This is a genomic window from Variovorax sp. HW608, assembly GCF_900090195.1.
Lineage (GTDB): Bacteria > Pseudomonadota > Gammaproteobacteria > Burkholderiales > Burkholderiaceae_C > Variovorax.
In genome coordinates this window covers 2719718-2773405 of record NZ_LT607803.1, presented here as the reverse complement: position 1 = coordinate 2773405, position 53688 = coordinate 2719718, and the positions used below count along the sequence as shown (strand labels likewise).

Below are 53688 nucleotides of genomic sequence, written 5' to 3'. Positions count from 1 at the left end.
GATCACGATGCGCCGACGACGCCATCGGTCCCATGGTGGTCGAGCGGTCCATCGGGTCGCCCACCTTGAACGACCTGGCCAGCCCGGCCACGGCCTCCACCACCTCGCCGTAGCGGCTGGCCGGCGCCAGGATGCGCGTGCCGTTGTAGCAGGCCTGGCCGTTGTTCAGCAGGCTGGCCATCGGCAGGCCCTGCAGCACGGCATCGAGGTCGGCGTCATCCAGGATCACCGCGGCGGACTTGCCGCCCAGCTCCAGCGTGACCGGCCGCAGCAGTTCTCCGCAGGTCCGCGCGATGAGGCGGCCCGCGCCGGTGGACCCGGTGAACGCCACCTTGTCCACGCCGGGGTGCGCGACCAGATAGGCGCCCACGGCCCGATCGGCGGGCACCCAGTTCAGCACGCCCGGCGGGATGCCGGACTCGTGCGCGGCTTCGGCCATCACATAGCTGTCCAGCACGGTGCCCGGCGAGGGCTTGATGACCACGGTGCAACCGGCCGCCAGCGCGGGGGCGATCTTGCTCATCGCCAGGGTCACGGGGAAATTCCAGGGAACGATCGCCGCGACCACGCCAATGGCCGTGCGCTCGACCAGGGTCTCCTTTCCCATCTGCGAAGCACGCGTGTCCGGCGTGGCCGGGCTGGCCGCCAGGCCGGCGTAGTAGCCCAGCACGCCAACCGAGAAGCCACCTTCCAGCATCTCGCTGAGGTACAGCGGCATCCCGTTCTGCCGGCTCACCGCGCTGGCCAGTTCGGCGCTTCGCTTCTGCAGGCCTTGCGCAAAACGCCCCATGACCGCTGCGCGCTCCGCAGGCGCCATCGTCGGCCAGCCGGAGTGGTCGAAGGCCTGCCGCGCCGCCGCCACGGCACGGTCCACGTCCGCCTCGACCGCCTCCGGCACGCGCGCCTCCAGTTGGCCGGTGCCGGCGTTGAGGATGTCGAAACGCCTGGAAGAGGCGGGCGAAACCCATTCGCCGCCGATGTAGAAGCTGCTGTATTCGGTCGTCATGCAATGTCTCCGCCAAAGAAAAAGAAGGGATGCTGGTCGGCGCCGCGCCCAGCGTCAGGCCGCCTTCAGGCTTTCCACCGCTGGCACGCCATCGGTGAACTTGTCGTAGAAGATGCTGTCCAGCGGCACGCCCAGCCCCAAGAGCCTGTCGATCCCGGAATCGATCATCGGCGGCGGCCCGCACAAGTAAGCCTGCGCGGCGGGCCACTGCACCGCGCTGCCGGCCTGCGCGATCGCATCGGTCACGAAGCCGCGGGCGCCAGTCCAGTCGCTGGAAGCCGGCTCTTCGGAGAGCACCGGCACGAAGCTGAACGACTCGCCCCAGGCATTCGCGATGCCGCGGATCGAATCCAGGGCATACAGGTCGGCCTGCGTGCGGGCGCCAAACAGCAGCACGCAAGGGCGGCGCACCCGGCGCATGCGCATGTCTTCCAGCACGCTCAGCAGCGGCGCCAGGCCGCTGCCGCCGGCAATGCACACCATGGGGGCGTTGCCCGGTCGAAGGTGAAACGCGCCATGGGCCGCTTCCAGCTTCAGGGGCTTGCCTGCCAGGGCGCCGTCGAACAACGCCCCGGTGAACGCACCGCCGCTCACCTTCCGGATGAAGAAGCAGAGCGAGGTGCGCCCGGCGCGCTGCGGCGCATCGGCGAAGGAATAGTTGCGGCTGCGCGGCAGCCCGGGCGCCGTGAAGCTGGCGTACTGCCCGGCCACGAACATCACGGGCCGATCCGTCCGGACCACGACCTTCAGGATGTCGTGCGTCAATGCCTCGGTGCTGACGATGCGCGCGTCGAACACCTCCGCAGGACGCAGGTCGGCCGCCGGCGCCGCGATTTCGACCACCGTCAGCGCATCGCGCGGCGCGGCCTGGCAGGCCAGGATGTAGCCCGCTTCCAGCTCGTGCTTCGAGAGCGTATAGCCGAAGTCGCTGGACGCCTGCACGGTGCCCTGCATCAAGCGCGTCTTGCATGACCCGCAGGTTCCGACCGTGCAGTTGTGGGGATAGGCAACGCCCTGGGCCAGGGCCGCTTCCAGGATGGTCTGGCCTGGCCGCGTCTCGATGGTCTTGCCCAGGGGCTGGATCTCGACGACCCGCCTGGTTGCGCTGCCACCGAAAAGCGAATTGAAGAAGCTACGCATCTGTACTGCCTTCGAGGCGCTCACGCATGGGCATGCGTTTCACGGGCAGCGGGCTTGCCTTGCGAACCCAGCCAGTCCTCCCACCCGGCGCGGCGGTTCTGCTCGGCCGCCAGCAGGCGCTCCTCGGCGCTGGCATAGCGGGTGTCCCACGCCTTGAGGGCCGGCTTGATGATCCAGTGGAACCACAGGGGCGGCAGCAGGGCCGCGAGGAAGCACACGAACACGCTCGGCATGCGGATCGATTCGCGGTGCGGCACCAGGGCGTAGTACGACAGATAGCTGTTCAGGTGATGGTCCGCATGGTTCGTGATCTCGAACGCGGCCACGCGGGACAGCCAGCCGAAATGGTTCCAGACATGCCGCTTCTCGATCGGTGCGCCGACCACGCGCACCTGGCCGTAGTGCTGGAAATAGTTGAACGACTCCACCCAGAGACGCGCGATCAGCATGGCGGCGAGCGCCGCACCCACCGCGGGCCAGCCGCCGATGAGGAACAGCCCGCCCTGAAAGACCACCTGCGCCAGCACGGCCCGCCACAGCGCGTGGCGGATGGACCAGCGGCCATGGCCTTTCTTCTCGAGCGCATCCGAGATGAAGCGCTGCGCCATGATCGTGGAACGCACCACGGCGCGCGGCGTGAACCGGTACAGCGTCTCGCCGCGCGCAGCCGTGTCGCAGTCCTCGGCCGTTCCCACGTCGATATGGTGGCCCACGACATGGGCCTCCATGCGCGTGCAATCGAGGAAGCACACTTGCGCATAGCGGCCGAAGGTCTTGCCGATCGCGCCGCGCGCGTGGTAGAGCTCGTGCGACGCAGGCACCAGCGGCAACACCGACATCCAGGCCGTGCCGACGATCGCGCCGAAGATCTGCCAGCCGCTCAGGTCATGGTGCGCCAGCGACCAGGCCAGGCCCACGTACAGCGCCGGCCCGAGCAGCACCGACAGCCAGACCGGGATGAAAGCCAGCGCCTTGTTCGTGATGCGGCGTGCGCCGTAGTCGCGCGGCAGGATGCTGTCGACGATCGCCATGAGCGGAAACCACGCGATGGCGATCCACACGTAGTGGCCACCCATCACGAATCCCCAGAGGCTCAGCAGTTGCGTGAACGGCGAGATGTAGTACTTCAAATAGTCCAGCATGGCGGTCTCCCGTGCGCTGCTCAGAAAGTCACGACAGGCTTGACGACCGAGCCGCCCGCGGCCGCGGCGAATGCCTCGTTGATCTTCTCGAACGGGTACTTCCTGATCAGCCTGTCCACCGGCAGCTTGCCGGCCTGGTAGAGCGCCACGAGCTTCGGAATGAAGACCTTGGGTTCGGCGTCGCCTTCGACGATGCATTTCACGCCCAGCCCACGGACATAGATCTCCATGATGCTCATGGGCATGGGCGCATCGGGCGGCGGAATGCCGATCAGCCCCAGCATGCCGTTGGGCAGCAGCACGTCGACGGCGGTCTTCATCACTGCGGGAATGCCCGAGGTATCCAGCGCGTAGTCGAAGCCGCCGCCGCCGCTCGCGGCGCGCAGTGCCGCCGCGACGTCGTCGGTCCGGGTGGGATCGATGGCGTGCGCGGCACCGAGCTCCAGCGCCAGGGCACGGCGTTCCGCGCTCGGCTCCACGACCACCACGGGCGCGGCACCGACCACCTTGGCGGCCATGACGGCGCTCAGGCCCACGGCGCCGCAGCCGAACACGGCCAGGGAGCGGCCGGCGCGCACCTTCAGGGAGTTCATCACCGCGCCTGCGCCGGTCTGGATGCCGCAGCCCAGCGGAGCCAGCACATCGAGCGGCAAGGACTTGTCCACCTTCACAGCGTTCACCGAGCGCGCAATGGCCAGGGTGGCGAAGGACGACTGCCCGAAGAACTGCCCGTGCACCTTCTCGCCGTGCTGGCTCAGGGGCGAGCTCCCGTCCTCCAGGCGCACGCCGCCGAAGTTGAGCCCCATGAACTGGTGGCAGTAGGCCGGCTCGTGGCTCCTGCAATTCGGGCAGGCGCCGCAGGAGTTGAAGGACAGCAGCACATGGTCGCCCACGGCCAGGTCGTGCACGCCGGCGCCGACGGCCTCGACCACGCCGGCGCCCTCGTGGCCCAGCACGATCGGCATGGGCACCGGAAAGCCGTTGGCGCACACCACGTCGGTGTGGCAGATGCCGGTGGCCACCATGCGGACCAGGATCTCGTCATCGCGGGGCGCGGCGATGTCGATGTCCTCGACTGCGAGGGGCGCCTGCTGCCGGCGTGCCAGCGCGGCGCGTGCCTTTCGTACGGCGGTGGAATTCTGCAGCGTCGGGCTGTCGGCGAGGGCGGTGGTCATGGGGTCTCCTGAACTTGTTGCGACGATGCGTCCATTGGACCGACCCGTTCGCCACCGATCGCCCACCAAGAGTTGGGCGCGAGGCCGGAGTAACCCTAGGGTCGCAACGATCCACATTGTTCGCATAGGTACTTTCTCTATGCGCACTAAATGCGCTCCGTCCCTAGAATCGGTCGGTCCTCGCCATGCCAGTGAACGCTACCGATTTCTCCCGCGATGGATTCGGGCCGCCGCAATTCGGGTTTCACGTCGTGCCGACGCGCGCCCTGTCGATGGCGCTGCAGATGGACCCGTTCCCCAAGGTGCTGACCGCGTGCGCCCCGCCGGGCTACGGCAAGACCGTGATGCTCAGCAGCTTGTTCGACGAGTTGACCGCGCGCGGCAACACCGGCCTCTGGCTGACGCTGGACGACCGTGACCGCGACTTGTCGGCGCTGCTCGATCGCCTCGGCGCCGCCATGCAGCAGGCGGGCATTGCGGGCGTGGCGCAGGCCCGCGCCGCCAGCGCCCGGTTCCCGGACCGCGGTGCCGCTGCCGACGCGCTGCTGCGTCTGCTGGTCGAGCCGGCCCGTCCCACGATCCTGTTCATCGACAACCTCGGCTTCTGCCATGACCCCGCGCTCGGGTCCGTCCTGCACCGGCTCGTCTTCGGCACGCCGGCGCAATTGCGCCTGGTGCTGTCCAGCACCCATGAGATCCCGTTGGACCTGGCGCGGGCCAAGCTCGAGGCCGGCGCGCTCGAACTGCGCGCATCGCACCTGAGCTTCGACCGCGGCAGCACCGCCGAATTGCTCCGGCACGCGGGCATTGCCCACGGGGGCGCCCGGCAACTGGACCGCATCGTCGCCCAGACGGAGGGATGGCCTGCCGCCATCCGCCTGTTGCAGGTGCTGCTGCGCGGCGGCGTCGATGCGAGCGGCGAACCGGCCAGTGCCGCAGCGGACATCGACCAGGTGCTCGGACGGTTTGGCGGCGACCACCGGGACATTGCAAGCGTACTGACGCGCCGGGTGCTGGTCGGGTTCCCGCCGGACCTGGTGGACTTCATGGTCGAGATCGCGCTGGTGCGGGAGTTCAATGCCGACCTGGCCGCCGAAATGACCGGACGCCCCGAGGCACGCCAGTGGCTGCACCAACTGGTCGAAAGCAACGTGCTGATCTTCCCGCTGGACCGCAGCCGGCGCTGGTTCCGGTTCCACACGCTGCTGCGGGAGTTCCTGCTGGCGGAGGGAGAGCAGACGCTGGCGCCCGCGCGGCGGAATGCGCTACTGGACCGGGCCGCGCGCTGGCATCTTGGCCAGGGCGATACGACGAGCGCCATCTCGATCGCGCTCGAAGCGGGCTCGACCGCACTCGCGCAAGAGCTGCTGGACCGCATTGCCCACGTCGTGGTCGGCCATCACGGGCGGATGTCGCAGCTGATCCAATGGGTCGACAAGCTCCTGGCGGCCGGGATCGCGCCGTCGCCGGAAGTGCATACCTGGTTCGTCTGGGCCTTGAGCGACTCCCTGCAGTACGAGCGCGCCCGCCAGGCCTTGGACGACCTGGACCGACGGGCCGCGACCGACGCGGCCTTCCAGAACATCTCGGGAGGCGTGCAGCAGCGCATCCTGTTCACCCGCATGCTGGTCAACGTCTGGCTCGATCGACTGGACAGCGCGCATGAACAGGCGGATGTCTGGCTTGCACGCGACGCCAACGCCGACGCCCTGAAGGTCGCGACGGTGACCTCCATCGCGGGCATCGTCGATATCGATCGCGGCACCCTGTCGGCTGCACGCGCGCGCATGCAGTTGGCCGAAGCAGCGATCAGCCGCGCCGACAGCGCCTACGGCCTCGCCTGGGTAGGCATCCTGCGCGCCTGTGTCGACATCGGACAGGCGCGACCCAACGCCGCGTCCGATCTGCTGGTCGCGACGCGGGAACGCGCGGGCTGCGTCATCGGGCCCGACGCGAGCGTTCTTCTGACACTGGACTTCGTCCACGCGCGCGCCTTGCTCGACCAGGGCCGCGGCGATGCGGCGCGCAAGCTGGCGGAGGCGAGCCTGCAGCGCGCCATGCATCACGGCATCCTGACCACGCTCGAAGAGGGCCTGGCCGCGTGCGTCGCGTTCTGGAAAGGCGGCGAGGACGAGGCGGGCGGCATCACGGCCGATCTGCTCGACCGGGTGGCCCACTGCTACCCGGCACGCGGCCTGCTCCTGCTGGGTGCTTCGAAGATCCGTCGGCTGCTCCAGCTCGGCCGTCTGGCCGAAGCACGGTCGCTGTCCGAGCGCATCGGCCTGGCTGCGCCAGAGCGTCGCGCCGCCGGCGCCGAGCGGATGCGCGAGCGCGGCGACTGGCTGCTGGCACGGCTCGAACTCGAAGCGGCCCAGCACTGCAGCAGCGAGCTGGCTCTTCAGATCGAGGCCTCGATCAAGGCGGCACGCATCGACCAGCGCCATCGGGACGCGGTCGAGCTGTTGCTGCTGTCAGCCGGCGTGCACCAGCGCAAGGGGCAGGTGCACGCGGCCGTGCGCCAGTTGTCGGCAGCCATCGTTCTGGCGGCGCCGGGCAATCTCATCCATCCCTTCAACACCCGCAGCCAGCTCATCGCGCGGCTGCTGTCCGAGGACGAGGCGAGGACCATCGGGCTCACCGGCGCGGCTGAGCTGGCCTTCTTCGAGCGCCTGCGCACCTTCGCCAGCGCCCCGACCGCCATGGCGCCGGACCGAGGCGTAGGCCGCGCCGACGAGCCGACACCACGCGAGATCGAGTTGCTGGACCTGCTGGACCAGGGCCTGAACAACGAGCAGGTGGCTGGGCGCCTGCACCTGTCGGTGGCCACGGTCAAGTGGCACCTCCACAAGCTCTATGCGAAGCTGGGCGTTCGCAGCCGGTCGGCTGCGCTGGCGCGGGCCCGGAGCCTGAAGTTGATCGGACGCGCCTGACGCAGGGCGGAAACGGGGCGGGCGCTCATGGGGACAGTGGAGCGTTCGAAACGAATGCGTTGCGCAGCGCGCGCCTAAGCACCTTGCCGGTGGGCGTGCGCGGGAGCTGGTCGATGAGGCGTATCTCGTCGGGTCGCTTGAGCTTGCCCAGGCGTTCCCGGTTGTGGGTCCGCAGGCGCTCCAGTAGCGCGCAGGGGTCGTGCGCCGCATCGCGGGCCGGCACGACGAAGGCGACGGGCCGTTCGCCGAAGCGCTCGTCCGGCACGCCGACCACGCTGCATTCCCATACCCCGGGCACCTCGCGCATGACGGCCTCGATTTCCTGCGGGTAGATGTTGACGCCCCCGGAGATGATCATGTCGTCCAGCCGATCGGTGAGGAACAACCAGCCTTCCTCGTCCAGGTAGCCCATGTCGCCGAAGGTCTGCCAGCCGCGTGCGTGCGTCCGTCCCAGCGTCTTCTCCGGTGCCTTGTAGTAGGCGAAGGGCGTCACGCCCGAGAAGTAGACGACACCGGTCTGACCGGGCGGCAGTTCGCCGCCTTCCGCGTCGACGATGTGCACGACCCCCTTGCGGGCCTGGCCGACGGAGCCCGGCTTGCGCAGTGCCTGTGCCGAGTCGATCAATGTCAGGCCGACGCCTTCCGTGCCCGAGTAGTACTCGAGGAGGATCGGGCCCCACCAGTCGATCATGGCCCGCTTGAGCGGGGCAGGACAAGGCGCTGCGCCGTGGATGGCGACGCGATGCGACGGGGCCGAGAACGCCGCGCGGCGTTCGACCGGCAGCGCCAGCAAGCGCTGGAACATGGCAGGCACCCACTGGCTGTGGGTGATCCGCTCGCGTTCGATCAGGCGCAGGGCTTCATCGGCGTCGAAGCGGTCCATGACGAAGACAGTGCCTCCGCCCGCCGTGACGGCCAGCGCGACCCTCAAGGGCGCGGCATGGTAGAGCGGTGCGGTCGAGAGATAGCGGACATCGTCGCCGCCGAGCTGGAAGAGCGCGATCAGATCGGCCGCAAAGGGCGGCGTGCCGCGCCACTCGCGAGGCAGCAGCGGCCGGATCACCCCCTTGGGCGCGCCGGTGGTGCCCGAGGTGTACATCATCAGCGCCCCTGGCGGCTCGTCCGCATGCGGCCCGGGGGAACCTGCGTCGAGCAAGGGTTCGAGCTTGGCGAAGCCCGCAACGCTCCCACCCAGCGACAGCCGATGCACGGGCCGGGCGATCGCGCCGGGCAGGGCCGCGGCCAGCTCGCCGAGCGTCGCATCGACCAGCACCGCCTTGGCATCGGAATCTTCCACCAGGTAGGCCAGTTCGGGCGCTGCCAGCGCGGTCGACATCGGCGTCAGATACAGGCCCGAGCGCCACGCGGCCCAGGCGGCAGCCAATCCTTCGGGCCGGTTGCTCAGCATGGTGGCCACGTGATCGCCACGCACCAGCCCCAGATGGCGGAACACGTCGGCCAGTCGATTCACCAGCGCTTCGAGATCCCCATAGCTGAGCTGTGCGTCGCCACAGACGATGGCCGTACGTCCGGGATCGGCGCTGGCATGCAGGCGCAGGTCCAGCATGGGCGTGGGAGGATTCGGCACCCTTACTCCCGGTCAGCCGGCGCTGCGCTGCGCCTTTTCCTGCTCCGCGCGCGCACGCACGATGCGCTTGGCTTCGGCCCAGTCGTCCGGTGTCAGGGCGTTCATCTCGGCGAAGGTGCTCGGCGCTGCGAGGTGGTGGCCGCCGTCGATGGCGATGTTCTGGCCCGTGATGTAGTCGCAGCCATCCGACTGGAGGAACATCAGCAGGTTGCACAGTTCGGACATCTTGCCGAAGCGGCCCATCGGCACCTTTTCGGAGGAGGCCGCCCCGACATTGGCCTTCGGGATCGGGGCCAGCTTCTCCCACGCGCTTTCGGTCGGAAAGGGGCCGGGCGCGACGGCATTCACGCGGATGTTGTGGCGGCCCCATTCCACCGCCAGCGACATCGTCATGGCATGGATCGCCGACTTCGCCATCACGGAAGGCAGCACGTAGGGCGAGCCGGTCCAGACCCATGTCACGAGCATGCTCACGACGGAGCCGGGCAAGCCCTGGGCAATCCAGCGGCGTCCGCAGGCCAGCGTCGCGTACAGGGCGCCGTCCATCACCGTCGAGCGGACCGCCTCGAAGCCGCGCGGGCTGATCTCCACCGACGGCGAGATGAAGTTGGCGGCGGCGTTGTTGACCAGGCCGGTGAGAGGGCCGCCTTGCCAGATCTTCTCGACCATCGCCTCCATCTGCTCCGCACTGCGTACGTCGCAGATGTGGTATTCGATGCTCCCGCCGTGCGCCGCCTGGGCGCGCAGCTCTTGGGCGGCTTCCTGCAGCACGCTTTCGCGCCGGCCGCAGATGTGCACGGCGGCGCCGTGCGACACGAAGCTGCGGGCGAGTTCCTTGCCCAGCCCGGTGCCGCCGCCGGTGATGAGGATGCGCTTTCCCGTGAGGGCGTCGTCGCGGATGGGTCCGTTGGCCATCGTGGTCATGTGTCGTTCCTTCGTGCCTCAGGCGGGGTTGATGCCCGCCACGCCGTTGACGGCCGGGTCCTTCGTCGGATGGAAGTCGGCGAACAGCTGGCGGCCGATGATGTGTTTCATCACCTCGATCGAGCCGCCCGCGATCTTGACGATGCGCGCATCGGCGTACGCGCGGGCGATCGGATATTCCCACATGTAGCCCCAGCCGCCGAAGAGCTGCAGGCATTCGTCCACCACCTTGCAGTGCATGTTGCTGAGCCACATCTTGGCCATGGCCGCATCGACGGCGGTGAGCTCGCCCTTCATGAAGGTTTCGATGCATTTGTCGGTGAATTGCCGGCCGACGACGGCCTCGGTCTTGAGTTCCGCGAGCTTGAACTGGGTGTTCTGGAAGTCGCCGATGGTCTTGCCGAAGGCCTTCCGGTTTCCCGTGTACTCGATCGTCCAATCGATGACCGTCTCGGCCACCGTGGCCGAGCGGATCGCCTGCGCGAGCCGCTCCTGGGCGAGCTTGGTCATCATCAGCTCGAAGCCGCGGCCTTCCTCGCCGAGCATCGCCGACGCCGGCACGCGCACCTCGTCGAAGAAGAGCTCGGAGGTGTCCTGCGCCTTCATGCCCAGCTTGTGCAGGTTCTTGCCGCGCCGGAAGCCCGGCAGGCTGGTGTCGACCAAAAAGAGGGTGACGCCCTTCGCGCCGGCGGTCGAGTCGGTCTTGGTCGCGAGCACGATCACGTCGCAGAGCTGGCCGTTCGAGATGAACACCTTCTGGCCCGAGATCACGAAGTCGTCGCCGTCGCGCACCGCGCGGGTGCGGATCGCCTTCAGGTCCGAGCCCGCGTGCGGCTCGGTCATGCCGAGCGAGCCGATCGCCTTGCCCTGGACCATCAGCGGCAGCCACTTGTTCTTCTGCGCCTCGCTGCCGAAGCTCGCGATGTAGGTCGCGACCAGGTCGCAGTGGATCATGAAGCCGGGCCCGGTGTAGCCCGAGCGCGCCATCTCCTCGAAGACGATCACGTCGAACAGGTAGTCCGCGCCCGCGCCGCCGTACTGCTCGGGCACGGTGCAGCACAGCATGCCCGCTTCGCCGGCCTTGAGCCACAGGTCGCGCGGCACCACGCCGTCGGCTTCCCATTGCGCGTGATGCGGCGCGATCTCGTTGTCGATGAAGCGCCGCACCATGTCGCGGAACGCTTCGTGGTCTTCGTTGAAAAGTTCTCTCTTGAACACCTTGGCTCTCCCTTGTGGATCAGTAGGACTTGGGCAGGTCCAGCACCTTCTCGGCGATGAACGACAGGATCAGTTGCTCGGTGACCGGCGCGATGCGCGTGACCGTGACTTCGCGCAGCAGCCGCTCCACGTGGTATTCCTTCGCGTAGCCGAAGCCGCCGTGCGTCAGCACCGCCTGCATGCACGAATCGAAGCCGGCGCGCGCGCCGAGGAACTTCGCCGTGTTGGCCTCGGCCCCGCAGGGCTGGTGGTTGTCGTAGAGCCAGGCGCCCTTCATGACCATGGCCCAGGCGGCTTCGAGCGCCATCCAGCGCTCGGCCAGCGGATGCTGGATGCCCTGGTTCTGGCCGATCGGGCGGTCGAACACCACGCGCTCGCGGGCGTACTTCGTCGCCCGGCGCAATGCGTCCTGCCCGATCGCCACCGCCTCGGCCGCGACCAGCAGGCGCTCGGGGTTCAGGCTGTGCAGGATGTACGAGAAGCCCTTGCCTTCCTCGCCGATGCGGTCTTCCTCCGGGATGAAGAGGCCATCGATGAAGATCGCGTTCGAATCGACCGCCTTGCGGCCCATCTTCGGAATTCGATGCACGTCGATCTTGCTGCGGTCGAGGTCGGTGTAGAAGATCGTGATGCCGTCGGTGGGGCGCTTGCAGTCCTCCAGCTTCGTCGTGCGGGTGAGCAGCATGATCTTGTTGGCCACCTGCGCGGTCGAGGTCCACACCTTCTGCCCGTGCACCACGTAGCCGCCGGGCACCTTCTGCGCGAAGGTCTTGATCGCGGTGGTGTTCAGGCCCGCATCGGGCTCGGTGAAGCCGAAGCAGCACTGGTCCTTGCCTTCGACCAGCCGCGGCAGCCAGCGCTGGCGCTGCTCGTGCGTGCCGAACACCACGATCGGGTGCGGCCCGAACAGGTTGATGTGCACCGTCGACGCCGCCGCCATGCCGCCGCCGTGGCTCGCGACCTCGTGCAGCATGATCACCGCCTCGGTCACGCCCAGGCCCGCGCCGCCGTAGTCGGTGGGCATCGTGATGCCGAGCCAGCCCGCCTGCGCCATCGCGGTGTGGAAGGCGCGCGGGAACTCGCCGTCCTCGTCGCGCGCGAGCCAGTACTCGTCGTCGAACGAGCGCACGATGGCGCTCACGCCGTCGCGGATCGCGCGGTGGTCGTCACTGACTGAAAAATCCATGGGTGTGTCTCCGTGTTGTCGTGCGGGCCGGGTCGGCTCACTCGTTGAACCGCAGGGTTTCGAGCGCCTGCGTCAGATGCGGCTTGTCGACCATCACGCCGTCGATGCTCAGCGTGCCGGCCTCGGGCTGGGCGGCGAAGGCATCGACGATGCGCCGGGCGTGGGCGATCTCGGCCTCGGTCGGCGAATAGGCTTCGTTGATCGTCGCGACCTGGTCGGGGTGGATCGCGATGCGGCCGCGAAAGCCCCGCCGGCGCGATGCGCGGCAGGCGGCCGCGAGGCCGGCCGCATCGCGGAAGTCGGCGTACAGCGTGTCCACCGCCGGCACGCCCGCCGCGGCGGCGGCGCAAAGGCAGAGCGAATTCGCGAGCTGGTAGAGCGGCGAAAGGCTGCCGTCTTCCTCGCGGTTCGACACCGCGCCGATGGCCGTCGACAAGTCTTCGGCGCCCCAGGTCACGCCCGCGAGGCGCTCGATCGGGCTGCACATGGTCTGCATGTTGAGCATGGCCTGCGGCGTCTCCGTGGCGACAGGGACCACCTTGACCGTTCCGGGCGCGATCCCTGCGCGGGCTTCGAGCGCGTCGAGCCCATGCGACAGCCGCGCGATGTCGGCGGCGCTGCGCGTCTTCGGCAGCATGATCCCGGCCAGCCCGGGCACCGTGACCGCCGCGAGGTCGCCCATCGCAAGCGCCGTGTCGAGCGGGTTGATGCGCACGAACAGGCGCGCGGAAATCGACGCTGCCTGCGCCGCGATGAACTCGGCGGCCATCTGCCGCGCAGTTTCCTTGCGCGATTCGGCCACCGCGTCCTCCAGGTCGAGGATCAGCACGTCGGCCGGGTTGCCGAGCGCCTTGGCGAGCTTGCGCTCGCTGTCGGCGGGCACGAACAGCATCGAGCGCAGCTTCACCCTGCTCATGCCGGCTTCCTCAGCATCAGCGCCTGCCGGGTGCAGACGCACACCTCTTCGCCGCGCTGGTTGAGGCCCTGGTGCAGGAAGGTGACGATGCCTGCATTGGGGCGCGACTTGCTCTCGCGCACTTCCTTCACCGTGGTGCGCGAGCGGATCGTGTCGCCCGCGAACACCGGCCCGGGGAAGCGCGTGTCGGTCATGCCGAGATTGGCGACGGTGGTGCCCAGCGTCGTCTCCTGCACCGAGAGGCCGATCACGAGGCCCAGCGTGAAGATGCTGTTCATCAGCGGCTTGCCGAACTCGGTGCTCTTGCAATACTCGGCGTCGATGTGGATCGCAGCCGGGTTGTACGTGGCGTTGCTGAACCACATGTTGTCGGCCTCGGTGACCGTGCGGCGGATCTCGTGGTCGAATGTCTGCCCGACTTCGAATTCCTCAAACCAGCGGCCTGCCATGCGCAATCCTCTCGAAAAAATAAGTTTGGCCCAGTGTATGTATGTGCATCATACGCATGTGTACTATAGCAAGTCTGGACGCTTTGCAACTCGGGTCGAACCTTGATGGAGACAGAACGATGAACCTACGCAACAACCGCCAGGTCCGGCTCAGGAGCCGGCCCAATGGCATCCCCCAAGCCGAGCATTTCGAGATCGCCCGGGTGCCGGTCCCGCCGCTCGCGCCGGGGCAGGTCCTGGTGCGCAACGAGTGGCTCTCGGTCGAGCCGGCCATGCGCGGCTGGGTCAATGCCGTGGCGAACTACTCGGAGCCGGTTGCGATCGGCGCGGTGATGCGCGCCTTCGCGGCGGGCCGCATCGTGGAATCGACCCTGCCCGAGTGGCCGGTGGGCACGCCGGTCACCGGCATGTTCGGCTGGCAGGACTACGCGGCGGTCGCGCCCTCGGCGATCCTGCGCCGCATCGCCGACGAAGATCTGCCGATGTCCACCGCGCTCGGCGTGCTGGGCATCAACGGGATCACCGCGCACTACGGCCTGCTCGAAATCGGCCAGCCGCGCGCCGGCGAGACGGTGGTGGTCTCCACCGCCGCCGGCGCGGTGGGCTCGTGCGTCGGCCAGATCGCGAAGCTGCGCGGTTGCCGTGCGGTCGGCATCGCGGGCGGCGAAACCAAGCGGCGCCTGTGCCTGGACCGCTTCGGCTACGACGCGGCGGTGGACTACAAGGCGCCCGAATTCGAGCAGCGGCTCGCCGAAGTGCTGCCGAACGGGGTCGACGTGTACTTCGACAACACGGCCGGCGCGATCAGCGATGCGGTGCTGGCGCGACTCAACGTCGGCGCGCGTGTCGTGATCTGCGGCACAGCATCGGTCGCCCAGTGGGACCCGCCGCCGCTCGGACCGCGCGTGGAGCGGCACATGTTGACCAAGCGCGCCCGCATGCAGGGCTTCGTGATCTTCGACCATCCCGAACACGCGCCCGCCGCGCTGGCGGATCTTGCGGGCTGGGTGCGCGAGGGCAGGCTGCACTATGTCGAAGAGGTGCTGGAGGGCATCGAAAGCGCACCCGACGCGATCGCGGGCCTCTACCGGGGCGAGAACCTCGGCAAGCGGCTCATCCGCCTCGCGTGATCCGCGCCGGCAGGCCGGGCAGCCGCAATGCCTGGTCGTCCGCCGATTCGGGCAGCAGCGTGCCCGCGCCGGAAGACGCCGCTCGCGCGCATCACCGCTTCGCCGTCGGCCTCGATCAGGCCCTGCGAGAAGACGAGATTGCGCGTCACGCGCAGGATGTCCGCCTGCCCCTGGACCCAGCTCCCGAGCGGCGCGCCGGCCAGGAAATCCACCTGCAGGCTGATCGTCGGCAGGAACTGGCGTGGAATGTCGGTCTGGTACTGCGCGGCGGTCGAGATCAGGATGTCGGCGAAGGTGCAGAGCATGCCGCCGTGGCAGTTCTGGCCGGGGTTGACGTGCGCCGGGCCGACGCGAAAGCCGATCTGCAGGTGCTCGTCGTGCCAGCGCGCGTAGAGCGGCCCGTTGGCCGTCGCGAAAGCGCCGCCGAGCTCGACGCGCTCGAACCCGGAGGCGGGCGGTTCGGCGTCGCGCATCTTCAGGCGGATTGGCGAAGGGTGCGCCACGCATCCAGCAGCGCGGCGCGATGTTCGGGTGCGGCGATGCCGATCAGCGCCTCGGCGCGCGCGTCGAGCGACAGGTGCCGCAGCTGCGCCACGCCGTGCTCGGTGACGACCGCATCGGCCAGATGGCGCGGCAGCGTGCACAGGCTTCGTTCGCCGAGCACCGGCACGATGCGCGAGACGCTGCCCTTGCGCGCGGTCGCGCCGAGGCAGATCAACAATCGCCCGCCGGGCGACGACAGCGCGCCCTGCGCGAAGGCCGGCAAGCCGCCGGAACCCGCCTGGATCACGCCGCCCACGCGCTCGCCGTTGATCTGGCCGAAGAGGTCGACCTCGGCCGCGGCGTTGATCGCGATGAAGCGCGGGATCGCGGCCAAGCGCGCCGGGTCGTGCGTGTGGGTCACGTCGGCCATGCGCAGCACTGGCAGTTGCGCGATGAAGTCGTGGAAGGCCGAATCGCCGAGCACCACCCCAGTGGTGACCGGCGCATCGCGATCCAGCGCGCCCGATTCCCACAGCGTGCGCAGTCCGCTTGCCACCAGCCCGCCATGGAAGCGCAGCTTGCGGTGCCCGCCCAATTCGCCGGCCAGCGCCAGGGGCACCGAGCCGATGCCGAACTGCAGCGTGTCGCCGTCACTTACCAGCTGGGCGACCTGCTGGCCGATGCGCCGTTCGACCTCGCCGGCCGGCGTTTCGATGAAGGGATTGAGCGGCGTGTCGGTCTCGACGCAAGCATCGAGCTCCGAAACGTGCACGCGGAAGCTGCCCTGGGTGCGCGGCATGCGCGGATTGAGATGCGCGACGCGGCGCTTGGCGCGTCGCCAGACGAGCGGCATGAAGTCGCTCGCCAGGCCCGGGCTGCACCAGCCCTCGGCATCGGGCGTCGTCAGATGCGCCACCGCGAGATCGGGCGGCGGGGCTTCGGCCAGATGGCGCGCGATGCCCACGTAGTCGAGCGAGAGCAGCTCGGCACGGCCTTCGGCGAGTCCGGCGCGCACGCCGGGCGTCATGAAGAAGGCCTGCTGCCGTGCTTCGGGATGCAGCGCGAGGTAGTCCACCCGGTCGATGCCCGGGAACTGAACGCCGGTGAAGGTCACGCCGCGTGCGCGCTCGGGGTCGGCGCGCAGTTCGTCGATGAAGACGGCCGATTCGATGCAGAGGGTCGGCACGAAGACGCGCATGCCGGGGCGCAGGCAGTCCGTGAGACGACTCATTCGCGCGCCTCGGGGGTGTCTTGCACGATGCGCGCGCTGCCGGTCATCAACTCGCCGCCGCCTTCGGCGCGGGCCGTCAGCGCATAGATCGCACAGCCGTCCTCGATGCCGCTCAGCGTGGCGCGCAGCGCCACGGTGTCGCCGAGCCGCGCGACACCGGTGAACCGGGTGTCGAGATGCCGCACGCTGCCGGCGCCGAACGAGCGCGTGAACATCCGCGCGGTGTAGGCCATCGTCAGCATGCCATGCACCACTGGCTTGTCGAAGCCCGCGGCGCGCGCGGCCTCGACATCCAGATGCAAGGGGTTGTGGTCGCCGGCCGCCGCGGCGAACAGCGCGAGATCGACCGCGGTAACGGGCCCGCAGCGCAGTTCGAGGTGCTCGGGAAAGCTCACTGCACCGCCTCCAGCGCATTGCGCACCAGGATCGTCTGCCGGCTGTTCGCGACCGGCTTGCCTGCGCGCCGATAGCGCGTATCGACCACGATGAAGGTGAATGCGCCGTTCTTCTTGTCGTGGATGTCGGTCACCTTGCGGCTCACCTCGATGCGGTCGCCGACGTACACCGGCGCGAAGTGATCGAAGCTCTGCTGCGCGTGCAGCACACCGCGCAGCGGCACCTTCAGGAGCGACATGAGCTGGGCGCTGCTGAAGTGCTCGCCCTCGATCGCCTTCAGGAAGGTCGGCGGCACCGGGCATGCGGGATGCCCGGCGCTGCGCGCCGCTTCGGGCTGGGTGTAGACCGCGTCCTCCTCGCCGATGGCCTGGCAGAACAGCTTGACTCTCCATGCATCGATGGCGATCTCGCTCGGCGCGGACTCGAAGCTGATGCGGGAACGGTCGATCATGCGAAGGCGCGGTGCAGGGCGGGCTGCAGCCGGTTCCAGGCGTCGCGCGAAGCGGCATCGAAAGCCGGGACGAACTTTTCGCGACCGGCCCACAGCCAGGTCAGCGGGCCGCCGGTCCATGCCGGCGTCACGCCCGAGAGGCAGGCCGCGACATCGAGGAACGCGATGTCGCCCGCACCGGCCGCCGCCGCGCATTTCAATGCGGTGCGCGCCTGCTCTTCGAGCGTCGCGCCGCGCAGCTGCTGCAGCACGCTGGCGGGGCCCGGCGTGCGCCAAGGCAACGCGCCCAGGCGCGGCGCCAGCGCGCAGAGCAGGGCGGCCGTCTGGTCGTCGCCACCGATGATCTCCAGCACGCGCCCGTACGGTCCCACCGGCGCGAGCACCGCCGCCATGGACGCTTCGGGCAAGGGGCTGTCGAGCGTTGCGAGCGCGACGGGATGCCGGCCACCTTGCGCATCGACGATGTCGATCGTGCCTTCGCCCAAGGCCGCATCGGGCGCCTGGGCCACCTTGAGCCTGGCAAGCGCATCGATCCACGGCTTGTGCGAACTGCGAAGCGGCCCGACCGCGAGGCGCTCGATCGCCGTGCCCTTCGGCGCGGCGAGCTCCCGCTCGGCCCGCAAGCGTTCGAGGAACAGCGTGCGCACCATGTGGCCCGCGACCGGATTGAACATCAGCCGCAGGAACTGCGTCATCTCGACGTCGGTCGCCTCGGCCAGCGACAGTCGCGCACCCTTGAGCACGCTGTCGACGATCGCGCTGTAGGCGGGATAGAGATCGAAGTCCGCATCGCTCACGCCGTGCCGCAGCGCGATGGCGCGCGCGCCTTCCGCGGTGAAGGGCGACACGTCGGCCTGCGCGAGCTTCGCGAACTTGGCTTTCACGTCGTAGGCCTTGCCATGCATCGCACGCGCTTCGGCGCGCGCCTCATCGAGCAATTGCGCGGCGGGCACCGTGCGCGCGAAGATTCCGAGCCGCACCGCCTCGGCCGGCGCGATCGATCGGCCGCTCAGCAGCAGGTCCATCGCGGCCTCGAAGCCTGCGAGCCTTGGCAGGCGCTGCGTGCCGCCCGCGCCGGGCAAGAGGCCCCAGCGCACCTCGGGCACGCCGATCTGGGTGCGTGGCTCGTCGCTGACGATCCGCACGCGGCAGGCCAGCGCCAGTTCCAGCCCACCGCCGAGCGCGATGCCGTTGACCGCGGCCACCCAGGGCTTGGCCGATTGCTCCAGCCGCACGAACTGGCGCCCGAGGCGGCCGCACTTGGCGAACATCTGCTCGTGCGTCGCCGTCTTCGCGCTCTCGGTGTAGCCGCGCACCATCACGAGGTCGGCGCCGGCCAGGAAGGTCGGTTTGCCGGAGGTGAGCACGACGCTTCGGACCTGCGCGTCGGCATCGACGCGGTCCATCAGCGCATCGAGCGCTTCCATCAGGTCGGCCGAGAACACGTTCATCGTCCGGTCCGGCATGTCGATGGTCGCGACGAGCACGCCATCGGCTTCGAGCTGGGTGCGGATCAGCGTTTCCATGGCTCGGCGATCAGCCCGCGTACTTCTTGAAGTCGGGTTTGCGGCGTTCGTTGAACGCGCGCACGCCTTCCTTCGATTCCTCGGTCTGGTAGTAGTGCTTGACCGTCTGGATGCCGAGGAAGCCGATGCCGCGGATGTTCTCGCTGTCGGCGTTGAAGGAGCGCTTGGCGATCGCCAGTGCGGTGGGGCTCATCTCGTTGATCTCCTTGCACCACTGCGCGACCTCGGCGTCGAGCTGCTCGTGCGGCACCACCTTGTTGACCAGGCCCATCTTCTCGGCCTCGGCGGCGCTGTACTTGCGGCACAGGAACCAGATCTCGCGCGCCTTCTTCTCGCCGACGATGCGCGCGAGGTAGGCGGTGCCCCAGCCCGGATCGACCGAGCCCACCTTGGGGCCGACCTGGCCGAAGGTCGCCTTCTCGCTCGCGATCGTCAGGTCGCACAGCGTCGCGAACACATTGCCGCCGCCGATCGCGAAGCCCTGCACCTTGGCGATCGAGACCTTGCGCAGGTCGCGCAGGGCGGTCTGCATTTCCTCGATCGGCATGCCGACCGTGCCGCGCGGGCCGTAGAGGCCGTCTTCGCTCAGGTGCACCTTCTGGTCGCCGCCGGTGCAGAAGGCCTTGTCGCCCGCGCCGGAGAGCACCATCACGTTGGCGCTCTTCTCCTCGTCGGCGCGGCGCAGCGCGTCGATCAGCTCTTCCAGCGTCTGGTTGCGGAAGGCGTTGTAGACGTCCGGGCGGTTGATGGTGACGTGCACCACGCCGTCCTTCACCTCGTAGAGGATGTCCTTGTAGCTCTTGCTCATCGTCGTTGCTCCTTTAGCCATGCATGCTGAGACCGCCCGAGACGCTGATCGTCTGGCCGGTGATGAAAGCGGCGTCGTCGCTGGCCAGGAAGGCCACGATGCCGGGGTAGTCGTCGGGCACGCCGATGCGGCCGAGCGGCACGCCGCGCACCATCGCGTCGCGGATCTTCTGGCCCTCAACGCCGGTGCCGACGAAGGCGTCCATCGCGGGCGTGTCGGTCGGGCCGGGGCAGACCGTGTTCACCGTCACGTTGCTGCGTGCCACCTCGCGCGCCAGCGCCTTCGCGAAGGCGATCGTCGCGCCCTTGCAGCCCGAGTAGACGACCTCGCCGGTCGAGCCCACGCGGCCTGCATCGGACGCGATGTTGACCACGCGCCCGCTCTTGCGCGCGGCCATGCCCTTGGCCACCGCGTGCGTCATGTGCAGCGGGCCGAACCAGTTGATCGCAGTGACCTTCTTCCAGAAGGCTTCCTCGGTCTTGAGGAAGGGCATGGGGGTGTCCCATCCGGCGTTGTTGACCAGGATATCGGTGCCGGCGCCGGTCTGGCTTTCGAAGCTGGCGACGGCGTCGGTCACCGCTGCGTAGTCGGTGATGTCGCAGGCGACCGCGATCGCCTTGCCGCCGGCGGATTCGATGCTCTTCACCGTCTCGCCCGCACCGGCGGGGTTGATGTCGAACACGCCGACGGTCACGCCTTCGGCGCCGAGCCGCAGTGCGATCGCGCGTCCGATGCCGCTGCCGGCGCCGGTCACGATGGCTGTCTTGCCTTTGAGTCCTCGCATGCAAAAGTCTCCTGTAGAAGGTTCGATGGATCTGGAAAAAAGAGGGCGGGTGCGGACGCTAGGCCCCGAGTCGCCCGATGATGGACACCGCGCACACATTCTGGTGCGGGTGCCCGCCGAGGTTCTGCGTCAGGCCGCGATCGACCTGCTTGAGCTGCCGTTCGCCCGCGCGGCCGTGGATCTGCTGGTAGACCTCGTAGACCATCCGCAGGCCCGAGGCGCCGATCGGATGGCCGAAGCACTTCAGGCCGCCGTCGGGCTCCACCGGCAGCGTGCCGCCGAGGTCGAAGATGCCGTCGAGCACGTCGTGGATCACGCGGCCCGGCGCACTGAAGCCGAGGTCTTCCATCAGCACCGCCTCGGTGATCGAGAAGCAGTCGTGCACCTCGGCCATGTGGATCTGATCGCGCGGCGAATCGATGCCCGCGGCCGCGTAGGCGCGCGCGCCGGCCTCGCGCGCGGTGGCGATGTGCGCACCGTCCCAGCGGCTGAAGCCGGCTTCCTCGCCGTTGCTCACCGAGACCTCGAGCGCCTTGATGCTGACGATCTCCGCATCGGCCTTGAGGCTGCGCGCGATCTCCGGCGTGGTGAGGATCGCGCAGGCCGCGCCGTCGCTCACGCCGCTGCAGTCGTAGAGGCCGAGCGGTGCGGCAATCGTCAGCGCCTTGAGCACGTCTTCCTCGGTGATGCGGTTGCGCAGGTGCGCCTTGGGGTTGAGCGCCGCGTTGGCGTGGCTCTTGACCGAGATGTGCGCCATGGCGCGCTTGAGTTCGCTCATCGCCACGCCATGCTTGGCCGCATAGGCCGATGCGAGCTGCGCGAAGGCGCCCGGTGCGGTGGAATTGGGCAGCCAGAGGTCGTTGGCCACGCCGCGCGTGCGCACCGGCAGGCCGCCGTAGCCGGTGTCCTTGAGCTTTTCGACGCCGAGCGCGAGCACGATGTCGTAGGCACCCGCCGCCACCGCGTAGGCCGCGCCGCGCAGTGCTTCGGTGCCGGTGGCGCAGGCGTTCTCCACGCGCGTTGCGGCGATGCGCGGCAGGCGCAGCGCCTGGGCCAGCGGGCCGGCGGTCTTGCCGACGTTGTTCTCTTCGAGGCAGACGCCGAACCATGCGGCGCCGATCTGCGAGGCCCCGATGCCGGCATCCGCCAGCGCCTCGTTGAAGGCCTCGACCATGAGGTCCTCGGGGCCCGCGTCCCAGCGCTCGCCGAAGCGCGTGCAGCCCATGCCGATGATGGCGACCTTGTCGCGAATGCCAGTGGCCAAGTCGTTTCTCCTGGTGGGTCTCGTCGTGCGCTGCGCGTCAGGCGGGGGTGGCGTGGCCGCGCAGCGGCGTGGCCTTCCAGAAATAGCGGCGGAACCCGCGCGCCGCATCGAGGTCCTTGATGCGGTAGACCATGCGCAGCGGCAGCCCGACCGCGAGCTCCTCGCGATCGGTGTCGGCGAACTCCATCAGCACGCGGCCGCCGCCCTCGAAGTCGATGTGGCCGAACTGGAACGGCGGCGCGGGCGTGTAGGCGAGGAAGTCGCTGGTGTGCGAGAGCACGCGCGCCGGCCGGTCGGCGAGGCTGACCGGCGCCTGCGTGTCCTGCGCCCTGCATTCGGGATTGACGCACAGGCGCGAACGGGGGAACTGCACCGTGCCGCAGCGCGAGCAGCAACCGCCCTCGAAGCGCTCGGTGCGCGTGTGGTCGCGCCATGCCGCGGTGAGCGCGGTCTTGTTGTCCATCTCGGCGCGCATGCCCCAGGCGAGGTCGAGCTGGCCGGTGAACGACAGGTACTTGAGATAACTGGTCTCGGGCTTGCCCGCGTCGGGCGCGGCGCCGGGGCAGGGCACGGCGGTGCGCTCGAGCAGCAGCACGTCGCAGCCGCTGCCGAAGGCCACCACCATGACCAATGCGCCGGGTGCGGCGTCGCGCAGCGCGATGTCGAGCATCGCGAGCGGCTGCGCGCAACCGAGGTCGCCGACCGTGTCGGCCGCTGTCGAAACCAGTGCTTCCGGCGAAATGCCGACCCGCTTCGCCACCGCCTCGTTGACCCGCGGCAGCGGCGCCGGGAGCGCGAAATGGCGGATATCGGCGGCGCTCACGCCCGCGTCCTTCAGGCACTGCCGGATGGTACCCGCCGCGAGCTTCATGTAACCCTCGTCGCGCACCCAGCGTTCTTCCCAGCCGTAGTCATAGCGCTCACCGGCCTCGCGGAAGTGGTCGACCAGGTCTGCCTGCAGGCTGCGCGCGGCGACGAGCGTGGCGATCGCTCGGCCGGTGCCGACCGACGCGGCGGCGGCGCCGTCGCCGAAGATCAGCTCCTGCGCGCTCGCGGGCTTGGCAAGGCGGCGTTCCGACGCCACCACGATGCGGGTCGCGCCAGCGGCGGGGCGGCGCAGCGAATCGATCAGCTCGGTCAGCGCGGCGCGCGCGCTCGACGCCACGTCGCGCGCCATCGTGGCGTCGCCGAGGCCGGTGGCGGCAGCGACGATGCCGGCGTTCAGCCGATCGGCAAACGGATGCGTGGTGGACGCCAGCGTCAGCTCGGCCGCGCCGCTGACAGGCGCCGAGGCGAGCAGCGCACGGCTGGCCTCGACCGCCATCGTGACCGCGTCCTCGTCCCAGTTGGCGATGGCGCGCTGCCCCTTGGCGAGCGACTTGAGGCCCGGCGCCATCCAGCGGTGCTGGGCCGCGACTTCGCTGCGCTCCAGACGCAGGCGCGGCACGTAGCGGGCGGTGGCGAGCAGGCCGAAGACGGTCTCGGAATCGGTCATGGAATTTGGCGGCTGCCTTCGGGCCTGCTGTACATCATCATGTGGTGCATGGTACGCTAGTGCACGATATTTTCGCAAGCCGCAAAATCGGGGTTGAGCAGGGGTTTACCCTCGACGCGGCCTCCAAGGAGACTGGATTGAGCAAACTTCTAGCAGGCAAGGTGGCGCTGGTCACCGGTGGTGGGCGTGGGCTCGGGCGCGGCATCGCGCTCGCGATGGCAGAGGCCGGCGCCAAGGTGGTAGTCAACGATCTCGGCGCGTCGCTCGACGGGCAGTCCGGCACCGAGCAGCCCGCGAACGAGGTCGCGGCGGCGATCCGCGCCGCGGGCGGCGAGGCGATCGTCGACGGCGGCTCCGTCGCCGACTGGGGCGACGCCAACCGGATGGTGCAGGCCGCGGTCGACACCTTCGGGCGCATCGACATCGTGGTCAACAACGCCGGCATCCTGCGCGACGTGATGTTCCACCGCATGAGCGAGCCCGAGTTCGACCAGGTGGTCGCGGTGCATCTCAAGGGCAGCTTCAACGTCAGCCGCGCTGCGGCGCCGCATTTCAAGGAGCAGGGCAGTGGCTCGTATGTGCACATGACCTCGACGTCGGGGCTCATCGGCAACTTCGGGCAGGCGAACTACAGCGCCGCCAAGCTGGGGATCGCGGGGCTGTCGAAGTCGATCGCGCTCGACATGCAGAAGTTCGGCGTGCGCTCGAACGCGGTCGCGCCGTTTGCCTGGACGCGCATGATCGATTCCATCCCGAGCGAAACGCCCGAGCAGAAGAAGCGCGTCGACGGCCTCAAGAAGCTGGTGCCCGAGCGCATCGCGCCTTTCGTCGTCGGCCTGTGCGCGGACGATGCACGCGACGTGACCGGCCAGATCTTCGGCGTGCGCAACAACGAGATCTATCTTTTCAGCCAGCCAAGGCCGATCCGCAGCGCGCACCGCGGCGAAGGCTGGACGCCCGAGACCGTGCTGGAGACGGCGCTGCCGATGCTGCGCGCGAGCTTCTTCCCCCTCGACCGCTCGGGCGACGTCTTCACCTGGGACCCCGTTTGAATCCATCCACACGCAATGAGGAGACACGCATGTCCACGCAAGGCAAAGTCATCATCACCTGCGCCGTCACCGGCGCGATCCACACGCCGTCGATGTCGCCCTACCTGCCGGTGACGCCCGAGGAAATCGCCGACGCGGCGGTGGGCGCGGCCGAGGCGGGCGCGGCAATCATCCACCTGCATGCGCGCGACCCGGTCACCGGCAAGCCCGACCAGCGGCCCGAGGCCTTCGTGCCCTTCCTGAAGGACATCAAGGCGCGCTCCGACGCGGTCATCAACCTCACGACCGGCGGCTCGCCCTACATGACGGTGCAGGAGCGGATGCTGCCCGCCAAGGTGCTCAAGCCCGAAGTGGCGTCGATGAACATGGGAACCATGAACTTCGGCCTGTTCCCGATGCTGAACCGCTTCAAGGAATTCAAGTTCGACTGGGAGCGCCCGTACCTCGAAGGCAGCAAGGACCTGATCTTCCGCAACACCTACGGCGACCTGGAAACCGTGCTCACGGAACTGTCGGCCAACCAGACCCGCTACGAGTTCGAGTGCTACGACACCTCGCACCTCTACAACCTCGCGCATTTCGTCGATCGCGGCATGGTCAAGGCGCCGTTCTTCGTGCAGACGGTGTTCGGCATCCTCGGCGGCATCGGCAGCCACCCGGACGACGTGATGCACATGAAGCGCACGGCGGACCGGCTCTTCGGCAAGGACTACCGCTGGTCGGTGCTCGGCGCGGGGCGCAGCCAGATGCCGATCGCGGCGATGGCCGCGTCCATGGGCGGCAACGTGCGCGTCGGCCTCGAGGACAGCCTCTGGATCGGCGCCGGCAAGCTCGCCGAATCGAACGCGCAGCAGGTGCGCAAGGCGCGCGAGATCATCGAAGGACTGGGCCTTGCGGTCGCCACGCCGGCCGAGGCGCGGGAGATCCTGGCGCTCAAGGGCAAGGACGCTGTCGCGTTCTAGACCCCACACGCATACAGTCAGTCGCTAGAATGTACGCATCATTACAGTAAGAGACCCGCCGCCGACGGCGGGCGGCGCACCATGGCAAATGAAGCACATTCGACCGACTGGGAGCTGCGGCTCGGGTTTCTGATCCACGACGTGTCGCGCTTGCGCCGCAGCGCGTTCGACCGGTGTCTCAAGCCGCTCAACGTCACCCGCTCCCAGTGGTGGGTGCTGGCCTATCTGTCGCGCGAGGACGGCATGACGCAGTCCCAGCTGGCCGAGGAGCTCGATCTCGGCAAGGTCGCGGTGGGCGGCCTCATCGACCGCCTCGAAAAATCCGGCCTGGTGCGCCGGGGTGCCGACGCCACCGACCGGCGCGTGAACCGCGTCTACCTCGAACCCAAGAGCAAGCAGCTCATCACTCGCATGCGCAAGGTGAGCCACCAGCTCAACGAGCAGATCCTCGACGGGCTGGCCGACGCCAAGCTCGAGGTCGCGGCGACGACCCTTGACGCGATGAAGCGCAATCTGCTGACCTACCTGCAGGCCGACGAAGCGGCCTGACTTGCCTTTGCGTTGGTTGGAGGCGCGCGTCGCGGCAGGGGGTCTGGGGGCATGGGCTCCTGCCGCGAAGGGACGCTGTGCTGGTTTGGAGGGTGGGCGATCCGTGGGGCTGAACTATCTGCCGGCCGCAGGCGTCAAGCGTTAGTGGTCCGACAAGGAGGATCTGTCAATGGCCGTAGTGCGCTCCCTGGCCGACTTAGCGCTCGCCGGGACCCTAGCGCCACTGCGATGAAGGGAAGACAATTGGACCTTCCGCCGTCCCTGAGGGTTGAGGGGCGCCTGGCCCAAGGGGGAGATGTCAAATGCTCCATTCCGAAGGAACGATGTTGGCCACGCCAACCAGGTTGCGCAGAGCGGTCGCTCTGGCACTCGTATGTGCTCCGCTTGCAACTCACCTCGCTCGGGCGCAGACTAGCAGGAAGATCTATCGCGTCGGTGTGTTATGGCTCATTGAGCCCCAGCCCTGGATCGCGAAGCCGTTCATGAATGAACTGCGGAGATTGGGGCTGACGGAGAAGTCAAATCTTCAGATCGAAACTCGATCGGCGAGCGATATCTCGCATCTGGACGCTACAGCCGCCGAATTGGTGGCCTTGCAGCCGGACGTGATCTTCGTTGCAACCGGCACTGTGGCCATCAAGGCAGTGGCAAGAGCAACGACTTCGATTCCGATCGTGTTCTTGCTTTCCAGCGATCCAGTAGAGCGTGGGATCGTGGCCAGCCTGTCGCATCCTGGCGGCAATCTGACTGGAAATTTCATCTATGTGAGGCAGCTGGACCTCAAGCGCTTGCAGTTGCTAACCTTTGTGATCGGAGACGATGCCACTGTCGGTGTGCTTACCGGACGCGGGCCCGGGGCATGGCCAATGCAGGTACTGGAGGAAGAATACAAGCAGACACCTGCAGGGCGCACCGGCCGGATTCGCTTCTTCTTCTTTGAAGAGGCAAGTGACTTCGCGACGTGTTTCGAGCAGATCGTCGCCCAAGGCATTCGTGGCGTCTCGATCGCTAGCTCGCCGGTCGCAACATCCTACGTGTCCCACATTGCAGCCTTGACTGAGCGATACCGGCTACCCGCAATCGCAGAAGGAAGGGCATTCGCAGAGTCGGGACTCCTCCTGAGCTACTCCGTTGACTGGGAAGAACTCGCCGTTGAGTGTGCAGCAAGGGTCTACAACATCCTGAATGGAGCCAAGCCGTCAGACATGGCACTTTCGCAAGCCAGGCACTACGAGTTGATCGTCAACTTGAGGACGGCGAACGCGCTGGGCGTCACGGTGCCTCGGTCCCTCCTTCTGAGCGCAAACCAGGTGATCAGATGATTGGTAGCGGTTCCATTCAAGATTCTGGCCGAGGCGTGAACGTCTGGTCATGGCCGAACTGAGCCGCGGGACTGCAGCAGCGATAGCCGACATTCAACGACGCGCGCCTAACCGGCCGCTTCCTGCCAGCTGGCTGACGTTTAGGTCCAGGAGACCTGCCCCTCCAACGCGAGCAGCAGCACCGCGCCCCTTGCAAACATCGAGCTTGCCTCCTGCAGCGCGTCGAGGATGAAGCGTGCGCGCTCGGGCCCGGACGCCTGGACCAGCGACGCCAATGCATCGAGCCACTCGCGCGTCTCCGCTGCGTCCTCGTCACCTGGAAAGCGCACCACAGCGCCTGCAACTCGCTGCGCCCAGGGGCGTGGGCATGTTCATCGCGCGCGATCTCCAGCGTGGTCGAAGCGATCACGCTGCCTGCGTCAATGAAAGGCGCCCGCTCAACGGCACGCCCTGCAGCATCGACATCGCATTCGGGCTGTGTGCCTCGGCCTGCTGGCGCAGCCGCTCGTACTGCTCGGCCGTGCCATCGCCGTCGACGCGCACCGTGTACTCGATGCCCGTCATCGGCACGGGCGCGCCCCTGCGGGCATCGAGGAAGCCGGCGAGGTCGAGCGTCGAACGCAGCTCGATTTCGAGTGTCGAGAGCTGGATGCCCATCACCGTGGCGCCCACCGCGAACCCGACCATGATGCAGGCACCCAGGCCCGACAGAAGGTACTCCTGCGGGTTGGGCGCATGGTTGGCACCGCCGAGCTGGCGCGGCTCGTCGATCATCCAGCTGAAGTCCCGGTTGACGCGATGCGCGCCAATGGTCATCGGCAGCGTGCTCACCTGGGCCCGCGTGCCCGACAGCCAGCGCACGGCCACGCCATAGGTGGCGATGCCTTGCCTCGGGTTGTCGCGGATCTCGTAGCTCAGTTCGGACAGGCCGGCGGCGGGAATGCCGTTGCGCATGGGGTGCTCCTTCGATGGTGGCGGGGTTCAGGCCTCGGGCATCGCGGTGAGCGCTGCGTCGAGGTCGGCAATCAGATCGTCGGGATGCTCGATGCCGACCGACAGGCGCACGCAGCCCGGCTCGATGCCCAGGCGCGCGCGTTGAGCGGCGGTGAATGCAGCGTGCGAGGTATTGAACGGCAGGCTGATCAGCGTCTCGACGCCACCCAGGCTGGTCGCCTCACGCATCAGGTGCAGGCGTTGCAGCAGCGCGAGCGCCTGCGCATCGCTGGCGACGTTGAAGCTCACCATGCCGCCTGTGTTGCGCAACGTGCGCCGCGCGAGTTGATGATCCGGGTGCGACGCGAGGCCTGGGTAGAGGGTCTTGCGCACGCGTGGATGGCCTGACAGGAACTCCGCCACCTTGAGCGCGCCCTCCTGGTGGGCACGCATGCGCACCGCCAGTGTCTTGAGCCCGCGCTCGAGCAGAAAGCAGGCGTGCGGGTCGAGGCAACCGCCGAAAGCCAGCAGCCGCGGCCACACCATGTCCATCAGCTTGCGACTGCCCAGCGCCACGCCGGCGACCAGGTCGCTGTGTCCGTTGAGGTACTTGGTGCAGGAGTGCACCACCATGTCGGCACCCAGTTCGAGCGGCCGGCAGCCCAGCGGCGTGACGAAGGTGGCGTCGATCATCAGCCGCGCGCCACTGCCGCGGGCCACCTCGGCCAGCGCCGCGACGTCGACCACCTTCAGAAGCGGGTTGGTCATCGCCTCGAAGTACAGCAGCATCGTGTTCGGGCGAACGGCTGCCTGCACTGCAGCGATGTCGCGCGGGCTGACGTAGCTCACCGTGAACCCGAGCGACGGCAGGTCGTGGTGGAAGAGGTTGTAGGTACCGCCGTAGAGCTCGTCGGAAGCAACGATGTGCGCGCCCTTGTCGAGCATTGCCAGCACCGACGCCGATATCGCGGCCATGCCGCTGGCGAAGACGAGCGCCGACTCGGCGCCTTCCAGCGCCGCCAGCTTTTCCTGCACCGCCCATTGGCTGGGGTTGCCGTATCGCGTATAGATGAAGCGGTCGCGCGCATAGCCTTCTTCGACGGCGCGGTACTGCTCCTCGCCGAGGATGAAGGTCGACGTCTGGTAGATCGGCGTGCCAACGGCACCGGTGGACGGATCGTCGAAGCTGCCCGAGTGCACGGCTCGGGTGGCTTCGTGCAGGGCACGCAGCGGTGCGTCGTTGACATGCCCGATGCGGGAAGGTCCGGGCTGGCGCCTGCGCGCCAGCTGGTCGACCCAGCCAGCGCGGCCGACGCCGGTGGGCACGACGCTCGGGTCGCCTTTGATGGTGTCGCTCATCGGTGTGGTCCTTGGAAGCAGCTCAGGAAGTATCCGGGGGCCGACGAGGAAAGATTTGCTAAAGTTTGCTGATCAACAGACTGTTCATTGGAAGTTCCTTCCAATGATCTGGGATTGCAAAGATGAGCGAATCAGAGCGCGACCTCGATCGGACCGACCGCCTGATCCTCGAGGCGCTGCAGGCCAATGCCCGGCTGACGATGGCAGAACTCGCCGAGAAGGTCTCGTTGTCGCAGTCGCCATGCTGGCGCCGCGTGCAACTGCTCGAACGCGGTGGATTCATCCTTGGCTATCACGCCCGCCTCGAACGACGGCAGCTCGGTCTGAGCGTCCACGGCTTCGTCAGCCTGCGCATGGAGGACCACACTCCACGGACAGCGGCCAGCTTCGAGCGCCAAGTGGTCGCTCTACCCGAGGTGATCGCCTGCCAGAACCTGTCCGGCCAATACGACTACCAGCTCGAGCTGGTCGCCGCAGATCACGAGGCGTTCGCGAGGCTGGTGCGCGAGAAGATCCGCTCGCTACCAGGCGTCAAGGACATCTACACGAGCTTCACGCTCAAGGAGGTCAAGACCGGCGGCGCGCTGCCGGTGGGTCTCTGAGTCGCTTTCAGCGCGACTACATCACAGCGCGCGCCAACAGTGACTCGATCGAGGCGGGCATCGGCGCCGACTTGCAACGAAGTTGGATGTTGGACGTGTGCCCGCTTTCGGCCAGCGAATTTGACGCACTGAGTTACTCCTTGGGGTAGCGGCGCCGAAGGGTCGGGTATGACCCGGAACGACTGGTGATGGCCGACTGTAGTCGGTCAAGACCGAGGAGCTTCGGGCTCGGCGGCAATGCGCGACGAAGCACGACGTGCTGGGTCAAAGTTGCTTTCTGTAGAAGTTCAGTACGAGACCGAAAACGGCTTCTACATTGCGTTCGCGCCCCGGTTTTCGGCGGCTCGGACGGGAGGGCGCGAGCCCTGCCGGTTTTTTCGTGAGAACTTCCCCGGTCTTCCAACCCGTTCGAGCCGCCGCCCTCGTTTGGAAGCGAGCGCGACGGTTTCTGCAAACCGGAACTTAGGGAGGCCCAAAAATGGCCAAGTCTGCCCGCGCATCCGCGCGCACATCCAGCGATTCGAAGTCCAAGAAGCGCAAGGCCCCGAGGCGCCGCGCTGAACGCCATCGACGAGTGGTACAACCTGCGCGACACGCTCCTCGCCTTCGAATGCCTGCAAAGCTTTCTGTCACCGCATCGCCGGCAGGCGTTCGAAGAGTTCGACGTCGAGCCCGGTGAGCTGAGGGCGCTGGTCACCTGCATCAACGCCGAGACGCAGCGGCGCATGCAGACCGTGTGCGAGGCGATCGAATCGGTGCAGCGGGCCTTGCACTGACGCGGCGCGGCCATGAAAGCCGCGCGCGCCCTCGCCGAAACCGCCACAACCTCTCCAGCCGGGGCGTCTGTGGGTGGGCTGTGGTGCGCCTGTGGGGCGCCGAGGAGCGCAGTGCGGCCGGCTGCGCGTGCGAAGACACGCGCTTCGTGAACTGACTCGCCGCAGCTGTTTGAGCGCAGTGCACCGCAGGGGCACGTAGCGAGTTCTGCGGCGCGCCGGCCGCGCGAGCACCGCAGGGAAGTCGGCGCGCAGCGCCGACCGCCCCACCGAAGCACCGCAGCCCACCCACAGGCGCCCCGGCCGGACCGGATCCAGGCTCGGAGTACTCGCTTTCCCGGATATCGCCGGGCTTGCGACGGATCATTAATCCACGTATCGTACAGTAGTGAACTAAATCGGCTCGGGCCGCGCAATTGGTGCGCACCGGCCCTTTCGACACTACTCTGGAGATGCTGGAATGACGGTCAAGGAATTCGATCCGGTCGCGCACGGACAGGCGATGCGGGCGGGTGGTTGGTGGCTCGACAGGACGATCGACGACTGCCTCTGCGAGGCGATCCGCCGCGCGCCGACCAAGGATGCGCTGGTAGGCTGGCGCGCGGATCGCGCCGATCCGGTGCGCATCAGCTACCAGGCGCTCGGCGACAAGGTGGCGCTGGCCGCCGGTGCCCTGCGCGACCTCGGCGTCGGCCACGGCGACATCGTGGCGGTGCAGGTGCCCAACTGGTGGGAGTTCGTCGTGGTCTCGCTCGCCTGCGGCCGCATCGGCGCGGTGGTGAATCCGCTGATGCCGATCTTCCGGGAGCGCGAGCTGGAATTCATGCTCGGCTTCGCCGAGGCCAAGGTGTTCGTGGTGCCGGCGATGTTCCGCGGCTTCGACCACGCGGCGATGGCGCAGGAGCTGAAGAAGAAGCTGCCGAAACTCCAGCAGGTCATCGTCGTCGACGGCGACGGCCCCAATGCCTTCGACCGCCTGCTGCTGCAGGGCAAGCACCGCATCGAGGCCGCGGTCACGCCGGCCGGGTCGGCGCTCGTGGCCGAGGAACTGGCGGTGATGATGTTCACTTCCGGCACCACCGGTTCGCCCAAGGGCGTCATGCACAGCTGCAACACGCTGCTGGCCTGCAACAAGGCGCTCTCGGGCCGCTTCGGCCTCACGGCGGACGACGTGCTGCTGGCCTGCTCGCCGCTCGGCCACATGACCGGCTATGCGGCGGTGATGGTGCTCGGCGTCTTCCTCGGCTCGACCGTGGTGCTGCAGGACATCTGGGAAGCGCGCCGCGGCGTGACGATCATGGCCGCCGAAGGCGTGACCTACACCGCCGCCTCGTCGCCGTTCCTCTCCGACATCTGCAACGCGGTGGCCGAAGGCGCGCCGCGGCCGACCGCGCTGCGCTCCTTCCTGTGCGGCGGGGCGCCGATTCCGCCGGTGCTGATCGAGCGCGCCGCGCGTGAACTCGACCTCAAGGTCTGCTCGCTCTGGGGCATGACCGAATCGCTGTCGAGCACGTTGACCGAGCCTGCCCGCGCCGCCGACAAGTCCTCGAAGACCGACGGCCGCCCGCTCGACGGCGTGGAGATCCGCATCGTCGACTTCGACGGCAAGCCGCTGTCGCTCGGCCAGACCGGCCGCCTGCTGGTGCGCGGCGCGCAGATGTCGCTGGGCTACTACAAGCGGCCCGACATCCCGACCTATGACGCCGAAGGCTGGTTCGACACCGGCGACCTCGCCTACATGGACGCCGAGGGCTACATCCGCATCAACGGCCGCACGAAGGACGTGCTGATCCGCGGCGGCGAGAACGTGCCGGTGGTCGAGATCGAGGCGCTGCTCTACAAGCACCCGGCGGTCGCGTTGGCGGCGATCGTCGGCTACCCGGATGCGCGGCTCGGCGAGCGCGCCTGCGCCTTCGTCGAGCTGCGCCCGGGCGCGACGCTCGATCTCGCGGCGGTGCAGGCCTACATGGCCGAGTGCAAGGTCGCCAAGCAGTATTGGCCCGAGCGCGTCGAGATCATCGAGGGCGTGCCGCGCACGCCGAGCGGCAAGATCCAGAAGTTCATCCTGAAGGAACGCGCCAAGGCCTTCGGCACCGAGATGCAGGCGCCCGGCGCCTGAGCCGCGCCGCTGCTCGCGGGTAAGCACTGATATTGCGTACCGTACAGTAGCGTATTATTTTTTGAAGTCTCCGGCGTGGTGCCGGACCTCGATGGGCATCCGCTTCGGGCCCGCTCGCAGCAATCGGATCTGGCGCATGGACTTCGCGGCTTCCACCAATCTACAGAGGGATCTTCCAGCCACGTCTTCCGCGGCCGCCGCGGGGGCGGCTGCCGTGGCGGCTGCCGTGGCGGCGGCCGGCGCGTCGCTCGCGGTCGAGGGCGTGGACCTTCGCTTCGCCGGCATCCACGCGCTGCGCGGGGTTTCCTTCACCGCCGCGCCGGGGCGGATCACCTCGGTGATCGGTCCCAACGGCGCGGGCAAGACCAGCGTGTTCAACACCATCTCGGGCTTCTACCGGCCGGCGGCCGGGCGCATCGTGCTCGATGGGCAGGACATCACCTCGACGCCGGTGCACCGCCGCGCTGCGCGCGGGCTGGCGCGGACCTTCCAGAACATCGCGCTGTTCCACGGCTTGAGCGTGCTCGAGAACATCAAGCTCGGTGGCCACCACACGATGCGCGCCGGGCTGCTCCAGAGCCTCGCGCGCACGCCTTCCGCGCGTGACGAGGAACTCGCGCTGCGCGACGAGGTCGAGCGCCGCGTGATCGACTTCCTCGAAATCGACCACCTGCGCCACCGGCAGGTGGAGTCACTGTCCTACGGCCTGCAGAAGCGCGTCGAACTCGCCCGCGCGCTCGCGATGCGCCCGCGCGTGCTGATGCTCGACGAGCCGGTCGCCGGCATGAACCGCGAGGAAACCGAGGACATGGCGCGCTTCATCCTCGACGTGCAAGAGGAGTGGGGCGTCACGGTGCTCCTGGTGGAGCACGACATGGGCATGGTGATGGACATCTCGAGCCACGTGGTGGTCCTCAACTTCGGCCAGGTCATCGCGAGCGGGACGCCCGCCGAGGTGCGCAGCCATCCGGACGTGATCCAGGCCTACCTGGGCGCGGACGAAGAAGAAGGAGCGCGGTGATGGACATGGCGAGCGTCTACGAATTCATCGAGTTCAGCACCATCGGCCTGCTCTCGGGCGGCGTGCTCGCGCTGGTCGCGCTGAGCTTCGTGCTGGTCTACAAGGGCACCGGCGTCGTCAACTTCGCGGTGGGCGAGGTGATGATGCTCGGCGCCTACCTCTACTACGCAGCGCACGTCAGCTTCGGGCTCGGCCCGATCCCGGCTTTCGTGCTGTCGCTGGCGGCGATCGCGGTGCTTGCGGTGCTGGTCGAGCGCATGGTGCTGCGGCCGCTGTCGGGGCAGCCCACCGTGTCGGTGCTGATGGCGACCATCGGCATGGCGAGCATCGTGCACGGCACGGTCGAAGCCATCTGGGGCGGCGACACCTTCACCGTGCCGCCGCTCCTGCCGCGCATGCCGCTCAACCTGGGCGAAGTGCTGATCCCCGGTACCGCGATCGGCAACTTCGCGGTCGCGGCGGTGCTCATCGGCGCCTTCATCGCCTTCTTCCGCTATTCGAAGACGGGCATCGCTCTGCGCGCCACCGCGAGCGATCCGGTGACGGCGGCGACCATGGGCATCGACATCCGGCATGCGCAAAGGCTCACCTGGATCCTCTCCAGCCTCGTCGGCACCGTGGCGGGGGTGCTGATCGCGACCTCGGCCAACCTTTCGCCGCTGCTGGCCTCGACGGCGCTCGCGGCCTTCGCGGTGATCATCCTCGGCGGCCTCGACAGCATCGTGGGAGCGATCGTCGCGAGCCTGATCGTCGGCTGGATCGACGCGGTCGCCGCCGGCTACCTCGGCGGCAAGGCCCGCGACCTCGTGCCCTACGTGGTGGTGCTCGCGATCCTCGTGATGCGGCCGCACGGCATCTTCGGCACCCGTTCCATCGAAAGGCTCTGAACCCATGCGCACCGGTGTCTTCCACGAGTCCCATCGTTCCGAGGAACAGCTCTGGGATTCACCCGCGGCGCGACGTTCGATCGCGGTGTTCGTCATCGCGCTGCTCGCCTTGCCGTTCTACGGCGGCGACTATGTGCTGGCGATGGCATGCATCGTCGGCATCCACATCATCGCGACGCTGGGCCTCAACATCACCACCGGCAGCACCGGCCAGATCTCGCTCGCGCATGCGGCCTTCCTCGGCGTGGGCTGCTACACCGTGGCCTGGCTCGCGAAGCTGGGCGTGCCGTTCTACTTCGCGCTGCCGCTCGGAGGATTGCTGGCTGCGGCGATCGGCATCGTGGTCGGGCTGCCGAGCCTTCGCGTGAAGGGCATCTACCTCGCGATCGCCACGCTGGCCGCGCACTTCATCCTGACCTTCATCTTCCGCGAGTGGGAGCCGGTGACCGGTGGCGTGCCGGGCACCTCGATCCCGCGCGCGAGCCTGTTCGGCTTCGAGTTCATCGGCGACCACCGCAACTTCTACCTGATCTACGCCTGTGTGCTGATCGCGGCGCTGGCGACGCGCAATCTGCAGCGCAGCTATATCGGCCGTGCCTTCATCGCGGTGCGCGACCGCGACATCTCGGCCGAGATCCTCGGCGTGAGCCTGCTGCGCACCAAGCTGCTGGCCTTCGCGCTCGGTGCGTTCTATGCGGGCGTGGCAGGCGGGCTGCTGGGCTACTTCTACGGGAACATCACGCCCGAGTACTTCACCTTCACGCTGTCGATCTACTACCTCGCGGCGATCATCGTCGGCGGCGCGACGGTGCTCGGCAGCATCCTCGGCGCGGCGTTCATGACCTTCGTGCCCGAGGTGCTGCGCCTCGTGGCGCACGGGCTGGCCGAGTGGGCGCCGGGTGTTGCCGGGCTGCTGCTGCCGATGGGGCAGGTGGTGTTCGGCCTCTTGATCATCGTCTTCCTGATCTTCGAGCCGCACGGGCTGTCGGCGATATGGACCCGCGTGCGCCGCGCCTTCCACCTCTGGCCCTTCATCACCTGAGCCAAGCCATTCATCTACAAACCAAGGAGACCGTCATGACCGATTTTCTGAGGCGCAAGTTGATCCAGGCCGCGGGCAGCGCCGCAGCGCTCGGCCCGTTCGCGATGCAGCGCGCGTCGGCACAGGCCAAGGGCGACATCGTGATCGCCGCCTCGCAGCCGATCACCGGCATCTTCGCTTTCGCGGGGACGGCGATGAACAACGGGCTCAACGACTTCGTGCTGTGGAAGAACGCCAATGGCGGCGTGGGCGGCCGCAAGCTGCGCTACGTGTCGGAGGACAGCGGCTTCAAGCTCGACCAGGGCGTGGCGATCTTCAAGAAGCTCATGGCGTCGGAGAAGCCGACCTTCTTCTATGGTGACAGCACGCAGTGGGCCAAGGCGGTGGCGCAGGACGCGGTCGCGGCCGGCACGATCATGACCTCCTCCACCTCGCTCGCGAGCTCGATGGCCGATCCGGTCGGCATGCCGCAGCACTTCGTGCCGGGGCCGATCTACGGCTCGATGCACGAGATCCTGATGGAGTACATTGCCAAGACTTGGTCGAAGAGCGACAAGCCCAAGATCGCCTATGTCTATGCCGACACCGAGTTCGGCCGTGACGGCATTCCGGCGGGCAAGGCGCGCGCGGAAAAGCTCGGCCTGCCGATCGTCTCCGAGATCGTGACCAAGCAGGCCGGCATCGATGTCGCGCCGGAGGTCGCCAAGCTGCGCCGCGCGCGGCCGGACATCGTGATCTTCCAGGGCTACATCCTCGCGCCCATGCCGGAGTTCGTGCGCCAGATGCGCGAGGCCGGCCTGCAGAGCCAGGTGATGGGCACCGCCTGGGGCCTCGACAAGCCCGCCTACGACGCGCTCGGCGCGATGGGCGAGTCGCTCAGCGGCGTGAGCCCGTACCGCTACGGCCACGAGACCGACTCGACCATGATCAACGCGATGCGCGACTTCGCCGCCAGGAACCGGCCCGACATGAAGAACATCTCGCCGTTCTACGTCAGCTCGTGGCTCTCGGGGATGGTGTTCGCCGAGATCGCGGAGCGCTGCATCAAGGCCAACAAGCCGCTCACGCTGCAGAGCATGAAGGCCGCGCTGGAGTCGATGAAGGAATGGGATTCGGGCGGCATCTTCGGCACGCTGGTGGACCTGAGCAAGCACCAGGCGCCGGTCGGCCGCATCTACCGGTACGACCCGAAGACCAAGACGATGGAGCCCGCAAGCTCATGGCTGAAGGTGTGAGCGGCACGCCGGCGCTGTCGATCGCCAACATCGAGGTGGTCTACAACCACTCGGTGCAGGCGCTGCGCGGGCTGTCGATCGAGGTGCCCGACGGCAAGGTGGTGGCCTTGCTCGGTTCCAACGGCGCGGGCAAGACGACCACGCTGAAGGCGGCCTCGGGCATCCTGCCGCTGGAGAACGGCCGCGTGGCCAGCGGGCGGATCCGCTTCTTCGGCGAGGACATCGAGCGCTGGGCGCCGCATGTGCTGCCGCGGCGCGGGCTCGCGCACGTGCGCGAAGGGCGGCATGTGTTCGCCGAACTCACGGTGGACGAGAACCTCGTCGCGGCCGCGAATGCGCTCAGCGGGCGCAGCGGCGGGCGCGGGCTCGACATCGAGGGCGTGTTCCACTACTTCCCGCGCCTCAAGGAACGGCGCAAGCAGCTGTCGGGCTACCTCTCGGGCGGCGAGCAGCAGATGCTCGCGATCGCTCGCGCGCTGATCGGGCAGCCCAGGCTCATCCTGCTCGACGAACCCTCGCTCGGCCTCGCGCCGCTGGTGGTGAAGGACATCTTCTCGATCATCGCCCGCATCAACCGCGAGCAGGGCGTCGCGATGCTGCTGGTGGAACAGAACGCGAAGGTGGCGCTCGGCGTCGCCGACTACGGCTACATCATGGAGAACGGGCGCATCGTGATCAATGGCCCGAAGGACAAGCTGCTCGGAGATGCCGACGTGCAGCGCTTCTACCTCGGCAGCGGCGAGAGCGGCGAGGGGCAGGTGAGCTTCCGCGAGATCAAGCACTACAAGCGCCGCAAACGGTGGTTGTCATGAACACGGACGAACTCAGCCAACTGACGCCGCCGCAGCAACTGCTGCGCTGGGCGCGCGTGCGGCCGGACGCGGTCGCGCTGCGGCAGAAGCAGTTCGGCATCTGGCAGCCGACCACCTGGCGCGGCTATGCCGAGCGCTCGGGCTGGTTCGCGCTGTCGCTTCTGGAACTCGGCCTGCAGCGCGGCGACAAGGTCGCGATCCTCGGCGAGAACCGCATCGAGTGGGTGCTCGCGCAGTTCGGCGTCGGACTCGCGGGCGGCATCGTCGCGGGCGTGTATCCGACCTCGCCGGGCGTGGAAATCGAATACCTGCTCCAGCTCGCTGGCGCACCCATCATCGTCTGCGAGGACCAGGAGCAGCTCGACAAGGTGCTGTCGGTTCGCGCCAACCTGCCCGAGTTGCGGCATGTGGTGGTGATCGATCCGCGCGGCCTCAGGCACTACGACCGCGCGGGCATCCACGAATTCGATGCGCTGGTTGCGCAGGGGCAGCGGCTCGCGTCGGCTCAGCCGGGCCGCATCGAAGCGCTGGCTGCTGAACAAAGTTTGGACGACATCGGCCTGATCGTCTTCACCTCGGGCTCCACCGGCCGGCCCAAGGCCGCGCAGATGACTTGGCGCGGTCTCGGCAGCGCGGCGCGCGGCCTCAACTCGGTGCTGGGGTGCAGCGAGGGCGACGCGCTCGTCTCCTACCTGCCGCTGTGCCATGTGGCCGAGCAGATGTTCTCGATCCATGTGCCGCTGACGACCGGCGCGGTGGTCAACTTCGCCGAGAGCCTGCGCACGGTGCAGGAAGACCTGCGCGAGCTCTCGCCGCAGGTGTTCTTCGGCGTGCCGCGCATCTGGGAGAAGTTCCACGCCTCGATCCAGACCAAGCTGCGCGAGGCCGGCGGCTGGCGCTTGGCGCTGTACCAGCGCGCGATGGCCTCGGTGGGCCGCTTCGCGGATGCGCCGCGCGCGAGTCGCAGCCTGGGACAGCGCATCGCGTGGGCCTTCTGGTATGTGGTCGTCCTGCGCGCGCTGCTCAACTACGTGGGCTTGCGCCGCTGCCGGGTGGCGATCTCGTCCGGTGCGCCGATCGCGCCGGACATCCTGCATTTCTTCCGCGTGCTCGGCGTGCCGATCCGAGAAGCCTACGGACTCACCGAAGCCTCGGGCGCGACCACCATGCAGCCCAGCGATGCATCGCCGGTCGGCACGGTCGGCGTGCCGTATCCGGGCGTCGAAGTGCAGCTCGCGGATGACGGCGAGATCCTCATCCGCGGCGACGTGGTGTTCCGCGGCTACTACCGCAATGCCGAGGCCACGGCGGAGGCGATCGACGCCGAAGGCTGGCTGCATACCGGTGATGTGGCGCGCTGGGACGACGGCCCCGCCGGCCGCGAGCTGCGCATCATCGACCGCAAGAAGGACATCATGATCACCGCCGGCGGCAAGAACATCACGCCGTCGGAGATCGAGAACGCGCTGCGCATCTCGCCCTTCATCAAGGAGGCGATCGTGATCGCGGACCGGCGCCGCTTCGTCTCGGCGCTGCTGCAGATCGATTTCGACAACGTCGCCAACTGGGCCGAGGCGCATGGGCTAGCCTACACCAACTACAAGAGCCTGGTCGAAGAGGAGAAGGTGAGGGCGCTGATCGACGGCGAGGTCGCGGCGGTCAATGCAAGGCTCGCGCAGGTGCAGCAGGTGCGCAAGTTCCATCTGCTGGTGAAGGAACTCGACCACGACGACGGCGAAGTCACGGCGACGATGAAGGTGCGGCGCAAGTCGATCGCGGAGAAATATGCGGATGTGATCGAGGCGATCTATGCCTGAGGCGCTGCCGCGCGGAGCGACGCTGGAAGGGGCCGCAGAAGGGGTCGCGGTGCTGCGCATCGCGCGGCCCGAGCGGCTCAATGCGCTCGACGACGCGACCGTTCGCCTCATCGGCGAGCTGCTCGACCGCGTCGATGCCGATGACGGTTGCCGCGTGCTGATCGTGACCGGCGAGGGCCGCGGCTTCTGCGCGGGTTTCGATCTGTCACTGGCCGGCGATGCGCCGGGTAGCGAATATGGCGAGACGCAGGCGTGGACGAAGCGGCAGGAGCTGTTCGCGGGCCTCGTCACGCGCCTGCGCGGCCTGCGCCAGCCGGTGATCGCGGCCGTCAACGGGCCGGCCAACGGCGCGGGGCTCGGCATCGCGCTCGCAGCCGAGATCCGCATCGCCGCGAAATCCGCCTCGTTCAACGCCGCGTTCGTCAAGGTCGGCATGTCGAGTTGCGACATCGGTGTGAGCTGGCTGCTGCCGCGCGCCGTCGGCAGCTCGCGTTCGTTCGAGATGATGCTGACCGGCCGGATGGTTCAGGCGGAGGAGGCCGCGCGCATCGGCCTCGTGAGCGAAGTGGTCGACGACGATGCATTGATGCCGTGCGCCCTGGAGATGGCGCGGAGCATCGCCGCCCACAGCGCCTTCGCGGTCTGGATGACCAAGCGCGGCGGCTGGGCCAACCTCGAAAGCGCGAGCCTCGCCGGCGCGATCGAGCTGGAGAACCGCACGCAGATCCTCGCGCGCACCACGGGGGATCTCCAGCGCGCTGCGCAGGCTTTGATCGGTCGCCCAAAGCGCGGCGCATGAGCAGCCCTGCAGCGACGGCCGGTTCGATCCAAAAGTATATTGATGCTGATCGTACGCCAGTGTACGATATGGCTTCCAGCGGCCGGAGCCACCGGCCGTCCCTAGACAACACGGAAGAGACATCCATGGTTCTGACCGAAGACCAGAAGGCACTCCAGGAATCGGCACGCCGGTTCGCGCGTGAGCGCCTTCTCCCCGATTACCAGAAGCGCGAGAAGCTCGGCGTGCTCGACCGCGACCTGCTGCGAGAGATGGGCCGCCTCGGCCTGATCGGCGTCGACCTGCCGGAGCGCCTCGGCGGCCTCGGCTCGGATGCGGTCACGACCGGGATCATCGCGGAGGAGCTGGCCTACGGCGACTTCAACATCAGCGCGGTGCCGGTCGGCGTGTCGCTCAACGCTGCGATCCTGATCCGCCATGCGCAGCCGGCGGTGGTCGAGGAATGGGTGCCGCGCATGATCCGCGGCGAAGCCGTGGTCGCGATCTGCCTGACCGAGCCGCGCGGCGGCTCGGACGCGAGCAACCTGCAACTGCGCGCGCGGCGCGACGGCGACCACTACGTCATCAACGGCGAGAAGACCTCGATCACCTTCGCCGACCGCGCGGATGCCTACCTGATCTTCGCGCGCACGGGCAAGCCCGAGGATGGCGCCAAGGGCGTGTCGGCCTTCTTCATCCCGGCCGAGACGCCCGGCATCCAGCGCACGCATTTCGACGACGTGGGCAGCGCGATCATCGGTCGCGGCTCGGTCTTCTTCGACGATGTGAAGGTGCCGGCCAGCCACATGCTGGGTGACGAGGGCAAGGGCTTCACGCAGGTCATGCAAGGCTTCGACTACAGCCGCGCGCTGATCGGACTCCAGTGCGTCGGTGCCGCGCAGGCCTCGCTCGACGAAGCCTGGGCCTATGCGAAGGAGCGAGAGGCCTTCGGCAAGCCGATCGGCCAGTTCCAGGGCGTGAGCTTCCCGCTCGCCGAGGGCGAATCGCAGATTGCCGCGGTGCGCCAGCTCTGCTATCACGCGCTGGCGTTGCGCGACGCCGGCCAGCCGCATACGTCGGAAGCCGCGATGTGCAAATGGATGGGGCCGCGCAACGCATTCGACGTCATCCACCAGTGCCTGCTGACCTTCGGCCACTACGGCTGGAGCAAGGATCTGCCGCACCAGCAGCGCATGCGCGACGTGATGGGGCTGGAGATCGGCGACGGAACCGCCCAGATCATGAAGCTCATCATCGCCCGCGGCCGCATCGGGCGTGACGCGGTGCAGTACTGATCAGGAGCATCATCATGTCGTATCACTCGGTATTCCGCCCCGGCGTCTTCGAGGGCCGGACCATCATCGTCACCGGCGGGGGCAGCGGCATCGGCCGCTGCACCGCGCACGAGCTGGCCTCCCTGGGCGCCCACGTCGTGCTTGTCGGCCGCAAGCCCGAGAAGCTCGAGGCGGTGGCCGCCGAGATCATCGAGGACGGCGGCAGCGTCAGCACGCATGCCTGCGACATTCGCGAGGAAGCGCAGGTGGCAGAGGTGATCGACGCCGTGCTGAAGGCGCGGGGTCGCATCGACGGCCTCGTGAACAATGCCGGCGGTCAGTACCGCGCCCCCATGAAGACACTGTCGACCAAGGGCTTCGAGGCCGTGGTACGCACCAATCTGACCGGCGGCTTCATCTTCATGCGCGAGGTCTACACGCGCTGGATGGAGGCCAATGGCGGCGCCATCGTGAACATCATTGCCGACATCTGGAACGGCTGGCCCGACTACGCCCACTCGGGCGCGGCGCGCGGCGGCATGCTGACCTTGAGCGAAACCGCGGCCTGCGAATGGGCCGCATCGGGGGTGCGCGTGAACACCGTCGCGCCGGGCGGCATTGCCTCCAGCGGCTTCGACGCCTACACGCCGGAAGCGCAGGCGAAGATCCTCGAATATCCGCCGACCGTGCCCCTGCAGCGTTACGGCACCGAGGCCGAACTGTCGGCGGCGATCGTGTTTCTGCTTTCGCCGGCAGCCGCGTACATCACCGGCACCTGCGTGCGGGTTGACGGCGGCACGCCGAATGCGCGCGGCACCTGGAAGCTGCAGCCATCCGACCGAAGCAAGCCGTTCGAAGGCTTCCACCGCGCCAAGCAGCCAAAACTGTTGACCGAGGGGGTTCCGAAGTCGTGAAGATCGTGCTCGTTCGCCACGGGCGTCCCGACGAAGACGATCACGAGCGGCCGCACGATCCGCCGCTGCGCGCCGACGGCGTTGCGCAGGCGCGCGCGGTGGCCGACCGGCTGGCGCTGGAAGGCATCACGCGCATCGTGAGCAGCCCGATGACGCGAGCCTTTCAGACGGCGCAGCCGCTCGCGCAGCGGCTCGGCCTGGCGATCGAGACGATCGATGGCTGGGCCGAGGCCGACCGGCACGCGGGCCGCTACCGCTCCACCGAGACCCTGCGCGCACTCGGGGAAAGCGAGTGGTCGCGCTTTCTCGACGACCCGATCGCCTTCTTCGGCGGCGACACGGCGGCATTCCGCAGCGGCGTGCTGGACGCGCTCGGCGCCACCATCGGCGAGCTGCCGAGCGACGCGCACGTCGCGGTGTTCACGCACGGCCTGCCGATCAACGTGGTGCTGTCGCATGCGCTGGGCCTGCCGCGCCTCGTTCACTTCGCGCCCGGCTACGCGTCGATGACGCGGCTGCGCGCGCTGCCCGGCGGCGCGATCGGTGTCGCGAGCGTGAACGAGCGCAACCACCTGCCGCCATTGGTGAAACCTGCGCCTCGCGCCAGAACCTCTTCCGACTGACTCCAATGCAAACGCTCATGGACGATGCCGCGCTGGCGCCGAAGATCGCCGACTATCTCGCAGCGCAACTCGGCCATCCGGTCGAGATCGGGCCGGTGCGGCGCTTTCCGGTCGGCTTCTCGTGGCTCACCTACTCGGTGCCGGTGAGCGGCATCGACGGCGACACCGACACGCGCGAACTCATCCTGCGGCTCGGCCCGGACTATGGCCTCTTCGCGCCCTACAGCGCGCGCCCGCAGGTGCTGTCGATGCAGTCGCTCGAAGGCAGCGAGGTGCCGGTGCCGCGTGCCTACTGGAGCAGCGACGATCCGTCGATCCTCGGTGCGCCGTTCATGTTCTGCGAGAAGGTCTCGGGCGAGGCAGTGGTGCCCTGGGTCTCGGCCAACGAGCCGGGCCTCGAAGACAGCTTGCGCCGCCGTCTCGCCGAGCAGTTCATCGATGCACTGGCCGCATTGCACCGCGTCCCGTGGCAGAGCAAGCCGGTCGCCGAGCTCGCGCACGGCATCACCGCGCAGAACACAGCACGGCTGAACGTCGAGCACTGGGAAGCCCAGATCGCGCGCTGGGCGATGCGGCCCTATCCTCTCGCCGATTGGGGCGTGCGCTGGCTCAAGGCGCATTGCCCCGAGGCGCCGCGCGTGTCGATCGTGCACGGCGACTACCGCACCGGCAACTTCCTCGAACATGGCGGGCGCATCACGGCGATCCTCGACTGGGAGCTGGTGCATCTCGGCGATCCGCATGAAGACCTGGGCTGGGCGAGCCTGCCGATGTACATGGGCGGCAGCAAGCTGATCTGCCGCCTTGCCGAGCCCGAGTGGTTCTATGCGCGCTACGGCGAGAAGGCGGGCTTCGAGGTCTCGATGCCCTCGGTGCGCTACTACCAGGCGCTGTCGCTGCTCAAGCTGGCGGCCACCCACATGGCGGCGGCGCGCTGCTTCGAGGAAGGGCGCTTCAACGACATGCGCATGCCGGCGATGGGCAGCCAGGTCGCAACCTGCCTCAGGCAGATGGAAAAGACCATCGAGGGGAGACGATGAACAACTCCTTTGCCCGCCTCATCGACGGCATGAACGCCACGCTGCGCGAGGAAGTGCTCACGCGGCTTCACGACGAATTCGCGCGCGGCCAGGTCTACGGCGTCATCAACCTGCTGAACACCTTCAAGGTGCGCGCCGACTGGTCCGCCGGCTTCCTGCGCGAGCAGGTCGGCAAGCACTTCGACACGCTGGACCGGTTCGCGGCGCTCGTGCGGGACAGGGCGCCGGCGGTGCGCCTGCCGGAGTTGCCGGCGCGGCCCGCGCTGGAGTGCGCCTCGGTCGCCGAGCTGCTGAGGTTGCGCGACGAGGTCAATGGCGCGATCTGCGCGCTGCTGGGTTGGCTCGAAGCGCAGCAGGCCGGCCTCGGGGCGCCGCTGGCGGCCGAACTCGAAGCCCTGCTGCGCGACTCGATGCGCGCCGAGATCGCGATCGAACTGAAGAACTCGCCGCTTCCGCTTTTTGCGGAGATGTCGAGCGGCCGCGAGAGCTGAGTTTGATCCGCAGACCACGGACCAGGAACGCAGACGCCGAGCCCGGAGTGCAAGGTACAGTGAGCCGCATGGCCCAAGCAGACTCGCAGCCCGCGCGCTACCGCACGCTGGAGATCGCGCGCAGCGACGACGGCTTCGCGACCGTGGTGCTGAACCGGCCCGAGAGACTGAACACGCTGTCGAACGAGCTGCGCCGCGAGTTCGTCGACGCGCTGGCGGCGCTTGAACAGGACCCCAGCGTGCGCGTGCTGGTGCTTACCGGCGCGGGCCGTGCCTTCTCCGCCGGCATGGACCTCGACGAATGGGGTGCGACCGGCGAGATCGCCGCCGGCGCGTACGACAACGATCCGGTGCGCGCCATTCGCGCCTTCAGCGGTCCCGTGATCGGTGCGATCAACGGGCTCGCGATGACCGGCGGGCTCGAGATCGCGCTCTCATGCGATCTGCTCGTGGCATCGACGCAGGCGCGCTTCGCCGATACGCACGCGCATGTCGGCCTGCTGCCGGGCTGGGGCGGATCGGTTCGCATGGCGCGGGTCATCGGCCTCGCGCGCGCGAAGGAGCTCGCGTTCACCGGGCGCTACCTCGGCGCAGAGGAAGCGCTCGACTGGGGCATGGTCAACCATGTCGTCGAGCCCGAGGCGCTGATGCCCAAGGCCGAGGAGATCGCACGCCAGATGGCCGCCGCCGTTCCCGAAACGCTCAAGGCCTACAAGCGGCTGCTCGACGAAGGCGCGGCGCTGGGCATGAACGAAGCGCTGGCGCTGGAGCGCCGTCTTTCGATCGAGAACAACTCGCAAGCCGACCGCGCCTCGATCGATGCGCGCGTGGCTGCGATGGTTGCGCGGCGGAAGAAATCCAGATAGCGGGCGGGCCGGGGCGCCTGCCGGTGGGTTGTCTTCGCAGGCGAAGCCGGCTGCAGTGCGCTCCTCGGCGCTCCACAGGCGCACCTCAGCCCACCGGCAGGCGCCTCGGCCGGAAAGGTTTCAGCGCAATGCCGATGCGGCGCGATTCGCCTCGATCAATGCTTTGAGGGTGCGCGTGGATTCCATGACCGCGCCGAGTCAGTGCCCCGCCGCGCCCGGCAGGCGCGGGCTTCAAACCGAGTTCAACCAAATCCTAGGACTTTCGTACTAGGTAGGGCCGTAGGGCATGGGAGTTAAGTCCCATGCAAAAGGGGATGAATCTCTCATGTGCCCCGTTCCCCCTGTAACTACATTGGCTTACAAGTAATTCTTTCATACACATATGAACGCGGAATTCCGATCCCTGCTCGAACTGCTCGGCATGCTGCTGACAGATCCGCGCACGAGCGTGCTGATTGCTCTCCTGGTGATCGGCGCCGCCCGCGACTACCGGACGTTCAAGATCCCGAACTGGCTGACCTATGGCGGCGCGACCTTTGCGCTGATCTACAACACGGTCGTCCCGTTTCCCTTCCACGCGGGATTCTTGTGGGCCTTCGGCGGCCTGTGGGTCGGGCTCCTGCTGATGCTGCCCATGTACATCCTGCGCGCCATGGGTGCGGGCGACGTCAAGCTCATGGCGATGGCGGGTGCCTTTCTCGGCGCGAGCGATGCGTTCTATGCCGCGCTCTACGTGTTCATCGTGGGCGGCATCTTCGCCCTCGGCTACGGCATCGCGCACCGGGCCTTCGGGCGCGTGCTGCTCAACATCAAGGGCATCTTCGGCAGCCTGATCCTGGCCGCGATCACCAGCACGCGGCCGGACATGCAAGGCACCGTCACCAAGTCTGTCGGCAAGCTGCCATACGGGGTCAGCATCGCCCTCGGAACCATCGGCTACGTGGTAGCCCGGCAACTGGGCTACGCGTCGTAGCCCGTCTCGAAGCACGAAAGCAAGGGGCAAACCCATGAGGAATCTCAAAGCCATTTCCCTGATGATCCTGGCCGTCCTGCTCGGCCTGGCCGCCGCGGTCTATGCGGCCGGCTGGGTCGCCCGCAAGGGCAGCATTGCATCGAACAAGGTGGTCGTGGCGACTGTCGATATCGAGCTCGGCAGTCGCATCAACGAGCAGATGCTCTCGGTCACCGACTGGCCCAGCGGCTCGCTGCCGCCAGGCACCTACTCGGACCTCAAGGACCTGCAGGAGCGCGTCGCGAAAGTCGGCATCCTGCGCGGCGAGGCGGTGCTCGAAGGCAAGCTCGCGCCCAAGGGCACGCAGGGCGGCCTCTCGGCCGTGATCTCGCCGGGCAAGCGCGCGATGACCGTGCGGGTCAACGACGTCGTCGGCGTCGCGGGCTTCGCGCTGCCGGGCAACTACGTGGACGTGGTGGTCCATGCCCAGCAGGACAAGGGCAAGGGCGAGGAAGCCAGGCCGATCAGCAAGACCGTGCTCGAACGCGTGCTCGTGCTGGCCGTGGCCCAGGAGGCAGGCCGCGACGACACCAAGCCCAAGGTGGTAAGCGCCGTGACGCTCGAACTGAGTCTCGAGGACTCCGAGAAGCTCGACCTCGCGCGCAGCGTCGGCACCCTGTCGCTGGTGCTGCGCAACCAGATCGACGGCGACACCGTGGCCACCGACGGCATCACCAAGAACCAGCTCTTCGGCATCAAGGAAGCGCCCGCGGCGGCGCTGGCGCCCGCCAAGGTCGTGTCCGAAGCCAAGCCCAATGCGCCCCGGCCCCGGCCGGTGGCCCTGCCCGCGTCGCAATGCGTCGAAGTCGTGCAGAACGCCAGCCGCTCGCTGAGCTGTTTCTGAACTCATCACCCGAGGAGCCCAGCTCGTGACCACTCATATGTTTAGATCCAGCAAGACGGCCATTGCTTTCGCCGCCTGCGCACTGCTGATGACGGGCCCCGGGGCGGTCGGGCAGACGATGCCCGTGCAGGGCTCGGCGGTGGCCGCATCCGCCACCGCGCCTGCGATGGCCTCGGCGCAGTTCTCCGAGCACAAGCGCTGCTCGCGCGTGGAGGTCGACACGCCAGCCACGGTGACACTCGGCAAGTCGACGGTCATTCCGCTCAAGTCTCGCGTGACCCGGATACTCGTGAGCGGCCAGCCGCCGTCGCCGCGCCCCGTAGCCATGCCAGCCAACGGCTACGCGCCCACACCAGGGATGCCGATGGGCGCGCCGCCGATGCAGGCGAATGCGCAGGACGGCGTGGCCGAGATGGAAGTCATGCTGCTGAGCCCCACGGATCTGTTCTTCCGCGGCAAGCGCGCGGGCTCGATGAACGTGATCATGCAGAACGCCGAAGGCGTGTGCTTCATCAAGGACATCGTCGTCACCGTCGACCCGGGCGCCCTGCAGGCCAAGCTCGCGGAACTGATGCCCGGCGAGAACCGCATCAAGGTGCGCGGCGCCGAGAACTCGCTGGTGCTCAGCGGCGAGGTCAGCGACCCCGGCAAGCTGGACGAGGTCATGACCCTCGCGGCCTCCTACGGCGACGCCAAGAAGGTCGTGAACATGCTGCGCACCGCGGCGCCGCAGCAGGTGATGCTCGAGGTGAAGATTGCCGAGGTCAGCAAGACCCTGCTCGACAAGCTCGGCGCCAGCCTGGCCCTCACCAAGAGCTACAGCGGCGGCATGAACACCTACACGCTGCTGTCGAACTTCCTGAGCGGCGGTGCGGGGCTGATCGAAGCGCTGCGCGTTGGGCGCGCGCAGCTCCAGCTGGATGGCCAGAAGGATGACGGCATCGTCCGCGTGCTGGCCGAGCCCAACGTGATGGCGATCAGCGGGCAGCAGGCCAGCTTTCTCTCGGGCGGAAAGATCTTCATTCCGGTATCGCAGAGCGCCACCGGAACGCTGGCGCCCACCATCACGCTCGAGGAGAAGGAATTCGGCATCGGCGTGAAGTTCACGCCCACGGTCCTGAACGGCGGCCGGATCAATCTCAAGATGGTCTCCGAAGTGTCGGACCTGTCTCAGACCGGTTCGCCGTTCACAACGGTCAACAACGTCACCGCCGTGCTGCCTTCCCTCACGGTGCGCCGCGCGGACACCACCGTGCAGCTCAACGACGGACAGAGCTTCGTGATCGCGGGTCTCATCAAGAACAACATGACCGAGACCATCAAGCGCTTCCCGGGCCTCGGCGAGATCCCCGTGATGGGCGCGCTGGCACGCAGCACGGAGTTCCAGACCGACCAGAGCGAACTGCTGTTCGTGATCACGCCGCGCTTGGTCAAGCCCCTGCCCGAAGCGCCGCGCCTGCCCACCGACAACCACGTGGTGCCGACCCGCGCCGAGGTGTACCTGAACGGCGCAGTCGAGAGCGCCACGCCGCCGGCCGACGCGCCGCCGCCGCAATTCCAGCAGCAATAAGGAGTGCAGACCATGAAGACCCAAACCCTGGCCTTGCTGGTCGCCGTGCTGACGGCGGGCTGCCAGCACGTGACCCCGAACTACGACGCGCGCTTCGGCGATGCCGTTCGCGATGCGAAGCGGATGCAGACCATAGACCCGGACGCCGGGAGGAAGAACCCGGACATGGCGCTGGGCCTCGATGGCCAAGCGGCGCATGACACGCTCATCCGCTATCACGAGAGCTTCAAGGAGCCGCCGCCGGCAGTGAATGTCATCAACATCGGTGGCGCCATCGGGGGCGGCGGCGCCCGCTAGTCCTTGCGCACCTATCGATCAAACGACCTCTTCTGAAAGGAGTCCAGCCTATCGAAGAAAGAACACGCAACCAGATTTTCGTTTTCTCAATCAAGCATATTCTTATAGGTGAATATATGAACTCCATTCGCAAATTCCTCCGTGGCCTGGCAATCGAAGAAGACGGCGCACAAGTCGTCGAGTACGCGCTCATCATCGCGGTCGTGTCGATCGCCTTGGTCATTGCGCTTTCGGCCATCGCTGGTGGTGCAAACAACCCGTTCGCCACGTTCATCGCGCGAGTGACGACCTGCCTGACCAATACCACTCCTGGTTCCTGCAAGTGAATATATGAATGCCATTGGCAAATCCCTCCGTGGCCTGGCAATCGAAGAAGACGGCGCACAAGTCGTCGAGTACGCGCTGATCATCGCGGTCGTGTCGATCGCCTTGGTCATTGCGCTTTCGGCCATCGCTGGTGGTGCAAACAACCCGTTTGCCACGTTCATCGCGCGAGTGACGACCTGCCTGACCAATACCACTCCTGGTTCGTGCGTCTGATTCGCTGTGCGACGGCAGCGCCAATGCACGAGCGCTGCCAGTCGCGCATTTTGGACGTCGGTTCCAGTTGAAGTCTTCAACGAGGAGAGAGAAGTGCTAGCACGTTTGATTCGACAAGAGGAAGGCGCGCACGTCGTCGAATACGCGCTGATCATCGCGATGATCTCTATCGCGCTCGTACTGGCCTTGCAGCCTCTGATCATTGGCGCCAATTTTGCCGGCTTCATCGCGCGATTCCTGGCGTGCCTGACGGGCGTCTGCGCCTGACCAACGCCTTCTGCAACACCCATCCATGAGCGTCCACCCTATGCCAAAGCTCGCCAGCTTTCAACGACAGCGGGGCGCATTCATTGTCACAGCTGCGCTGTTCCTTTTGTTCCTGCTCGGCTTCATGGGCATCGCCCTTGACTTGGGACATCTGTTCGTTGTCCAGACAGAGTTGCAAACGGCCCTGGATAGTTGCGCGCTCGCGGCAGCCCAGGAACTCGACGGCCAGCCAACGGCACTGGATCGTGCCCGAAGCGCCGGCAAGACTTCGGGGAACTTGAACCGCGTCAACATGCAATCGACCGCCTGGGACGGCCAAGGCCAGCTAGTCGACGCGAGCATTACGTTCAGGGATTCGGCTTATGTGCCGACCACGGTCCCGGCTGTAGCCCGATATGCGCAGTGCCAGCACACGCAGTCCAACGTCAACATGTGGCTCTTGAAAATGATGGGGGCGTTCACCGGCGACGCCACTGCCTACCCGCCGACAGGCAATGTTGGGGCCATGGCCGTCGCCACGCGCGCCAGCGCGCAGACCACCTGCCCGGTGCCGCTCGCGCTCAAACCCAAGCCAACCGGCACCGCTCCGAACTATGGGTTCGCGGTCGGCGAATGGGTCACTCTGATCAACGCGCAGAATGCCGCAGCCGGCGGTGAGATTGGCTGGGCCAATCTCGACGGATCGAACAATGCCGCCGAAACGGAAGCCGAGCTGAACGGTCACTGCGGCACCAAGGTGGGCGACACCTTGGGCACACCCGGCGTGCAGACCTCCGTGGCCGATGCATGGAACTATCGCTTCGGGATCTACAAGAACTCCGGCAGCCCGGCCTCGACGGTGGGTAATCCGGACTACACCGGCTACGCCTATACCGCCACCAACTGGCCGGCCAAGCAGAGTGCCTATGACGGGCCGGCACCCGGCGCGGCTTCGCCGACCGCACAGAATTTTCTGACCAAGCGCCAGTCATTCGCTTCGTGCGCCGACACGGGAACCAAGGTCAACGGCGCGAACAGCTGCGAATCGATCACCGGCCTGTCGTTGAACAGTTTCCAGAACCTGGCCGCGCCCGGCAATACGACCGGCGGCCACAAGCAGTACGGACGCAGCCGAAGGATCGTCACGGTTCCCGTGATCAATGCCGCCAACGGCGTGATCGACTATGCATGCATGTTCATGCTGCAGCCGCTCTCGATCCCCATGACGAACGTCCAGCTCGAGTTCAGGGGCAATGCGTCGGCCACGAATAGTCCGTGCACGACGAGCGGACTGGCGGGCGGCGCGGCGGGCCCGCTGGTTCCCGTCCTGGTGAGGTGATCCGATGAGAAATAGACAAAGACAACGCGGTGTGGCACTGGTGGAACTGGCCCTGATCACTCCCTTGCTGCTGCTCCTGACCTTCACCACGACCGAATTCGGTCGCGCGTTCTACGAATACAACGCCGTGACCAAGTCGACGCGCGATGCCGTGCGGTACCTGTCTTTCCAGACGCCGGGCACCAAGATCAACGAAGCACGAAACCTTATCGTGTATGGCAATCCCGCGGGCTCCGGCACGCCCCTTGTCCGGGGTCTGACGCTCGCCAATGTGCCGGTTGCGAGCTGCTGCACCTGGCAAACCGCAGGCACGAACCCGGTGGTGAACACGGTGACGGTTCGGGTGACCAACTTCACCTTCCATTCGCTCTTTGCCGGCGTGTTCGGCACTGTCTTTGCCAATGCCAACGGTGACATCGTCTTCAGCGACATCACTGCCACCATGAGGGCCGCCACATGATGCATCGGCAATCCGGCGCCACAACGGTCGAATTCGCACTCGGCCTCATCGTGTTCCTCATGCTCCTCTTGGGGATCACGGATTTCGCCCGCATGCTCTTTACCTGGGGCGCGGCCAACGAAGCGACGAGGGCAGGCGCCCGCTACGCGGTCGTATGCGACGACACCGGCAACCAGGCACAGGTGCTGGCCAGGATGCAGGCCCTGCTGCCGCAGATCACCACCATCAACCTGGCCTGGATTCCGGCAGGCTGCAACGCCGCAACCTGCGAAGGGGTCACCGTGACCATCACGGGACTCGACTATCAATGGATTTCGCCGATTGCCGGTGCGGCCGCGCTCGCGCCCATTCCGATGCCGACTTTCTCGACCTTCCTGCCCAGGGAAATCATGCGCCAGGATCCCAATAGCCCCGCCATCTGCTCGTAAAGAAGATTGGATGCACGAAATGAAAATTGCCATCATCTCGCCCAATCGGGCCCACCTCGACAACATGTCTCCGGTTCTGAGTGCTCGAGGCCACACCGTGTTGACTTTCGACGGCGGCAAGAGCCGGATGCGGTCTGTCGTGGAGCAGGAGCAGCCTGACCTGCTGCTGGTCGACGGCATGTGCTGCGATGCCAACGAACTGGTGTTGGTCGAGCACGTGACGACGCATCATCCGAAGACCGCGATCGTGCTGCTGTGCGCGACGCACACGCCCGAATTCCTGCTCAACTCGATGCGCGCCGGCGTGCGCGAGGTACTGCCTTCGCCCGCCGGCCCCGCTGCGCTCGAGGCCATGGTCCAGCGTGTCGCAGCCAAGCTCGCGGGCTCGCACGGCCACGCAGGCGGAAAGCTGCTGGCCTTCATGCCGTGCAAGGGTGGCAGCGGTGCCACCTTTCTCGCGACCAACCTGGGCTGGCAGCTCGCGGAGCACAACTCGGTGCTGCTGGTGGACCTGAACCTGCAGTTCGGCGACGCGCTGTCCTTCGTGAGCGATGAAAAGCCCAAGTCGACCATCGCGGACGTGGCCCGCGAGTTCAACCGGCTCGATGCCTCCTTCCTCGCGGCCAGCGCGGTCAAGGTCACGCCGAGCTTCAGCTTGCTGGCAGCCCCCGAGGATCCTTCCATGGCCATGGAGGTGCAGCCCGAGCACATCGATGCCATCCTGGGTCTCGCCGTGCTCACGTACGACTTCGTCCTGCTCGATATGTCGCGCGCGCTGGACACCCTGTCGATCCGCGCGCTCGACCGCGCGCATCGCATCTATCCCGTGCTGCAGGCCGGCCTGCCCGGCTTGCGCAACGCCCGCAAGCTGCTCGGCGTCTTCAAGTCGCTGGGCTATGCGCAGGACAAGATCGAGCCGCTGATCAACCGCTTCGACAAGATCGGCGAAATCGGCGCGCAGGAGGTGCGCCGGTCGCTGGGCGACGCCGGGCATCGCCTGATCGCCGATGCGCCGAAGGAAGTGGCCGCCGCCATCAATCGCGGTGTCCCGCTGGCGCGACTCGCGCGCTCCAGCCCGGTGGTGCGTGACCTGGGCGAGCTGGTCTATGCCCTGTCCCCGCGTCAGGAAGTCAGTCCAAGTCTCTTCAACCGGCTGTTCGGCCGGGCCTGATCCTCGAAAGGCACCCATGTCCCTGCGTGAAAAACTCAATGTGGTGGCAGCGGAGTCCGCCGCCCGTC

General features: G+C 67.5%; 55 protein-coding genes (2 of these 55 only partly in view). 33 read left to right on the top strand and 22 right to left on the bottom strand.

Annotated elements, in window-relative coordinates; genetic code table 11:
• The 4 genes in view from VAR608DRAFT_RS13000 to VAR608DRAFT_RS12985 are tightly spaced (at most 54 nt apart) and all read right to left on the bottom strand, a layout consistent with a single transcriptional unit that may run on beyond the window.
• Positions 1 to 1006 carry the 5' portion of an aldehyde dehydrogenase gene (locus VAR608DRAFT_RS13000; RefSeq protein WP_088954445.1) on the bottom strand. Its footprint begins 434 nt before the window's first position, so only the first 1006 of its 1440 coding nucleotides appear in the window; the start codon lies at positions 1004 to 1006; the stop codon falls past the left edge of the window.
• Positions 1007 to 1060: 54 nt separating this feature from the next.
• The gene (locus VAR608DRAFT_RS12995; RefSeq protein ID WP_088954444.1) at positions 1061 to 2146 is read right to left on the bottom strand and encodes a 2Fe-2S iron-sulfur cluster-binding protein; all 1086 of its coding nucleotides are present in this window, start codon (positions 2144 to 2146) and stop codon (positions 1061 to 1063) included.
• A 20-nt stretch (positions 2147 to 2166) separates the two neighbouring features.
• Positions 2167 to 3288 (bottom strand): alkane 1-monooxygenase, encoded by a 1122-nt coding sequence (locus VAR608DRAFT_RS12990; RefSeq protein WP_088954443.1) that lies wholly within the window; start codon positions 3286 to 3288, stop codon positions 2167 to 2169.
• 20 nt (positions 3289 to 3308) lie between these two features.
• Positions 3309 to 4463, bottom strand: coding sequence for an NAD(P)-dependent alcohol dehydrogenase (locus VAR608DRAFT_RS12985; protein ID WP_088954442.1), 1155 nt, complete (start codon positions 4461 to 4463; stop codon positions 3309 to 3311).
• Positions 4464 to 4648: 185 nt separating this feature from the next.
• Here VAR608DRAFT_RS12985 and VAR608DRAFT_RS12980 point away from each other — a divergent pair, with 185 nt between their 5' ends.
• Positions 4649 to 7393, top strand: coding sequence for a LuxR C-terminal-related transcriptional regulator (locus VAR608DRAFT_RS12980; protein WP_088954441.1), 2745 nt, complete (start codon positions 4649 to 4651; stop codon positions 7391 to 7393).
• Positions 7394 to 7418: 25 nt separating this feature from the next.
• Here VAR608DRAFT_RS12980 and VAR608DRAFT_RS12975 read toward each other — a convergent pair whose 3' ends face one another.
• From VAR608DRAFT_RS12975 to VAR608DRAFT_RS12950, 6 genes are read right to left on the bottom strand one after another with little or no spacing between them, the layout of a single operon-like run.
• Positions 7419 to 8981 (bottom strand): AMP-binding protein, encoded by a 1563-nt coding sequence (locus VAR608DRAFT_RS12975; RefSeq protein ID WP_231973476.1) that lies wholly within the window; start codon positions 8979 to 8981, stop codon positions 7419 to 7421.
• Positions 8982 to 8993: 12 nt separating this feature from the next.
• Positions 8994 to 9905, bottom strand: coding sequence for an SDR family oxidoreductase (locus VAR608DRAFT_RS12970; protein ID WP_231973474.1), 912 nt, complete (start codon positions 9903 to 9905; stop codon positions 8994 to 8996).
• 18 nt (positions 9906 to 9923) lie between these two features.
• On the bottom strand, positions 9924 to 11123 hold the full coding sequence (locus VAR608DRAFT_RS12965; protein WP_088954439.1) for an acyl-CoA dehydrogenase family protein: 1200 nt from the start codon (positions 11121 to 11123) through the stop codon (positions 9924 to 9926).
• A 19-nt stretch (positions 11124 to 11142) separates the two neighbouring features.
• Positions 11143 to 12309, bottom strand: coding sequence for an acyl-CoA dehydrogenase family protein (locus tag VAR608DRAFT_RS12960; RefSeq protein ID WP_088954438.1), 1167 nt, complete (start codon positions 12307 to 12309; stop codon positions 11143 to 11145).
• A gap of 37 nt (positions 12310 to 12346) precedes the next feature.
• A complete protein-coding gene (locus tag VAR608DRAFT_RS12955) occupies positions 12347 to 13225 on the bottom strand; it encodes an HpcH/HpaI aldolase/citrate lyase family protein (RefSeq protein ID WP_088954437.1) in 879 nt (292 codons plus the stop codon).
• Entirely contained in the window at positions 13222 to 13674 is a 453-nt protein-coding gene (locus tag VAR608DRAFT_RS12950) for a MaoC family dehydratase (RefSeq protein WP_088954436.1), read from the bottom strand. Before VAR608DRAFT_RS12950 ends, VAR608DRAFT_RS12955 begins: the two co-directional genes overlap by 4 nt.
• Before the next feature lie 119 nt (positions 13675 to 13793).
• Between VAR608DRAFT_RS12950 and VAR608DRAFT_RS12945 the strand changes: the two genes are divergently transcribed.
• The gene (locus VAR608DRAFT_RS12945) at positions 13794 to 14804 is read left to right on the top strand and encodes an NADP-dependent oxidoreductase (protein ID WP_088954435.1); all 1011 of its coding nucleotides are present in this window, start codon (positions 13794 to 13796) and stop codon (positions 14802 to 14804) included.
• On the opposite strand, the gene VAR608DRAFT_RS12940 is transcribed toward VAR608DRAFT_RS12945, so the two are convergent.
• Genes VAR608DRAFT_RS12940 through VAR608DRAFT_RS12900 form a run of 9 tightly spaced genes read right to left on the bottom strand, consistent with a single transcriptional unit; the run spans position 14759 to position 23242 of the window.
• Positions 14759 to 15277 (bottom strand): PaaI family thioesterase, encoded by a 519-nt coding sequence (locus VAR608DRAFT_RS12940; protein ID WP_088954434.1) that lies wholly within the window; start codon positions 15275 to 15277, stop codon positions 14759 to 14761. The genes VAR608DRAFT_RS12945 and VAR608DRAFT_RS12940 overlap by 46 nt on opposite strands.
• Positions 15278 to 15279: 2 nt before the next feature.
• The gene (locus VAR608DRAFT_RS12935) at positions 15280 to 16518 is read right to left on the bottom strand and encodes an acetyl-CoA hydrolase/transferase family protein (protein WP_088954433.1); all 1239 of its coding nucleotides are present in this window, start codon (positions 16516 to 16518) and stop codon (positions 15280 to 15282) included.
• On the bottom strand, positions 16515 to 16913 hold the full coding sequence (locus tag VAR608DRAFT_RS12930) for a MaoC family dehydratase (RefSeq protein WP_088954432.1): 399 nt from the start codon (positions 16911 to 16913) through the stop codon (positions 16515 to 16517). The genes VAR608DRAFT_RS12935 and VAR608DRAFT_RS12930 overlap by 4 nt, the downstream gene beginning before the upstream one ends.
• Entirely contained in the window at positions 16910 to 17365 is a 456-nt protein-coding gene (locus VAR608DRAFT_RS12925) for a MaoC family dehydratase N-terminal domain-containing protein (protein WP_157730901.1), read from the bottom strand. The genes VAR608DRAFT_RS12930 and VAR608DRAFT_RS12925 overlap by 4 nt, the downstream gene beginning before the upstream one ends.
• Positions 17362 to 18891, bottom strand: coding sequence for an enoyl-CoA hydratase-related protein (locus VAR608DRAFT_RS12920; RefSeq protein ID WP_088954430.1), 1530 nt, complete (start codon positions 18889 to 18891; stop codon positions 17362 to 17364). Before VAR608DRAFT_RS12920 ends, VAR608DRAFT_RS12925 begins: the two co-directional genes overlap by 4 nt.
• Before the next feature lie 10 nt (positions 18892 to 18901).
• Positions 18902 to 19699 (bottom strand): enoyl-CoA hydratase-related protein, encoded by a 798-nt coding sequence (locus VAR608DRAFT_RS12915; protein WP_088954429.1) that lies wholly within the window; start codon positions 19697 to 19699, stop codon positions 18902 to 18904.
• Between the two features lie 13 nt (positions 19700 to 19712).
• The gene (locus VAR608DRAFT_RS12910) at positions 19713 to 20483 is read right to left on the bottom strand and encodes a glucose 1-dehydrogenase (RefSeq protein ID WP_088954428.1); all 771 of its coding nucleotides are present in this window, start codon (positions 20481 to 20483) and stop codon (positions 19713 to 19715) included.
• Positions 20484 to 20541: 58 nt separating this feature from the next.
• A complete protein-coding gene (locus tag VAR608DRAFT_RS12905; RefSeq protein WP_088954427.1) occupies positions 20542 to 21747 on the bottom strand; it encodes an acetyl-CoA acetyltransferase in 1206 nt (401 codons plus the stop codon).
• 37 nt (positions 21748 to 21784) lie between these two features.
• On the bottom strand, positions 21785 to 23242 hold the full coding sequence (locus VAR608DRAFT_RS12900) for a 3-oxoacyl-[acyl-carrier-protein] synthase III C-terminal domain-containing protein (protein ID WP_197700517.1): 1458 nt from the start codon (positions 23240 to 23242) through the stop codon (positions 21785 to 21787).
• Positions 23243 to 23379: 137 nt separating this feature from the next.
• Here VAR608DRAFT_RS12900 and VAR608DRAFT_RS12895 point away from each other — a divergent pair, with 137 nt between their 5' ends.
• The 4 genes from VAR608DRAFT_RS12895 to VAR608DRAFT_RS12880 all read left to right on the top strand — a co-directional run bounded on the left by VAR608DRAFT_RS12895 (position 23380) and on the right by VAR608DRAFT_RS12880 (position 27127).
• The gene (locus VAR608DRAFT_RS12895; protein WP_088954426.1) at positions 23380 to 24294 is read left to right on the top strand and encodes an SDR family NAD(P)-dependent oxidoreductase; all 915 of its coding nucleotides are present in this window, start codon (positions 23380 to 23382) and stop codon (positions 24292 to 24294) included.
• A gap of 29 nt (positions 24295 to 24323) precedes the next feature.
• Entirely contained in the window at positions 24324 to 25256 is a 933-nt protein-coding gene (locus tag VAR608DRAFT_RS12890) for a 3-keto-5-aminohexanoate cleavage protein (RefSeq protein ID WP_088954425.1), read from the top strand.
• Positions 25257 to 25337: 81 nt separating this feature from the next.
• The gene (locus VAR608DRAFT_RS12885) at positions 25338 to 25805 is read left to right on the top strand and encodes a MarR family winged helix-turn-helix transcriptional regulator (RefSeq protein ID WP_088954424.1); all 468 of its coding nucleotides are present in this window, start codon (positions 25338 to 25340) and stop codon (positions 25803 to 25805) included.
• A 482-nt stretch (positions 25806 to 26287) separates the two neighbouring features.
• Positions 26288 to 27127: an ABC transporter substrate-binding protein gene (locus VAR608DRAFT_RS12880; protein ID WP_157730899.1), complete on the top strand. Its 840-nt coding sequence runs from the start codon at positions 26288 to 26290 to the stop codon at positions 27125 to 27127.
• Positions 27128 to 27267: 140 nt separating this feature from the next.
• Here VAR608DRAFT_RS12880 and VAR608DRAFT_RS12875 read toward each other — a convergent pair whose 3' ends face one another.
• The 3 genes from VAR608DRAFT_RS12875 to VAR608DRAFT_RS12865 all read right to left on the bottom strand — a co-directional run bounded on the left by VAR608DRAFT_RS12875 (position 27268) and on the right by VAR608DRAFT_RS12865 (position 29419).
• Positions 27268 to 27456, bottom strand: a complete 189-nt coding sequence (locus VAR608DRAFT_RS12875) for a hypothetical protein (RefSeq protein WP_088954422.1) — start codon at positions 27454 to 27456, stop codon at positions 27268 to 27270.
• 76 nt (positions 27457 to 27532) lie between these two features.
• Positions 27533 to 28081, bottom strand: coding sequence for an OsmC family protein (locus tag VAR608DRAFT_RS12870; protein ID WP_088954421.1), 549 nt, complete (start codon positions 28079 to 28081; stop codon positions 27533 to 27535).
• A gap of 27 nt (positions 28082 to 28108) precedes the next feature.
• On the bottom strand, positions 28109 to 29419 hold the full coding sequence (locus VAR608DRAFT_RS12865) for a trans-sulfuration enzyme family protein (RefSeq protein WP_088954420.1): 1311 nt from the start codon (positions 29417 to 29419) through the stop codon (positions 28109 to 28111).
• A 122-nt stretch (positions 29420 to 29541) separates the two neighbouring features.
• Here VAR608DRAFT_RS12865 and VAR608DRAFT_RS12860 point away from each other — a divergent pair, with 122 nt between their 5' ends.
• The 27 genes from VAR608DRAFT_RS12860 to VAR608DRAFT_RS12735 form a co-directional block, all read left to right on the top strand.
• Complete coding sequence (locus VAR608DRAFT_RS12860; protein ID WP_088954419.1) at positions 29542 to 30021, top strand: Lrp/AsnC family transcriptional regulator; 480 nt, start codon at positions 29542 to 29544, stop codon at positions 30019 to 30021.
• 1233 nt (positions 30022 to 31254) lie between these two features.
• The gene (locus tag VAR608DRAFT_RS12855) at positions 31255 to 32913 is read left to right on the top strand and encodes an AMP-binding protein (protein WP_088954418.1); all 1659 of its coding nucleotides are present in this window, start codon (positions 31255 to 31257) and stop codon (positions 32911 to 32913) included.
• A gap of 136 nt (positions 32914 to 33049) precedes the next feature.
• The gene (locus tag VAR608DRAFT_RS12850) at positions 33050 to 33934 is read left to right on the top strand and encodes an ABC transporter ATP-binding protein (protein ID WP_088958756.1); all 885 of its coding nucleotides are present in this window, start codon (positions 33050 to 33052) and stop codon (positions 33932 to 33934) included.
• Positions 33934 to 34821: a branched-chain amino acid ABC transporter permease gene (locus tag VAR608DRAFT_RS12845; protein ID WP_088954417.1), complete on the top strand. Its 888-nt coding sequence runs from the start codon at positions 33934 to 33936 to the stop codon at positions 34819 to 34821. The genes VAR608DRAFT_RS12850 and VAR608DRAFT_RS12845 overlap by 1 nt, the downstream gene beginning before the upstream one ends.
• A 4-nt stretch (positions 34822 to 34825) precedes the next feature.
• Positions 34826 to 35863: a branched-chain amino acid ABC transporter permease gene (locus VAR608DRAFT_RS12840; protein WP_088954416.1), complete on the top strand. Its 1038-nt coding sequence runs from the start codon at positions 34826 to 34828 to the stop codon at positions 35861 to 35863.
• A 35-nt stretch (positions 35864 to 35898) separates the two neighbouring features.
• Entirely contained in the window at positions 35899 to 37098 is a 1200-nt protein-coding gene (locus VAR608DRAFT_RS12835; RefSeq protein WP_157730897.1) for an ABC transporter substrate-binding protein, read from the top strand.
• Positions 37083 to 37910, top strand: a complete 828-nt coding sequence (locus VAR608DRAFT_RS12830; protein WP_088954414.1) for an ABC transporter ATP-binding protein — start codon at positions 37083 to 37085, stop codon at positions 37908 to 37910. Before VAR608DRAFT_RS12835 ends, VAR608DRAFT_RS12830 begins: the two co-directional genes overlap by 16 nt.
• Complete coding sequence (locus tag VAR608DRAFT_RS12825) at positions 37907 to 39727, top strand: AMP-dependent synthetase/ligase (protein ID WP_088954413.1); 1821 nt, start codon at positions 37907 to 37909, stop codon at positions 39725 to 39727. The genes VAR608DRAFT_RS12830 and VAR608DRAFT_RS12825 overlap by 4 nt, the downstream gene beginning before the upstream one ends.
• Positions 39720 to 40526, top strand: coding sequence for an enoyl-CoA hydratase/isomerase family protein (locus tag VAR608DRAFT_RS12820; RefSeq protein WP_088954412.1), 807 nt, complete (start codon positions 39720 to 39722; stop codon positions 40524 to 40526). The genes VAR608DRAFT_RS12825 and VAR608DRAFT_RS12820 overlap by 8 nt, the downstream gene beginning before the upstream one ends.
• 125 nt (positions 40527 to 40651) lie before the next feature.
• Complete coding sequence (locus VAR608DRAFT_RS12815; protein WP_088954411.1) at positions 40652 to 41800, top strand: acyl-CoA dehydrogenase family protein; 1149 nt, start codon at positions 40652 to 40654, stop codon at positions 41798 to 41800.
• 14 nt (positions 41801 to 41814) lie between these two features.
• A complete protein-coding gene (locus tag VAR608DRAFT_RS12810; protein ID WP_088954410.1) occupies positions 41815 to 42693 on the top strand; it encodes an SDR family oxidoreductase in 879 nt (292 codons plus the stop codon).
• On the top strand, positions 42690 to 43316 hold the full coding sequence (locus tag VAR608DRAFT_RS12805) for a histidine phosphatase family protein (RefSeq protein ID WP_157730895.1): 627 nt from the start codon (positions 42690 to 42692) through the stop codon (positions 43314 to 43316). The genes VAR608DRAFT_RS12810 and VAR608DRAFT_RS12805 overlap by 4 nt, the downstream gene beginning before the upstream one ends.
• A 5-nt stretch (positions 43317 to 43321) precedes the next feature.
• Complete coding sequence (locus VAR608DRAFT_RS12800) at positions 43322 to 44356, top strand: phosphotransferase family protein (RefSeq protein ID WP_157730893.1); 1035 nt, start codon at positions 43322 to 43324, stop codon at positions 44354 to 44356.
• Positions 44353 to 44847 carry a hypothetical protein gene (locus tag VAR608DRAFT_RS37005; RefSeq protein WP_157730891.1) on the top strand — a complete coding sequence of 165 codons (495 nt, stop codon included), beginning with the start codon at positions 44353 to 44355 and terminating at the stop codon, positions 44845 to 44847. The genes VAR608DRAFT_RS12800 and VAR608DRAFT_RS37005 overlap by 4 nt, the downstream gene beginning before the upstream one ends.
• 68 nt (positions 44848 to 44915) lie before the next feature.
• Positions 44916 to 45713: an enoyl-CoA hydratase gene (locus VAR608DRAFT_RS37000; RefSeq protein WP_157730889.1), complete on the top strand. Its 798-nt coding sequence runs from the start codon at positions 44916 to 44918 to the stop codon at positions 45711 to 45713.
• A gap of 382 nt (positions 45714 to 46095) precedes the next feature.
• Entirely contained in the window at positions 46096 to 46686 is a 591-nt protein-coding gene (locus VAR608DRAFT_RS12790) for an A24 family peptidase (protein WP_088954407.1), read from the top strand.
• 34 nt (positions 46687 to 46720) lie between these two features.
• On the top strand, positions 46721 to 47569 hold the full coding sequence (gene cpaB, locus VAR608DRAFT_RS12785) for a Flp pilus assembly protein CpaB (protein ID WP_088954406.1): 849 nt from the start codon (positions 46721 to 46723) through the stop codon (positions 47567 to 47569).
• A 37-nt stretch (positions 47570 to 47606) separates the two neighbouring features.
• Positions 47607 to 49139, top strand: coding sequence for a type II and III secretion system protein family protein (locus tag VAR608DRAFT_RS12780; RefSeq protein ID WP_088954405.1), 1533 nt, complete (start codon positions 47607 to 47609; stop codon positions 49137 to 49139).
• Positions 49140 to 49151: 12 nt separating this feature from the next.
• Positions 49152 to 49436 (top strand): hypothetical protein, encoded by a 285-nt coding sequence (locus VAR608DRAFT_RS12775; RefSeq protein ID WP_088954404.1) that lies wholly within the window; start codon positions 49152 to 49154, stop codon positions 49434 to 49436.
• 116 nt (positions 49437 to 49552) lie between these two features.
• Positions 49553 to 49762, top strand: a complete 210-nt coding sequence (locus VAR608DRAFT_RS12770; RefSeq protein WP_088954403.1) for a Flp family type IVb pilin — start codon at positions 49553 to 49555, stop codon at positions 49760 to 49762.
• Between the two features lie 4 nt (positions 49763 to 49766).
• Positions 49767 to 49976 carry a Flp family type IVb pilin gene (locus VAR608DRAFT_RS12765; protein WP_088954402.1) on the top strand — a complete coding sequence of 70 codons (210 nt, stop codon included), beginning with the start codon at positions 49767 to 49769 and terminating at the stop codon, positions 49974 to 49976.
• A gap of 6 nt (positions 49977 to 49982) precedes the next feature.
• Complete coding sequence (locus VAR608DRAFT_RS12760; RefSeq protein ID WP_443082934.1) at positions 49983 to 50243, top strand: Flp family type IVb pilin; 261 nt, start codon at positions 49983 to 49985, stop codon at positions 50241 to 50243.
• Positions 50244 to 50283: 40 nt separating this feature from the next.
• Positions 50284 to 51561 carry a TadE/TadG family type IV pilus assembly protein gene (locus VAR608DRAFT_RS12755; protein ID WP_172843845.1) on the top strand — a complete coding sequence of 426 codons (1278 nt, stop codon included), beginning with the start codon at positions 50284 to 50286 and terminating at the stop codon, positions 51559 to 51561.
• Positions 51562 to 51592: 31 nt separating this feature from the next.
• On the top strand, positions 51593 to 52021 hold the full coding sequence (locus VAR608DRAFT_RS12750; protein ID WP_331713032.1) for a TadE/TadG family type IV pilus assembly protein: 429 nt from the start codon (positions 51593 to 51595) through the stop codon (positions 52019 to 52021).
• Entirely contained in the window at positions 52021 to 52449 is a 429-nt protein-coding gene (locus VAR608DRAFT_RS12745; protein ID WP_088958754.1) for a TadE/TadG family type IV pilus assembly protein, read from the top strand. The genes VAR608DRAFT_RS12750 and VAR608DRAFT_RS12745 overlap by 1 nt, the downstream gene beginning before the upstream one ends.
• 19 nt (positions 52450 to 52468) lie before the next feature.
• Complete coding sequence (locus VAR608DRAFT_RS12740; protein WP_088958753.1) at positions 52469 to 53620, top strand: AAA family ATPase; 1152 nt, start codon at positions 52469 to 52471, stop codon at positions 53618 to 53620.
• A 16-nt stretch (positions 53621 to 53636) separates the two neighbouring features.
• Positions 53637 to 53688 carry the start of a CpaF family protein gene (locus VAR608DRAFT_RS12735; protein WP_088954398.1) on the top strand. Its footprint extends 1322 nt past the window's final position, so only the first 52 of its 1374 coding nucleotides appear in the window; it begins with the start codon at positions 53637 to 53639; its stop codon lies off the right edge, out of view.

What these genes read in the sequence shown, in the direction of transcription:
- VAR608DRAFT_RS12995 (WP_088954444.1), bottom strand. Translation starts at nt 2,146, where the DNA reads ATGCGTAGCTTCTTCAATTCGCTTTTCGGTGGCAGCGCAACCAGGCGG.
- VAR608DRAFT_RS12990 (WP_088954443.1), bottom strand. Translation starts at nt 3,288, where the DNA reads ATGCTGGACTATTTGAAGTACTACATCTCGCCGTTCACGCAACTGCTG.
- VAR608DRAFT_RS12985 (WP_088954442.1), bottom strand. Translation starts at nt 4,463, where the DNA reads ATGACCACCGCCCTCGCCGACAGCCCGACGCTGCAGAATTCCACCGCC.
- VAR608DRAFT_RS12980 (WP_088954441.1), top strand. Translation starts at nt 4,649, where the DNA reads ATGCCAGTGAACGCTACCGATTTCTCCCGCGATGGATTCGGGCCGCCG.
- VAR608DRAFT_RS12970 (WP_231973474.1), bottom strand. Translation starts at nt 9,905, where the DNA reads ATGACCACGATGGCCAACGGACCCATCCGCGACGACGCCCTCACGGGA.
- VAR608DRAFT_RS12960 (WP_088954438.1), bottom strand. Translation starts at nt 12,309, where the DNA reads ATGGATTTTTCAGTCAGTGACGACCACCGCGCGATCCGCGACGGCGTG.
- VAR608DRAFT_RS12955 (WP_088954437.1), bottom strand. Translation starts at nt 13,225, where the DNA reads ATGAGCAGGGTGAAGCTGCGCTCGATGCTGTTCGTGCCCGCCGACAGC.
- VAR608DRAFT_RS12950 (WP_088954436.1), bottom strand. Translation starts at nt 13,674, where the DNA reads ATGGCAGGCCGCTGGTTTGAGGAATTCGAAGTCGGGCAGACATTCGAC.
- VAR608DRAFT_RS12945 (WP_088954435.1), top strand. Translation starts at nt 13,794, where the DNA reads ATGAACCTACGCAACAACCGCCAGGTCCGGCTCAGGAGCCGGCCCAAT.
- VAR608DRAFT_RS12940 (WP_088954434.1), bottom strand. Translation starts at nt 15,277, where the DNA reads ATGCGCGACGCCGAACCGCCCGCCTCCGGGTTCGAGCGCGTCGAGCTC.
- VAR608DRAFT_RS12935 (WP_088954433.1), bottom strand. Translation starts at nt 16,518, where the DNA reads ATGAGTCGTCTCACGGACTGCCTGCGCCCCGGCATGCGCGTCTTCGTG.
- VAR608DRAFT_RS12925 (WP_157730901.1), bottom strand. Translation starts at nt 17,365, where the DNA reads ATGATCGACCGTTCCCGCATCAGCTTCGAGTCCGCGCCGAGCGAGATC.
- VAR608DRAFT_RS12920 (WP_088954430.1), bottom strand. Translation starts at nt 18,891, where the DNA reads ATGGAAACGCTGATCCGCACCCAGCTCGAAGCCGATGGCGTGCTCGTC.
- VAR608DRAFT_RS12915 (WP_088954429.1), bottom strand. Translation starts at nt 19,699, where the DNA reads ATGAGCAAGAGCTACAAGGACATCCTCTACGAGGTGAAGGACGGCGTG.
- VAR608DRAFT_RS12910 (WP_088954428.1), bottom strand. Translation starts at nt 20,483, where the DNA reads ATGCGAGGACTCAAAGGCAAGACAGCCATCGTGACCGGCGCCGGCAGC.
- VAR608DRAFT_RS12900 (WP_197700517.1), bottom strand. Translation starts at nt 23,242, where the DNA reads ATGACCGATTCCGAGACCGTCTTCGGCCTGCTCGCCACCGCCCGCTAC.
- VAR608DRAFT_RS12890 (WP_088954425.1), top strand. Translation starts at nt 24,324, where the DNA reads ATGTCCACGCAAGGCAAAGTCATCATCACCTGCGCCGTCACCGGCGCG.
- VAR608DRAFT_RS12885 (WP_088954424.1), top strand. Translation starts at nt 25,338, where the DNA reads ATGGCAAATGAAGCACATTCGACCGACTGGGAGCTGCGGCTCGGGTTT.
- VAR608DRAFT_RS12880 (WP_157730899.1), top strand. Translation starts at nt 26,288, where the DNA reads ATGAATGAACTGCGGAGATTGGGGCTGACGGAGAAGTCAAATCTTCAG.
- VAR608DRAFT_RS12870 (WP_088954421.1), bottom strand. Translation starts at nt 28,081, where the DNA reads ATGCGCAACGGCATTCCCGCCGCCGGCCTGTCCGAACTGAGCTACGAG.
- VAR608DRAFT_RS12865 (WP_088954420.1), bottom strand. Translation starts at nt 29,419, where the DNA reads ATGAGCGACACCATCAAAGGCGACCCGAGCGTCGTGCCCACCGGCGTC.
- VAR608DRAFT_RS12860 (WP_088954419.1), top strand. Translation starts at nt 29,542, where the DNA reads ATGAGCGAATCAGAGCGCGACCTCGATCGGACCGACCGCCTGATCCTC.
- VAR608DRAFT_RS12855 (WP_088954418.1), top strand. Translation starts at nt 31,255, where the DNA reads ATGACGGTCAAGGAATTCGATCCGGTCGCGCACGGACAGGCGATGCGG.
- VAR608DRAFT_RS12850 (WP_088958756.1), top strand. Translation starts at nt 33,050, where the DNA reads ATGGACTTCGCGGCTTCCACCAATCTACAGAGGGATCTTCCAGCCACG.
- VAR608DRAFT_RS12845 (WP_088954417.1), top strand. Translation starts at nt 33,934, where the DNA reads ATGGACATGGCGAGCGTCTACGAATTCATCGAGTTCAGCACCATCGGC.
- VAR608DRAFT_RS12840 (WP_088954416.1), top strand. Translation starts at nt 34,826, where the DNA reads ATGCGCACCGGTGTCTTCCACGAGTCCCATCGTTCCGAGGAACAGCTC.
- VAR608DRAFT_RS12835 (WP_157730897.1), top strand. Translation starts at nt 35,899, where the DNA reads ATGACCGATTTTCTGAGGCGCAAGTTGATCCAGGCCGCGGGCAGCGCC.
- VAR608DRAFT_RS12830 (WP_088954414.1), top strand. Translation starts at nt 37,083, where the DNA reads ATGGCTGAAGGTGTGAGCGGCACGCCGGCGCTGTCGATCGCCAACATC.
- VAR608DRAFT_RS12825 (WP_088954413.1), top strand. Translation starts at nt 37,907, where the DNA reads ATGAACACGGACGAACTCAGCCAACTGACGCCGCCGCAGCAACTGCTG.
- VAR608DRAFT_RS12820 (WP_088954412.1), top strand. Translation starts at nt 39,720, where the DNA reads ATGCCTGAGGCGCTGCCGCGCGGAGCGACGCTGGAAGGGGCCGCAGAA.
- VAR608DRAFT_RS12815 (WP_088954411.1), top strand. Translation starts at nt 40,652, where the DNA reads ATGGTTCTGACCGAAGACCAGAAGGCACTCCAGGAATCGGCACGCCGG.
- VAR608DRAFT_RS12810 (WP_088954410.1), top strand. Translation starts at nt 41,815, where the DNA reads ATGTCGTATCACTCGGTATTCCGCCCCGGCGTCTTCGAGGGCCGGACC.
- VAR608DRAFT_RS12800 (WP_157730893.1), top strand. Translation starts at nt 43,322, where the DNA reads ATGCAAACGCTCATGGACGATGCCGCGCTGGCGCCGAAGATCGCCGAC.
- VAR608DRAFT_RS37005 (WP_157730891.1), top strand. Translation starts at nt 44,353, where the DNA reads ATGAACAACTCCTTTGCCCGCCTCATCGACGGCATGAACGCCACGCTG.
- VAR608DRAFT_RS37000 (WP_157730889.1), top strand. Translation starts at nt 44,916, where the DNA reads ATGGCCCAAGCAGACTCGCAGCCCGCGCGCTACCGCACGCTGGAGATC.
- VAR608DRAFT_RS12790 (WP_088954407.1), top strand. Translation starts at nt 46,096, where the DNA reads ATGAACGCGGAATTCCGATCCCTGCTCGAACTGCTCGGCATGCTGCTG.
- cpaB (WP_088954406.1), top strand. Translation starts at nt 46,721, where the DNA reads ATGAGGAATCTCAAAGCCATTTCCCTGATGATCCTGGCCGTCCTGCTC.
- VAR608DRAFT_RS12780 (WP_088954405.1), top strand. Translation starts at nt 47,607, where the DNA reads ATGTTTAGATCCAGCAAGACGGCCATTGCTTTCGCCGCCTGCGCACTG.
- VAR608DRAFT_RS12775 (WP_088954404.1), top strand. Translation starts at nt 49,152, where the DNA reads ATGAAGACCCAAACCCTGGCCTTGCTGGTCGCCGTGCTGACGGCGGGC.
- VAR608DRAFT_RS12770 (WP_088954403.1), top strand. Translation starts at nt 49,553, where the DNA reads ATGAACTCCATTCGCAAATTCCTCCGTGGCCTGGCAATCGAAGAAGAC.
- VAR608DRAFT_RS12765 (WP_088954402.1), top strand. Translation starts at nt 49,767, where the DNA reads ATGAATGCCATTGGCAAATCCCTCCGTGGCCTGGCAATCGAAGAAGAC.
- VAR608DRAFT_RS12755 (WP_172843845.1), top strand. Translation starts at nt 50,284, where the DNA reads ATGCCAAAGCTCGCCAGCTTTCAACGACAGCGGGGCGCATTCATTGTC.
- VAR608DRAFT_RS12745 (WP_088958754.1), top strand. Translation starts at nt 52,021, where the DNA reads ATGCATCGGCAATCCGGCGCCACAACGGTCGAATTCGCACTCGGCCTC.
- VAR608DRAFT_RS12740 (WP_088958753.1), top strand. Translation starts at nt 52,469, where the DNA reads ATGAAAATTGCCATCATCTCGCCCAATCGGGCCCACCTCGACAACATG.